Source organism: Nonomuraea sp. NPDC048901 (genome assembly GCF_040649695.1).
GTDB lineage: Bacteria > Actinomycetota > Actinomycetes > Streptosporangiales > Streptosporangiaceae > Nonomuraea.
Genome location: NZ_JBEZFW010000024.1, coordinates 112,111 through 167,835, shown reverse-complemented (window position 1 = coordinate 167,835; position 55,725 = coordinate 112,111). Strand labels below are relative to the sequence as shown.

At 70.2% G+C, this 55,725-nt stretch carries 56 protein-coding genes and 1 pseudogene (1 of these 57 only partly in view); 29 read left to right on the top strand and 28 right to left on the bottom strand.

All coding sequences use genetic code 11. The annotated features are described in order from the left end of the window. Both AB0C30_RS50675 and AB0C30_RS50670 read right to left on the bottom strand, forming a co-directional pair. Positions 1–485, bottom strand: partial view of a DNA repair helicase XPB gene (locus AB0C30_RS50675; RefSeq protein ID WP_357957971.1) — the 5' end (the start) only. The gene continues 1,168 nt to the left of window position 1, outside the view; the window shows 485 of its 1,653 coding nt (coding positions 1–485); the start codon lies at positions 483–485; its stop codon lies beyond the left edge, outside the window. 62 nt (positions 486–547) lie between these two features. Next, the gene (locus tag AB0C30_RS50670; protein ID WP_357957969.1) at positions 548–910 is read right to left on the bottom strand and encodes a hypothetical protein; all 363 of its coding nucleotides are present in this window, start codon (positions 908–910) and stop codon (positions 548–550) included. A 126-nt stretch (positions 911–1,036) separates the two neighbouring features. Here AB0C30_RS50670 and AB0C30_RS50665 point away from each other — a divergent pair, with 126 nt between their 5' ends. Both AB0C30_RS50665 and AB0C30_RS50660 read left to right on the top strand, forming a co-directional pair. After that, the gene (locus AB0C30_RS50665; protein WP_357957967.1) at positions 1,037–1,537 is read left to right on the top strand and encodes a SigE family RNA polymerase sigma factor; all 501 of its coding nucleotides are present in this window, start codon (positions 1,037–1,039) and stop codon (positions 1,535–1,537) included. A gap of 1 nt (position 1,538) precedes the next feature. Beyond that, positions 1,539–2,477 carry a hypothetical protein gene (locus tag AB0C30_RS50660; RefSeq protein WP_357957965.1) on the top strand — a complete coding sequence of 313 codons (939 nt, stop codon included), beginning with the start codon at positions 1,539–1,541 and terminating at the stop codon, positions 2,475–2,477. Here AB0C30_RS50660 and AB0C30_RS50655 read toward each other — a convergent pair. Both AB0C30_RS50655 and AB0C30_RS50650 read right to left on the bottom strand, forming a co-directional pair. Next, entirely contained in the window at positions 2,474–3,952 is a 1,479-nt protein-coding gene (locus tag AB0C30_RS50655; RefSeq protein ID WP_357957963.1) for an AMP-binding protein, read from the bottom strand. The two genes, AB0C30_RS50660 and AB0C30_RS50655, sit on opposite strands and share 4 nt — an antisense overlap. Before the next feature lie 31 nt (positions 3,953–3,983). Then, positions 3,984–6,317 (bottom strand): helicase-associated domain-containing protein, encoded by a 2,334-nt coding sequence (locus AB0C30_RS50650; protein ID WP_357957961.1) that lies wholly within the window; start codon positions 6,315–6,317, stop codon positions 3,984–3,986. A 44-nt stretch (positions 6,318–6,361) separates the two neighbouring features. Here AB0C30_RS50650 and AB0C30_RS50645 point away from each other — a divergent pair, with 44 nt between their 5' ends. Beyond that, a complete protein-coding gene (locus tag AB0C30_RS50645; RefSeq protein ID WP_357957959.1) occupies positions 6,362–7,273 on the top strand; it encodes a hypothetical protein in 912 nt (303 codons plus the stop codon). Here AB0C30_RS50645 and AB0C30_RS50640 read toward each other — a convergent pair. Both AB0C30_RS50640 and AB0C30_RS50635 read right to left on the bottom strand, forming a co-directional pair. After that, positions 7,266–7,883, bottom strand: coding sequence for a TetR/AcrR family transcriptional regulator (locus tag AB0C30_RS50640; RefSeq protein WP_225300763.1), 618 nt, complete (start codon positions 7,881–7,883; stop codon positions 7,266–7,268). The genes AB0C30_RS50645 and AB0C30_RS50640 overlap by 8 nt on opposite strands. Before the next feature lie 34 nt (positions 7,884–7,917). After that, the gene (locus AB0C30_RS50635) at positions 7,918–8,355 is read right to left on the bottom strand and encodes a hypothetical protein (RefSeq protein ID WP_357957957.1); all 438 of its coding nucleotides are present in this window, start codon (positions 8,353–8,355) and stop codon (positions 7,918–7,920) included. 100 nt (positions 8,356–8,455) lie between these two features. On the opposite strand from AB0C30_RS50635, the gene AB0C30_RS50630 reads away from it, so the two are divergent. After that, a complete protein-coding gene (locus AB0C30_RS50630) occupies positions 8,456–9,076 on the top strand; it encodes an HAD hydrolase-like protein (protein WP_357957955.1) in 621 nt (206 codons plus the stop codon). A 91-nt stretch (positions 9,077–9,167) separates the two neighbouring features. After that, positions 9,168–9,563 carry a cold-shock protein gene (locus AB0C30_RS50625; RefSeq protein ID WP_357957953.1) on the top strand — a complete coding sequence of 132 codons (396 nt, stop codon included), beginning with the start codon at positions 9,168–9,170 and terminating at the stop codon, positions 9,561–9,563. On the opposite strand, the gene AB0C30_RS50620 is transcribed toward AB0C30_RS50625, so the two are convergent. After that, on the bottom strand, positions 9,560–11,089 hold the full coding sequence (locus AB0C30_RS50620) for an MFS transporter (protein WP_357957951.1): 1,530 nt from the start codon (positions 11,087–11,089) through the stop codon (positions 9,560–9,562). The two genes, AB0C30_RS50625 and AB0C30_RS50620, sit on opposite strands and share 4 nt — an antisense overlap. Positions 11,090–11,463: 374 nt before the next feature. On the opposite strand from AB0C30_RS50620, the gene AB0C30_RS50615 reads away from it, so the two are divergent. Then, on the top strand, positions 11,464–12,264 hold the full coding sequence (locus AB0C30_RS50615) for a DUF3027 domain-containing protein (RefSeq protein ID WP_357957949.1): 801 nt from the start codon (positions 11,464–11,466) through the stop codon (positions 12,262–12,264). A 100-nt stretch (positions 12,265–12,364) separates the two neighbouring features. Beyond that, on the top strand, positions 12,365–15,412 hold the full coding sequence (locus tag AB0C30_RS50610; RefSeq protein ID WP_357957947.1) for a hypothetical protein: 3,048 nt from the start codon (positions 12,365–12,367) through the stop codon (positions 15,410–15,412). A 2-nt stretch (positions 15,413–15,414) separates the two neighbouring features. Here AB0C30_RS50610 and AB0C30_RS50605 read toward each other — a convergent pair whose 3' ends face one another. Both AB0C30_RS50605 and AB0C30_RS50600 read right to left on the bottom strand, forming a co-directional pair. Further along, on the bottom strand, positions 15,415–16,935 hold the full coding sequence (locus tag AB0C30_RS50605; protein ID WP_357957945.1) for an alpha/beta hydrolase: 1,521 nt from the start codon (positions 16,933–16,935) through the stop codon (positions 15,415–15,417). A gap of 91 nt (positions 16,936–17,026) precedes the next feature. Continuing rightward, positions 17,027–17,242 carry a DUF2530 domain-containing protein gene (locus tag AB0C30_RS50600; protein WP_225300771.1) on the bottom strand — a complete coding sequence of 72 codons (216 nt, stop codon included), beginning with the start codon at positions 17,240–17,242 and terminating at the stop codon, positions 17,027–17,029. Positions 17,243–17,324: 82 nt separating this feature from the next. Here AB0C30_RS50600 and AB0C30_RS50595 point away from each other — a divergent pair, with 82 nt between their 5' ends. The 4 genes from AB0C30_RS50595 (at position 17,325) to thpR (ending at position 21,165) form a co-directional block, all read left to right on the top strand. Then, positions 17,325–18,767 (top strand): NCS2 family permease, encoded by a 1,443-nt coding sequence (locus tag AB0C30_RS50595; RefSeq protein ID WP_357957943.1) that lies wholly within the window; start codon positions 17,325–17,327, stop codon positions 18,765–18,767. 115 nt (positions 18,768–18,882) lie between these two features. Then, entirely contained in the window at positions 18,883–19,335 is a 453-nt protein-coding gene (locus AB0C30_RS50590) for a MarR family transcriptional regulator (RefSeq protein WP_357957941.1), read from the top strand. A 23-nt stretch (positions 19,336–19,358) separates the two neighbouring features. Then, positions 19,359–20,585, top strand: coding sequence for an MFS transporter (locus tag AB0C30_RS50585; RefSeq protein ID WP_357957939.1), 1,227 nt, complete (start codon positions 19,359–19,361; stop codon positions 20,583–20,585). Positions 20,586–20,607: 22 nt separating this feature from the next. Next, positions 20,608–21,165, top strand: coding sequence for an RNA 2',3'-cyclic phosphodiesterase (gene thpR / locus AB0C30_RS50580; RefSeq protein WP_357957937.1), 558 nt, complete (start codon positions 20,608–20,610; stop codon positions 21,163–21,165). 95 nt (positions 21,166–21,260) lie between these two features. Here the strand turns inward: thpR and AB0C30_RS50575 are convergent, their stop codons facing one another. Beyond that, entirely contained in the window at positions 21,261–22,229 is a 969-nt protein-coding gene (locus AB0C30_RS50575) for an aldo/keto reductase (RefSeq protein ID WP_357957936.1), read from the bottom strand. 91 nt (positions 22,230–22,320) lie between these two features. Here AB0C30_RS50575 and AB0C30_RS50570 point away from each other — a divergent pair, with 91 nt between their 5' ends. Both AB0C30_RS50570 and AB0C30_RS50565 read left to right on the top strand, forming a co-directional pair. Continuing rightward, on the top strand, positions 22,321–23,595 hold the full coding sequence (locus AB0C30_RS50570) for an MATE family efflux transporter (protein WP_357957934.1): 1,275 nt from the start codon (positions 22,321–22,323) through the stop codon (positions 23,593–23,595). A 7-nt stretch (positions 23,596–23,602) separates the two neighbouring features. Next, positions 23,603–24,610 carry a hypothetical protein gene (locus AB0C30_RS50565; RefSeq protein ID WP_357957932.1) on the top strand — a complete coding sequence of 336 codons (1,008 nt, stop codon included), beginning with the start codon at positions 23,603–23,605 and terminating at the stop codon, positions 24,608–24,610. Between the two features lie 57 nt (positions 24,611–24,667). Here AB0C30_RS50565 and AB0C30_RS50560 read toward each other — a convergent pair whose 3' ends face one another. Further along, a complete protein-coding gene (locus AB0C30_RS50560) occupies positions 24,668–25,039 on the bottom strand; it encodes a hypothetical protein (RefSeq protein ID WP_357957930.1) in 372 nt (123 codons plus the stop codon). Positions 25,040–25,126: 87 nt separating this feature from the next. On the opposite strand from AB0C30_RS50560, the gene AB0C30_RS50555 reads away from it, so the two are divergent. The 10 genes from AB0C30_RS50555 to AB0C30_RS50510 all read left to right on the top strand — a co-directional run bounded on the left by AB0C30_RS50555 (position 25,127) and on the right by AB0C30_RS50510 (position 35,304). Next, positions 25,127–26,032 (top strand): NAD(P)H-binding protein, encoded by a 906-nt coding sequence (locus tag AB0C30_RS50555; protein WP_357957928.1) that lies wholly within the window; start codon positions 25,127–25,129, stop codon positions 26,030–26,032. A 145-nt stretch (positions 26,033–26,177) separates the two neighbouring features. Continuing rightward, on the top strand, positions 26,178–26,615 hold the full coding sequence (locus AB0C30_RS50550) for a VOC family protein (protein ID WP_357957988.1): 438 nt from the start codon (positions 26,178–26,180) through the stop codon (positions 26,613–26,615). Between the two features lie 36 nt (positions 26,616–26,651). Next, entirely contained in the window at positions 26,652–26,819 is a 168-nt protein-coding gene (locus AB0C30_RS50545; protein ID WP_357957927.1) for a hypothetical protein, read from the top strand. Between the two features lie 45 nt (positions 26,820–26,864). Next, complete coding sequence (locus AB0C30_RS50540; protein ID WP_357957925.1) at positions 26,865–27,854, top strand: NAD-dependent epimerase/dehydratase family protein; 990 nt, start codon at positions 26,865–26,867, stop codon at positions 27,852–27,854. Beyond that, complete coding sequence (lhgO, locus tag AB0C30_RS50535; protein WP_357957923.1) at positions 27,851–29,041, top strand: L-2-hydroxyglutarate oxidase; 1,191 nt, start codon at positions 27,851–27,853, stop codon at positions 29,039–29,041. Before AB0C30_RS50540 ends, lhgO begins: the two co-directional genes overlap by 4 nt. Positions 29,042–29,055: 14 nt before the next feature. Beyond that, a complete protein-coding gene (locus tag AB0C30_RS50530) occupies positions 29,056–29,751 on the top strand; it encodes a response regulator transcription factor (RefSeq protein ID WP_357957986.1) in 696 nt (231 codons plus the stop codon). Further along, complete coding sequence (locus tag AB0C30_RS50525; protein ID WP_357957921.1) at positions 29,751–31,172, top strand: HAMP domain-containing sensor histidine kinase; 1,422 nt, start codon at positions 29,751–29,753, stop codon at positions 31,170–31,172. Before AB0C30_RS50530 ends, AB0C30_RS50525 begins: the two co-directional genes overlap by 1 nt. A 65-nt stretch (positions 31,173–31,237) precedes the next feature. Further along, complete coding sequence (locus AB0C30_RS50520; protein ID WP_357957984.1) at positions 31,238–31,894, top strand: response regulator transcription factor; 657 nt, start codon at positions 31,238–31,240, stop codon at positions 31,892–31,894. Between the two features lie 9 nt (positions 31,895–31,903). After that, positions 31,904–33,634, top strand: a complete 1,731-nt coding sequence (locus tag AB0C30_RS50515) for an ABC transporter (protein WP_357957919.1) — start codon at positions 31,904–31,906, stop codon at positions 33,632–33,634. Continuing rightward, positions 33,631–35,304, top strand: coding sequence for a GTPase (locus tag AB0C30_RS50510; protein ID WP_357957917.1), 1,674 nt, complete (start codon positions 33,631–33,633; stop codon positions 35,302–35,304). Before AB0C30_RS50515 ends, AB0C30_RS50510 begins: the two co-directional genes overlap by 4 nt. Positions 35,305–35,329: 25 nt before the next feature. On the opposite strand, the gene AB0C30_RS50505 is transcribed toward AB0C30_RS50510, so the two are convergent. From AB0C30_RS50505 to tdh, 4 genes are read right to left on the bottom strand one after another with little or no spacing between them, the layout of a single operon-like run. Further along, positions 35,330–36,502, bottom strand: coding sequence for an MFS transporter (locus tag AB0C30_RS50505; RefSeq protein WP_357957915.1), 1,173 nt, complete (start codon positions 36,500–36,502; stop codon positions 35,330–35,332). Positions 36,503–36,506: 4 nt separating this feature from the next. Further along, positions 36,507–37,421, bottom strand: a complete 915-nt coding sequence (locus tag AB0C30_RS50500; protein ID WP_357957913.1) for a LysR family transcriptional regulator — start codon at positions 37,419–37,421, stop codon at positions 36,507–36,509. Between the two features lie 20 nt (positions 37,422–37,441). Next, positions 37,442–38,623, bottom strand: coding sequence for a glycine C-acetyltransferase (locus AB0C30_RS50495; protein ID WP_357957911.1), 1,182 nt, complete (start codon positions 38,621–38,623; stop codon positions 37,442–37,444). Beyond that, a complete protein-coding gene (gene tdh, locus AB0C30_RS50490; protein ID WP_357957909.1) occupies positions 38,623–39,651 on the bottom strand; it encodes an L-threonine 3-dehydrogenase in 1,029 nt (342 codons plus the stop codon). The genes AB0C30_RS50495 and tdh overlap by 1 nt, the downstream gene beginning before the upstream one ends. A 203-nt stretch (positions 39,652–39,854) precedes the next feature. On the opposite strand from tdh, the gene AB0C30_RS50485 reads away from it, so the two are divergent. From AB0C30_RS50485 to AB0C30_RS50475, 3 genes are read left to right on the top strand one after another with little or no spacing between them, the layout of a single operon-like run. Next, entirely contained in the window at positions 39,855–41,048 is a 1,194-nt protein-coding gene (locus tag AB0C30_RS50485) for a Gfo/Idh/MocA family oxidoreductase (RefSeq protein WP_357957907.1), read from the top strand. A gap of 30 nt (positions 41,049–41,078) precedes the next feature. After that, entirely contained in the window at positions 41,079–41,666 is a 588-nt protein-coding gene (locus AB0C30_RS50480) for an RNA polymerase sigma factor (protein WP_357957905.1), read from the top strand. Then, on the top strand, positions 41,663–42,226 hold the full coding sequence (locus tag AB0C30_RS50475; protein WP_357957903.1) for a hypothetical protein: 564 nt from the start codon (positions 41,663–41,665) through the stop codon (positions 42,224–42,226). Before AB0C30_RS50480 ends, AB0C30_RS50475 begins: the two co-directional genes overlap by 4 nt. A gap of 77 nt (positions 42,227–42,303) precedes the next feature. Here the strand turns inward: AB0C30_RS50475 and AB0C30_RS50470 are convergent, their stop codons facing one another. The 4 genes from AB0C30_RS50470 to AB0C30_RS50455 all read right to left on the bottom strand — a co-directional run bounded on the left by AB0C30_RS50470 (position 42,304) and on the right by AB0C30_RS50455 (position 45,371). Then, the gene (locus tag AB0C30_RS50470) at positions 42,304–42,570 is read right to left on the bottom strand and encodes a hypothetical protein (RefSeq protein ID WP_357957901.1); all 267 of its coding nucleotides are present in this window, start codon (positions 42,568–42,570) and stop codon (positions 42,304–42,306) included. A 454-nt stretch (positions 42,571–43,024) separates the two neighbouring features. Then, entirely contained in the window at positions 43,025–43,723 is a 699-nt protein-coding gene (locus tag AB0C30_RS50465; RefSeq protein WP_357957899.1) for an SDR family oxidoreductase, read from the bottom strand. Positions 43,724–43,963: 240 nt separating this feature from the next. Continuing rightward, a complete protein-coding gene (locus tag AB0C30_RS50460; RefSeq protein WP_357957897.1) occupies positions 43,964–44,242 on the bottom strand; it encodes an alpha/beta hydrolase in 279 nt (92 codons plus the stop codon). Positions 44,243–44,369: 127 nt separating this feature from the next. Continuing rightward, a complete protein-coding gene (locus tag AB0C30_RS50455; protein ID WP_357957895.1) occupies positions 44,370–45,371 on the bottom strand; it encodes an NADP-dependent oxidoreductase in 1,002 nt (333 codons plus the stop codon). Between the two features lie 926 nt (positions 45,372–46,297). On the opposite strand from AB0C30_RS50455, the gene AB0C30_RS50450 reads away from it, so the two are divergent. Then, on the top strand, positions 46,298–46,885 hold the full coding sequence (locus AB0C30_RS50450) for a TetR/AcrR family transcriptional regulator (protein WP_357957893.1): 588 nt from the start codon (positions 46,298–46,300) through the stop codon (positions 46,883–46,885). 327 nt (positions 46,886–47,212) lie between these two features. Here AB0C30_RS50450 and AB0C30_RS50445 read toward each other — a convergent pair whose 3' ends face one another. Continuing rightward, positions 47,213–47,593, bottom strand: coding sequence for a hypothetical protein (locus tag AB0C30_RS50445; protein WP_357957990.1), 381 nt, complete (start codon positions 47,591–47,593; stop codon positions 47,213–47,215). A 252-nt stretch (positions 47,594–47,845) separates the two neighbouring features. Continuing rightward, positions 47,846–47,908, bottom strand: a pseudogene (locus AB0C30_RS50440) (hypothetical protein); the annotation flags it as partial. Positions 47,909–48,108: 200 nt separating this feature from the next. On the opposite strand from AB0C30_RS50440, the gene AB0C30_RS50435 reads away from it, so the two are divergent. After that, positions 48,109–48,363, top strand: a complete 255-nt coding sequence (locus tag AB0C30_RS50435) for a hypothetical protein (RefSeq protein ID WP_357957891.1) — start codon at positions 48,109–48,111, stop codon at positions 48,361–48,363. Continuing rightward, complete coding sequence (locus AB0C30_RS50430; protein ID WP_357957890.1) at positions 48,360–48,974, top strand: hypothetical protein; 615 nt, start codon at positions 48,360–48,362, stop codon at positions 48,972–48,974. The genes AB0C30_RS50435 and AB0C30_RS50430 overlap by 4 nt, the downstream gene beginning before the upstream one ends. A 177-nt stretch (positions 48,975–49,151) precedes the next feature. Here the strand turns inward: AB0C30_RS50430 and AB0C30_RS50425 are convergent, their stop codons facing one another. The 7 genes from AB0C30_RS50425 to AB0C30_RS50395 all read right to left on the bottom strand — a co-directional run bounded on the left by AB0C30_RS50425 (position 49,152) and on the right by AB0C30_RS50395 (position 55,689). Beyond that, positions 49,152–50,225: an SPFH domain-containing protein gene (locus AB0C30_RS50425; RefSeq protein WP_357957888.1), complete on the bottom strand. Its 1,074-nt coding sequence runs from the start codon at positions 50,223–50,225 to the stop codon at positions 49,152–49,154. Positions 50,226–50,227: 2 nt separating this feature from the next. Further along, complete coding sequence (locus AB0C30_RS50420; protein WP_357957886.1) at positions 50,228–50,659, bottom strand: NfeD family protein; 432 nt, start codon at positions 50,657–50,659, stop codon at positions 50,228–50,230. 72 nt (positions 50,660–50,731) lie between these two features. Then, the gene (locus AB0C30_RS50415) at positions 50,732–51,889 is read right to left on the bottom strand and encodes an Ig-like domain-containing protein (protein WP_357957884.1); all 1,158 of its coding nucleotides are present in this window, start codon (positions 51,887–51,889) and stop codon (positions 50,732–50,734) included. A gap of 70 nt (positions 51,890–51,959) precedes the next feature. Further along, positions 51,960–53,063 carry a fumarylacetoacetase gene (fahA, locus tag AB0C30_RS50410; RefSeq protein WP_357957882.1) on the bottom strand — a complete coding sequence of 368 codons (1,104 nt, stop codon included), beginning with the start codon at positions 53,061–53,063 and terminating at the stop codon, positions 51,960–51,962. Then, positions 53,060–53,815 (bottom strand): hypothetical protein, encoded by a 756-nt coding sequence (locus AB0C30_RS50405; protein WP_357957880.1) that lies wholly within the window; start codon positions 53,813–53,815, stop codon positions 53,060–53,062. Before AB0C30_RS50405 ends, fahA begins: the two co-directional genes overlap by 4 nt. Beyond that, the gene (locus AB0C30_RS50400; protein WP_357957878.1) at positions 53,812–54,981 is read right to left on the bottom strand and encodes a homogentisate 1,2-dioxygenase domain-containing protein; all 1,170 of its coding nucleotides are present in this window, start codon (positions 54,979–54,981) and stop codon (positions 53,812–53,814) included. The genes AB0C30_RS50405 and AB0C30_RS50400 overlap by 4 nt, the downstream gene beginning before the upstream one ends. A 78-nt stretch (positions 54,982–55,059) precedes the next feature. Continuing rightward, on the bottom strand, positions 55,060–55,689 hold the full coding sequence (locus AB0C30_RS50395) for a helix-turn-helix domain-containing protein (RefSeq protein ID WP_357957876.1): 630 nt from the start codon (positions 55,687–55,689) through the stop codon (positions 55,060–55,062). Positions 55,690–55,725: the final 36 nt, after the last annotated feature.

Genomic DNA, 55,725 nt, shown 5'->3' with positions numbered 1-55,725 from the left:
TCAGCGGGCCAGCCCAGCTTGAGCAGCGCCTGCTTGACGTTGCCGCGGTCGCTCGGGTGCACGGCCACGGAGTCGTCGCTGAGCCGTTCGCCCAGCATGGGCTGGATCTTCTTGGACCGCAGCACCTCTTCGAGCACGGCCCGGTCGGTGGAGGTCAGGATCAGCCCGTTGGTCGGGTCCTTCTCCAGCTTGAGCCGGCCGTATCTGGCCATGGTCTCGGCGATGTCCACGAGCAGCGCGTGGGGCACCGGATAGCGGCTGAAACTGATCAGCGCGTCGATGACCTGCTCGGCGTCGTGCCCGGCCGCGCGCGCGTTCCACAGCGCCAGCGGGGTGACGCGGTAGGTGTGCACGTGTTCGGGGGCGCGCTCGAGCTCGGCGAACGGCGCGATGGCCTTGCGGCACTCGCCCGCGTTCTCATGATCGACTTCGAGGAGCAGCGTCTTGTCCGACTGGACGATGAGCGGGCCGTCGTTCACGGACATCCCTTCTACGGTTGACGCCTATCCAACACATCAGACGGCAAGAACAGTCCCCGAACAGGTAATCAGTCGTCGAGGTAGCCGTTGAGGCCGAGGAAGAGGAAGATGCCGAGGTTCAGCGCGAGGCCCACCCCGAACAGTGTCCAGCACCATACGAGCAGGCTCTTGGCACTGGCGGGCTGCGTGCTCGACCGGCCGAGCGCCATGCCCGCCAGAATGGCGCCAGGGATCGCGAAGATGTTGCAACAGCCGACGATCGAGAGCAGATTGAGCACCAGCGCGACGATGGCGGTGGCCTTCGGCCCCTCGGACGGCCGAGGTGGCGGGGGATAGCCGTAGCCATAACCGTGCTGTGGCGGCGGCTGCTGGCCGTAGGGTGCGCCGTAGGGCTGGTACGGATATTCGCCCGATGGGCCTTCTTGGCTCATGCCACCTCCTGACAGGTCAACATTTATCACGGAATGGCCACGCGCCCTGCCGGGTCTGCTGTCTCGCCATAGATCTGGACCCTCTCACACGTCTTTAGAGATCGAGACCCAGAGCAGGGAGGCGAGTTGCACCCGGACGACCTACGAGTCTTCACGGCGTTCGTCACGACGCGATCGGACAGCCTCATGCGCCTGGCGTACGTGCTCACCGGCGACCAGCACGCCGCGGAGGATCTACTCCAGAGCGCGCTGGCCAGAACCGCGGACCGATGGCGGAGCATCAGGGGCGATCCGGAGGCGTACGTCCGCCGGGTCATGTACCACGAGCAGGTCGGCCGGTGGCGTAGCCCGCGCTGGGGGCGCGAGCGCGTGGTCGAGACGCTGCCCGAGCGGATCGCGGGCGACGGCACCGCGCGGGTCGACGACCGGCTCACGCTCGAACAGGCCCTGCGCCGGCTGCCCGCCAAGAAGCGGGCCGTGCTGGTCCTGCGCTACTTCGAGGATCTGCCGGAGTCCGACGTCGCCAGGATCATGGGGTGCTCGATCGGCACCGTACGCAGCCAGACCCACCAGGCCGTGAAGCGGCTGCGCGAACTGGTGGGCGAGACAGTCCGTCTGGAGGCCTGAGATGACAGTCGACGAACGCGCGGTCACCGAGGCCCTGAGCAGGCTGGCCGACCGGGCACGGCCCGTGGATCCCGAGCTGCTTCTGTCACGTGCCCTACGGAGGCGGGCACGGCTGAAGTGGCCGAGATGGGGGCTGGCCCTGGCGGCGGCGGCCTGTGTGGTGGCCATCGGGGTGGTGGCGCTGCAAGCGCGCGAAAAGCTGGCGATCTCCCCCGCGAGCCCACCGACGGCGAGCACACAACCCACGGCCGACATGGTGCCCACGGCGAGTTCGACGCGGTCCACGACGGACCCGCCCGCCACCGCGTACGTCCGGGACATCCCCGGCCTGCCACGGAACACGATCGCGCAGTTCGCGACCGTGGAGGACTGCATGCCCAAGGGCAGCCCGGTGCACAACATGGACGGCGACCGGCGGCTGCCCAAGTACGGGACCGTCAAGGATTACCGCTGGCTCGTGGAGGCAAAGGACAAACTGGGCGTGACGCGGCTGGTCGGCAGCCGCAAGGGATTCGTGCTGTGCACGCCGGCCATCCGGCTGGTCAGCTACCCGACGGACCCGATCTTCTCCTACTGGGGTGCCGACCCGCCCGGCAAGCTGGCCCTGCGCGGGGCGCTCAGCGTCGACGCCTACAGCATCCAGATGCAGTCGGAGATCAACCCGGGCCTGGACCGCGACCCGTCCTTCCTGGTGGTGGCCGGCCGGGTCGCTCCGGCGGTGACCCGGGTGGAGGTCGAGTGGCCGGATGGGCGGAAGATGACGGCCAACGTACGGAACGGCTTCTACATCGGCCGATCGCGGGTGTACGCCGACAAGAAGGGTTCCATCCGCCCGGCCGCGCTGAGCAAGGTGACCGCCTATGACTCCGGCGGACAGGCGCTGGGCGAGCTCAAGAACATCAAGTGGGGGCCCCTGGGAGCCATCGACGAGGACGACTAGCCGAGCCTCGACCGCAGCGCCTTGCGGTCGAGCTTGAGCACGCTCGTGACCGGGATCGAGTCGACGAATCGCACCTCCCGGGGGTACTTCACCCGGCCGACCCGGTCACGAGCCCAGGTCATCAGCTCCTCGGCGGTGGCCGTGCCGCCCGGCTTGAGCTGGACGAAGGCCACGACCTCCTCGCCGACCCGCGGGTCCGGACGGCCCACGACGCCGGACATCACCACGTCGGGGTGCTCGTTGAGCGCGTCCTCGACGTCGCGCGGGAAGACGTTGAACCCGCCGCGGATGATGAGGTCCTTCTTCCGGTCGACGATGTACAGATAGCCGTCGTCGTCCACGCAGCCGATGTCGCCGGTACGCAGCTCACCTTCGACCAGCGCGGTGCCCGTGGGGTCCGCGGGGTGCTCGCCCCAGTAGCCGAGCATCAGCGAGTCGCCGCTGACGCAGATCTCCCCGACGTCGCCCGGCTCGGCCTGGTCGCCGGAGGAGTCGCGGATCGTGATCGTGTAGCCGGCCAGCGGCAGCCCCACGCTGCCGATCCGGCGCCGCCCCGGCGGGTTGAATGTGGTCACGGCGCTGGTCTCGGTCATCCCGTAGCCTTCGAGGACCTGCACACCGGGCATCCGGCGCTCGAACTCCTCCAGCGTCTCCCGGCCGAGCGGCGCCGCGCCACAGGTGAGGAAGGCCAGGTCGGGCAGGGGGTGGGCCTCCAGCGGCTCGGCCAGGAGCATCTGGAGCATGGCGGGCACGACCGTTCCGTACTGGGCGCGCTGCGCGGCGGCCAACTCGAGGAAGGCTTTCGGGTCGAACCAGCGCATCAGCACCGCCTGCTGCGGCTCCGTGGCGTGCATCCCGGCGACCGTGATGATCAGCCCGTACGAGTGGGAGAGGGGCACCGGCACTATTGCGCGATTTTTCCCGTCTTGGTGGGACATTTCGTAGGCGTCCTTGGCCACCTGCCAGAGCCCGCGATGGCTCAGCATGACGCCCTTGGCCATGCCGGTCGTGCCTCCGGTGTACATGAGAGCCGCCAGATCGGTGGCGTCCCGCCCGACAGGTCCCCGCTCGGTCGCCCGCTCCAGCTCCCCCGTGTCCACAAATATCGGGATCTTGGGCTCGGCGGCCTGGACCGTCTCCACCAGCTCGGGCGAGGTGATGAGGGCGGTGGCGCCGCTGTCGTCCAGGATGTGCCGCAACTCCGCCGGTCCCACCAGGAACACCACGGGCGTCACCACCGCACCGGCCGCCCAGATCGCCTCGTAGATCAGACCGACCTCGGGTGAGTTCGCCATCATCACCACGACCCGGTCGCCGGGGCGTACCCCCGCCTCGACCAGCCCGCCGCAGACCTTGCGAGCCCGCTCGGCCAGCGCGTGGGCGCGGTGCCAGACCCCCTCGTAGTGGACCGCGTCGAAGTCGTCGAACCTGCTCCAAGACTCCTCGGCCAACCGGCCCAACGTCAGCTCGCTCACGGTCCCAACCTCGCCTGATCATCGCCGGGCGTCAAGACAGGTCGGAGACCCCGGTTATGCGATGGAGCGCGAAGCGGTGGACGGCCGCCCTGGTCTCGTCGTACGCCGTGAGGTAACCGCCCTCCATCCGCGCCGGCTCCAGGATGCGCGAGGTGGCGTTGCCCTGGGAGTCGAGGTAGCCGATCCACACGCGTACGCCCTGCCTGATGGCCTCCTGCAGCGCGGAGATCGTGGCGGTCGCCGGGCCGCGCGGGATCTGGCCGCTGGGGGCGTCGGCGGGCTCGCGCCGCGTCAGATGGGCCGCGTCGCCCGCTCGCAGCGCGCGTACGGCGGCGGCCGTGACCTCGGGGTCGAGGCCGTTGGGCGAGGGTACGGACCGGGCTGGCGGCAGGCCCTCGGTGCGCCTCCTGTCGAGCTCGGAGATGATCACGTCGCCGTCGAGCGACTCGGCCACCGGGGCGTACCCCATCGCACGCAGCGCGTCGACCAGCGCGGCCCGCGAGGAGCGGGAGGCGATGACCGTGGGAGCCAGCCGGCGCAGGCGCAGCGCGGCGGCGCGCCGGTCGGCCGTGATCTGGTCGAGCAGGGCCGGGTCGTCGCAGCGGATGTAGGCACTGGCGGTACCGACCCTGATGCGCCCGTGCCGGCGGGCCACGTCGGCGATCAGGTAGGACAGCGCCTGCGGGACCGGCGTCGCCGAATGACGCTCCAGCATGGCCAGGAGCTCCTCGGCCCCCTGGCCCGCGTCGAGCGCGCGGCGGACCGAGCCCTCGCCGAACCGGTAGACGGTCGCGCCCCCCTTGGACTCGATGTCGGCGGCCAGCGTCATCCAGCGGTTCAGCTCGCTGGTGAGCGGTCCTGGCGCGACGGCGGTCAGGTCCGCTTGGAGCAGCACATGATCGACCGGCTCGGGCAGTAGCGGGGCCAGCACCGAGGCGGTGTCCTCGCCGGACAGCAGCGCCCGGCCGTGCCCCGACAGCACGCCGAGCCCGGTGACGCCGACCTGCTCGGCCTCCCGCAGCGCGAACTCCGTCAGCTGCTCACGCAGCGGCCCCCGGCGGCGCGGCTGCTCCCACGCCAGCCGGTCGAACACGGACTCGCGCGTGGGCGCCAGGCCGGGCGCCGACGCGAGCACGCCCAGCGCCGCCGACCGCACACCCGGCGCGGACGAGCGGCGTAGCTCGGTGTGCAGCGCGTTGAGCGGCCGGTCCCGGTCGTCACGCTCGCCGACCAGGCCGGGGACGCGATCGGTGTGCAGCCAGGTGACCGCCAGCGCGGCCCACCGGTCGGCGGTCGGCCGGACTCGCCACAGGTCGTAGCCGGTGGTGGGCAGCCACTCGCCGTCGACGTTGCCGCCCGCCGCGATCAGCCCGGCCGCGTGCGCGACCTCCACGGTCAGCGCGGCGGCCCACTCGGGCACGTCCAGCTCGGTCGCGGTGCGCTTCAGATCCCGTACGCCCAGGCCGCCGGTACGCAGCACGCCCGGTGGTTCGGCGCTCCACCGCTCGCACAGCTCCTCGACCGTCCGCACGAACGTGAACGCCTGCCCCGCCGCCGTCCGGTCGGCCAGCTTCTGGTCCCGCGCGGCACCCTCCAGAGCCGGGGGTACGGCGTACAGATCCCGGTGTACGAGGCCGTTACGCAGATAGAGGCCCACCTCCCGAGGCAGGGCCACGGTCTCCTCACCCGTCGCCGCCAGCAGGCCGCGGGCGAGCAGCTGATCGATGGGCGATCGGGCGGAGGCGACCCGCACCTCACGTCTGGCGTTGGGCACCCGGCCCGTCGCAGGCCCCCAGGTCAGCTGGTCGAGCGCGGCCCTGGCCTCGGGCGAGACCTCCTCGATCAGCTTTCCGGGCCGGGCCAGGGCGGCGGCCAGGCGTTCCTTGCCCGAGCCCGTGGTGCCCGGCGCGATGTCGTCGGCCATCTCGGCCAGCTGCTCGGGCGCGTGGTGCCGGAACGCCTCCACCGCCGGGGGACCGAGCCCCGCCGGGTCGTCGAGCACCTTCCGCACGCCGGGGGCCAGGGCGAGGGCGCTGTCGGGGCCGTAGACGAGGGCCAGGTCGCGCAGGTGGTCGATCGCCGCCGACAGCGCGGGCTCCGGCTTGCCCGCCGCCAGCGCCCCGCCGACGAGCGTGCGCAGGGCCGCCTTCGTGCTGGGCTCCGGTCGTACGGCCAGCGTTTCGAGCACGGAGAGCGTGAAGCGGTCGAGCCGGTCGAGCGCACGGCCGATCGCCGAAGGGCTGCCCGCGCGTACGGCGAGGCCTTCCAGATGTGCGGGCACCGGAGTGATCAGCTCGGGGCGCGCCGAGACGAGCGCCCGCAGCTGTTCGTCGGTGCGCCCCCTGATCCACTCCGTGAACTCCATCGTTGCCATGGTATGTCCACCCTGATTGGGGCAGCATGGCTCACGTGATTGAGCGAGCGGACCAGCTCATACTCAACTACGTCAGCGCGGCCGCCGACGCGGCTCATGGCGTGCTCAGATCCGACCAGCGGCTCGACTTCGCCAAGCGGCTGCGGGCCAGGATCGAGGTCGAACGGCAGGGCAGCCAGAACCCACGCCAGGTGGTCAAGGTGCTCGCCCGGTTCGGCGACCCGGTGGCGCTGGTCGAACGCGAGGCCCGCAGGCTGGCCGAGGCGGGGCCGGACGGCGCGCCCGGTGCCCCGGCCGGACCCCGGCCCGGAACGGCGCCCACCGCCGCGCCCGGGGCCGCACGGGGAACCGTGACGCCGGGTGCCGTGGCCAAGGCGGAACGGGTCGCGGGGGCGGGCGGGGCGACGCCGTTCTTCCCCAAGATCGTCGACGACGTGGCGCCTGCGGGAGCCCAGCTGGGCCGGCGCCTCGCGGAGGACCATCTGGCCCCGCGGCCCCTGCGCGGGTTGCCGTTCGCGCGGCTGCGGCAGGCGGCCATGTCCAGTGCGAACCCGATGGCCACCCGTGGACGGGACGCCGGCACCATCGTCAAGGAGTACCCGCGTGAGACCGCGGCGATGGTGGTCCTGGTGCTGGCCGCGCTGCTCGTCCCGGTCGGCCTGCCGGCCGTCGCGATCTTCCGGGTGCCGGTGCTGGTGTGGGCGTTGGGGGCGCTGCTGGTGGCGTTCTCGGAGGGCTGGGTGCTGCGTGACCGGCTGATCGGGATCGGTGCGCCCCTGGTCGGCTACACGCTCGGCGGGGCGCTCGTCGGTGGTCTGCGGGTGGGCGCGGAGCCGGGGGTGCAGGCGTTCGTGGTGCAGTTCTTCGACGTCAGCGGTGTGATGTTCATGATCGGCACGGCGCTGGGCGTGGTCTGGCTGGCTTACCGGCTGGTGGAGGTCAACTGACGGGGGCGGGGCTCGGTAGGAGGCCCACGGCCAGGCGTACCCAGGCGGTGACGAACTGGTCCTTCTCCGCGTGCCCCGGCGACTCGCCGACCGTCTCCTGGAACAGCCGGTAGTGCACCACGGAGCCGCCGAGCACCGCCGCGATGCCGTTCCAGTCGACCTTGGCGTCCTCGTATTCGGGCTGGGCGCGGAACCAGGTCGTGATGGCGTCGAACATGGGCTGCAGCAGCCCTTCGCGCACCACCGCCACCAGTTCGGGGAACTGGCTCAGGTCCCGGAAGAACACCCGGGTCAGCTCCGACTCCTCGCGTACCTTGGCCAGCCCCGCGCGGCACAGGTGCGACAGCCGCATCTCCAGGTCGGCCGAGGTCTCCATGTCGCCCAGCTGGGCCAGGCTCTCGGCCACCTGCGTACGGGTACGCGCGGCATGTTCGTTGATCGCCGCGGCGAGCACCTCATACTTCGACTTGAAGTGCCGATAGAGCCCTCCGGCGCCCGGGGAGAGCCCTGAGGCGGCCTCGATCTCGGCCACCGAAGTGGCGGAGTAGCCCCGCTCCGCGAAGAGCCGCAGGGCCTCGTCGATGATCCGCTCACGCGTCGATCTGGTCATTCTGTCCTGATACCTCCGTGATGGAGCGTAGCCGTCACGGCGCGGCGCGCCGGATCAACCCCGCGACGACCGAGCCGACGATCAGCCAGACCAGCGCCGCGAGCCCGTAGTTGACCAGCGTCGTCCACCGTACGTCGGCGAGCTGGAACAGGTTGGCCAGGCCCACCGACAGCGGCGAGGCGAGCGATTCGACGAACTGGTACCAAATGTTGGCCGGGTTGGCCCGGAACACCGTGAAGATCGCGTACAGCACCAGGATCAGCGCGGCCAGCCGGGACGCCAGCCGGACGGCCGCGGCCAGGAACGCCACCACGCCCCGCCACACCCTGACCGGTCCGGTCACCGGCTGGGGCAGCGCGGGTCGGTGCGGCCGGGGCGAGATGTTCCGGGTGGGCTGTTCGGGCGGGCTGGGCCGGTTGGCGGCGGCGACCAGCCGGTCTCCCGCTTCCGGCGGTTTGGGGGGCTCGGTCACGGCCACTCCTCCCGATAAGTAATTCCTTTCTTCCCACTCTCACGGTCCCACAACAAGGGCCGTTACCCGTAATGCGGACGCGTTTGGCATCCTTCATCTTGTGCGGACATCGGTGGGTTTCGACCTGGACATGACATTGGCGGACACACGGTCGGGGATCGCGGCCGTCTACGACGAGCTTTCGGCGCGCCTCGGCGTGGTCATCGACAGCAAGGCGATCATCACCAGGCTCGGCCCGCCGCTCGAGCAGGAGTTGGCGAACTGGCTGCCGCTGGAGGCGATCCCGGAAGCCGTGATCCTGTTCAGGGAGATCTATCCGGAGCTGGGTGTGCCCGTGCACACGGCCATGGCCGGAGCGATGGAGGCCGTCGAGGCCGTACGCGCGCAAGGGGGCAGGATCATCGTCGTGACCGGCAAGAACCCGCGCGACGCGGCCAGCACCGTGAAGGCGCTCGGGCTCGCCGTGGACGAGGTGGTCGGGTCAGTCTTCGGGGCGGCCAAGGGTACGGCACTCGCGCGCTTCGGCGCCGGAGCCTATGTTGGTGACCATGTGGCGGACATCGAGGCCGCGCGGGCCGGGGGAGCCGTCAGCGTGACGGTCGCGACCGGCCCTTACACGCTGGACGAACTACGTGATCACGGAGCCGATGTGGCGCTTGGCGACCTGACGGAATTCGCCGACTGGTTCGCCGGATGGCGTTCGAGTGGGCAACTCCGGTAAATGCCGGGAATTTTCCTGGTCGCCCCGGAGCCTCGCGGGGCATAACCTACATCCATTCGCCTTTTACGACTGTTTGAACGAGGTTCCTCCTGTGCCGAGTGGCAAGGTCAAGTGGTACGACGCCGACAAGGGTTTCGGCTTCCTCACCCGCGACGACGGTGGTGAGGTCTTCGTGCATTCCTCCGCGCTACCCACAGGTGCCGGCCCGCTCAAGCCCGGCCAGAAGGTCGAGTTCGGCGTGGCCGAGGGACGACGCGGCCAGCAGGCCCTGTCGGTGCGGATCCTCGAGCAGCCGCCGACGCTGGCCAAGACGAAGCCCAAGGCCAAGCGTAAGAAGCCGGACGAACTCGTCGTCATCGTGGAGGACCTGATCAAGCTCCTCGACGACGTCTCGACCTCCTACCAGCGGGGCAAGCACCCTGACGCGGCGCACGCGAAGAAGATCGCGCAGGTGCTCAGAGCGGTGGCGGACGACCTCGACGCCTAGCCGTTGGGGTTCGTCAGCGGCTTGGTCGTGTCGAGGTTGTCGACGCGCTGATCCTGCGCGACCTGGGGTCCGCGTGTCGTGGCGCGGATCCGCTTGCGGCGGCGCACGATCAGCCAGCCGAACGTGCCGGTCAGCGCCACGGCCAGCGTGATCAGCCCGGCCGCGCTGCTCTCGGCCAGCGACAGCAGCAGCCCGATCAGCCCGCCGAACACCCAGGCGAGCTGCAACACCGCCTCGACCACCCCGAACGTGGACGAGCGCACCTCCTCGCCGATCTCCCGCTGCACGATCGCGTCGAGGGCGAGCTTGCCGAGCTCCTGCGCGAACGCGGTGACGAGCGAGATCGCGACCGCGGTCCAGAGGCCGAAGAACACCGCCGTGGCGATCGTGGTCGCGCCGGTCACGGCCAGCGTCAACAGCGTGATGAGGTGCGGCGAGTGGTTGCGGGTCCAGTTCGCGACCACCGCGCCGACCAGGCCGCCCAGCCCGGCCGCGGCCGCGAGCAGCGCGATCGTCTTCGGGATGTCGAAGAACGGGTCGGGTGCGGCCAGCCACGGCACGCCCTTGTCCTGCACCAGGAACAGCATGAAGAACAGCAGGAAGCCGGAGAACAGGCGGATGGCCACGTTCGCCCAGACCGCCTCGGCCACCGTCGGGCCCACGTTCAGGAGGGTCCGCCAGCGGAGCGGCCTGCCCTCCTCCTCTTCCAGCTCGGGCGAGTCGACGTGGCGCGGCAGCCGTACGGCGAGGACACCGATCAGGAGGAAGGCGACCATCGCCGTACGCAGCACCGCGGCGCTGCCCAGCCACGCGGTCAGGCCCGCGGCGACCGGCACCATCACGCCCGCTGAGATCAGCGAGAACAGCGCCACCCTGGCGTTGGCCGAGACCAGCGTGATGTCGGCGGGCAGCACGCTCGGCATGATCGCCGCGCGTGACACGTTGTACGCCTTGGACAGCACCAGCACGCCCAACGCCCCGACGAACAACGTCGGCAGATCGCCGGGCCCCACGGCGGCGGCCATCGCGAAGCACAGCAGGCCGCGGCCGAACAGCGTGCCCGCCATGACATAGCGGCGGCCCGACCTGAACCGGTCGAGGATCGGCCCCACGAACGGCGCCAGCAGGGCGAACGGCAGCATCGTGATGACCAGGTAGAGCGCCACGGGCCCACGGGCCTCGCCGACTGGCACACCGAAGAAGACGGTGCTCGCCAGCGCGACCGTGACCAGCGCGTCGCCGCCGCTGTGACCGGCGGTGAGCTCGATCAGGCGGCCCAGCCCGGTGCGGTCGGCGCCGTTGGCGTGGGTGAGACGGCGGGTCGCCTTCCCGACCTTCTGCGCGCCCCTGCCGACCTTCTGCGCCCCTCTGGCCGTGGCCTTGCCCGCCCGCGCCGTGCCGCCCGCGGTCGCCTTCCCCGCCCGCAGGGTGGCCCGGCCCGCGCGCGCGGTGGCGCGGCCCGCGCCGGCGACGCCTCGCCCCACGCGCCGCGTGACCTCACGAGCCGTGTCCCAGCCTCCTTGCACGCTTACCAGTCTTACCCGATCCCCGCTCACAAACGGCGACGGATCGCCCGGGGATGGACCCAACACTGTGTCGCCAGTTGATCGGGGAGGGGCGGTGTGGGCCTCTTAAGGTCCGGTGCCAGTGGGTCCGGTGTGGGCGGTGTGGGCTCCTTCAGGTCCGGTGCGCGTTCTCCCCGATCGTCGGCCGCCCACGGCGGTGGGTTTGTTCGGGGTCGGGTCTGGTGGTGTGTCGTGAGGGGTCCGGGATTGGGGTGTGGCACGTCTTCAGGTTCGGTGCCAGTGGGTCCGGGATGGGCGGTGTGGGCACCTTCAGGTCCGGTCATGGGTGAGAATGAAAGTGTGAGCGAACAGCACCTTGCGGCGGAGGCGGACAGATGACCCGCACCCGGACCCGCGTCTCCCCGCCCGACCAGGCGTGCGTCGCCGCGGTGGACTTGGCGCGCGCCGCCGCGGAGGAGCTCGCGCGGCCGGGCGAGCCGGGTGAGCACCTCGGTTACGAGGGCGAGGGCGACCGCATCGTCACCCATTACTTCGCCTGTCTCGACCGGGCCTACCGCGGCTGGCGCTGGGCCGTCACCGTGACCCGCGCCTCACGGGCCAAGAACGTCACGGTGAGCGAAGCCGTCCTGCTGCCGGGCTCGGGGGCGTTGCTCGCGCCCGAGTGGCTGCCCTGGAGCGAGCGTCTGCGCCCCGGCGATCTGGGCGTCGGTGACCTGTTGCCGACCTCGGAGGACGACGACCGGCTGGAGCCAGGTTTCGTCAAGACCGACGACGAGACCGACCATCAGACGATTTTCGAGTACGGCCTGGGCCGGGCCCGTGTGCTCTCGGCCATCGGCAAGGACCGCGCTGCCAGACGCTGGCACTCGGGCGAGCACGGGCCGCATACGCCGATCGCACACGCCGCTCCCGCGCAGTGCTCCACCTGTGGTTTCTACTGGCCACTCGCGGGTGGGCTCCGGCAGGTGTTCGGGGTCTGCGCCAATGAGTACGCCCCCGACGACGGCAAGGTGGTCGCCGCCGACCACGGCTGCGGGGCTCACTCGGAGGCCGCGGTCATGCCGCCGTCCGCCGAGCAGGCCATGCCCATCCTCGACGACATGGGCTTCGACCTGATGGAAGAGGAGGCCGGATCCGTCGACGGCACGGCCACCGAGGAGCTCGGCCACTCCTGACCGCGAATGTCGGTGAGGGCCGCTAGCCTACGGTGGCCCCCCTCGGCGGACCCCGGACATGTGCCGGAGCCCGCCCCACCAGCGACCAGGATCGTGACAGATGACCGACACCTTTGGCACCGACCGGACGCGGGCCGCAGTGCTCGCCGCGTGGACGGCCTCGACCGCCCGATTCCGCGAGGACGCCAACGCCGAGGAAGACTTCGCCCTCGGCGGCTACCGCGACCGGCTCATCGTGGAGCTCGCCCAGAACGCCGCCGACGCGGCGCTGCGCGCGGGCGTGCCAGGGGTGCTCCGGCTGACGTTGCGCGACGACGTCCTGACCGCCGCCAACACGGGCGCCCCGCTCGACGCGACCGGCGTCGAGGGTCTGTCGACGCTGCGTGTCTCCGGCAAGCGGGACGAAGCGGGTGCCGCCGGCCGGTTCGGCGTCGGGTTCGCCGCGGTCGTGTCTGTCTGTGATGAGCCGTCGATCGGCTCGCGCGAGACGGGCGCCGCCCGCTGGTCGCGCGCTGAGACGGCCGCCGTGGTGGCCTCGGTGCCGGAGCTCGCCGCCGAGCTCGGCTCGCGCGGCGGCCATGTCCCGCTGCTGCGCCTGCCGTTCGAGGCCGAGCCGCTTGACGTGCCGCAGGGCTTCGACACGCTCGTACGCCTGCCGCTGCGTGACGCCGCCTCGGTCGCGGCGGTCCGGCGCATGCTGGCCGAGACCAGCCCCGCGCTGCTGCTCGGCATGCCCGCGCTGACGAGCATCGAGATCGACCTCGACGGCTCGGAGCGCCGGGTGACGGCCGACGGGTGGCACCTGGTGTCGGAGTCGGGTGAGTTCGCTCCCGACGAGGTGGCGGCCCTGTTCGCCGACCGGCCCACCGAAGAGCGTGCCCGCCCTTACTGGTCGCTGCGCTGGGCCGTGCGCGTCGCCGACACGGAGCCCGCCCCGCTGCCCGCCGGGGTGCCGCCGGTGGTGCACGCGCCGACGCCGAGCGACGAGCCGCTCGACCTGCCGGCCCTGCTCATCGCGTCGTTCCCGATGGCCACCGACCGGCGGCACGTGGCCAAGGGGCCGCTGACCGATTTCCTGGTCGAGCGGGCCGCCGACGCCTATGTCAGGCTGCTCGGCGAGCTGCCGCGTACCCCCAAGCTCCTCGACCTCGTCCCCGCCCTGATGGGCAAGGGCGAGCTCGACGCCCGCATCCGGCGGGCCATTCTGCAGCGCCTGCCAGCCACTCCGCTGCTCCCGGCCCTGTCCGCGCCCGCTCCGGCCGTGCAGACGCCGTCGTTCGCCGAGGCCGAGGTCTATGAGCCCGACGCCGAGTGGCAGGTCGAGCACCCGGCCAGGGAGCCGCACGAGGACGGCTGGCTCGTCGCCGGCCAGGAGGCGGCCGTGGTCGCCGGGTCGGGTGACCTGCTGGCGGCGATCGCCGACTTCGTCCCCGGCCTGCTGCCCGCCGGGTGGCCTGCCCGGCACCCGGCGATGGCCTCGCTCGGTGTGCGCCGGGTCGAGCTGGCCGAGGTCGTCGACCTGCTGTCCGGTGAGGCGGTCGAGGCGCGGGAGCCGTCGTGGTGGCGCTCGCTGTATGAGGTGCTGCCGGCCGATGACCCCGAGTCGCTGGGCGCGCTGCCGGTGCCGCTGGCCGACGGTCGGCTGGTCCGTGGCCCGCGCGGCACCCTCATCCTCGACCTGGGCGGCACCCGCCTGGCCTCGGCTCGGGACGGGCTCGACCTGACGCCTCTGGGGCTGCGGATCGTGCACCCGGACGCGGCGCACGCGGCGCTGCTGCGGCTCGGCGCCGCCGAGGCCACGCCACGGACGATCCTCGAAGACCCGATCACCAAGGCCGCCGTCGCCCAGTCCCTCGACAGCGCCGACTCCGAGCCCGTGGCGAAGGCCGTGCTCTCCCTGGTGGAGGCCGCCTCGCTGGTGCCGGGCGAGGCGCCGTGGCTGGCCGAGCTGGCGCTGCGCGGCAGCGATGGCGATCTTTACGCGGCGGGCGAGCTGATGCTGGCCGACGGCGCGCTGGCCGGCCTGCTGGAGCCTGACACGCACCTCGGGGTGGTCGCGCCGGAGCTGGTGGAGACCTACGGCTCCCGGGTGCTCGAAGCCGTGGGCGTGCTCGATGGGTTCGCCGTGGCGCACGACTCCGACGTGCTGCTCGATCACGACGACTGCGACCACGACCTCGACGGCGAGGACGACTGGCTCGACCACGTGCTCGACCTGCTGCCTGATCTGGACCTGCCGCCCGTGGTGCCGGACTTCGCCGCGGTGCGTGACCTGGAGCTGGTCGCCGACTGGCCCGCCGCGCTGGCGTTGCTGACCAGACCGCCGCTGCGGGCCGCGCTGCATCCGCTGCGGGTAGAGGGCGTCGAGGTGCCGTCCTACACGGCGTGGTGGCTGGCCAACCACCCCGTGCTGGACGGGCGACGGCCACGGGAGCTGCGGCTGCCCGGTGCCGATCCGCTGCTCCAGGGCCTCTATGGTGACGCGCCCGGCGGGCTCGACCCGGTGGCGCTGGGGATGCTCGGCGTACGCACCACGCTGGCCGAGCTGCTGGCCGGCCACGGCGGTCCCGAAGAGCTGCTCGACCTGATGGCCGACGAGTCCATCGAGGTCGACCGGGCCCAGTTGCGGGCCCTGTGGATCGCGCTGGCGGCCGTCGAGCCGGCGCGGGTGGCCCCACCTTCGCGGGTGCGGGCCGTGCTCGGTGGCGACATCGTGGTGGCCGCGGCCGACGACGCTGTCGTGGTGGAGGCCCCCGACCTGCTCCAGCTCGTCACCGACCGGCCTCTGGTGCTGGCCCCCTACGACCTGGCCGAGTCGCTGTCCGAGCTGCTCGACCTGCCGCTGGCCGGCGAGCTGGCCCAGGGCGAGGTCACGTCCGAGGGCGAGACCCGCCCCGTGCCGCCAGAGGTGCGCTCTCTGCTCCCGACGGCTCCCGAGACCTACGTCGAGCACGAGAAGCTGCTGGTCGACGGCGTCGCCTGCACGTGGCGCTTCTTCGAGGGCTCCGTGCACTGCACCGGTCTCGACGGCCTGGCACGCGGCCTGGCCTGGGCGACGGGCCAGTGGAACGACCGGCTCGCGGTGGCCGCACTGCTGCACGACCCCACGGCCGTGCCGCTCCTGCTGGCCGAAGCCGACCTGTCGTAGGTTCACGCCGCCGGGCAGGTGGCGTTCGCGCCGGGGGACTTGCCGGTGAGGAAGTAGGCGTCGACCAGGCGGCTGACGCAGCTGCTGCCGCTCAGGTAGGCGCCGTGCCCCTCGCCCTCGTACGTGACCAGGACCCCGGTCTTGAGCTGGGCGGCGAGCTTGGGCGCCCACGCGTACGGTGTGGCGGGGTCGCCCTTGCCGCCGATCACGAGGATGGGGGCGGAGCCGGTGGCGTCGATCTTCTTGGACTCGTCGCTGCCGGGCGCCGGCCAGTGCGCGCAGATCGCGCCGAGACCCCCGGAGCGCATGAGCGGGAAGATCTTGGCGGTCTCGCGTTCGACCTGGTCGATCTCGGCGGGGCTCGGCCGTTCGGCGCTGTCCACGCAGTCGATCGCCAGGACGCTGGTCATCAGCGTCGAGTACGTCCCGTCGGCCTTGCGGCCGTTATAGGAGTCGGCCAGGGCGAGCAGCTGCGTGCCGTCTCCCTTGGTCGCGGCGGTGGCCGCCTGCTCCAGCATCGGCCAGCTGAGCTTGGCGTAGAGGGCGGCCAGGACGCCGGTGGTCGCCAGGCCCTTCGTGAGCTCCCGGTCGGCCACCTTGAGGGGCTTGTCGCGCAGGCCGGACAGCAGCGTCTCGACGCTCTTCCGTACGGCCGCGGGGTCGGCGCCCAGGTCGCAGCCCTGCTTCACGCAGTCGGCGGCGAACGCCTCGAACGCCTGCTTGAAGCCGGCCGTCTGCGTCTTCGCGCGCTCGGCGAAGCTGACGGTCGGGTCGAGGGCGCCGTCGAGGACGAACCGGCCGACATTCTTGGGGTACTGGGTGGCGTACACGGCGCCGAGGTGGGTGCCGTACGACATGCCGAAGTAGTTGAGCCGTTCGTCGCCCAGCGCGGCGCGGATGCGGTCGAGGTCCCGCGCGGCGTTCACGGTGCCGACGTGGGGCAGGAGCTTGCCGGAGTCCTTGGCGCAGGAGGCCCCGAACTCCTTGGCGGCCTGGTCCATCTCGTCGCTCGCGGGGTCCAGGGAGACCCACTTCTCGACGCTGCCGCACTTGACGGGCGCGCTGCGCTCGACGCCGCGCGGGTCGAAGCTGACCAGGTCATAGCTCGCGCCCAGGCCGGCGAAGATCTTGGCGGTCATGGGCAACAGATCGACTCCCGAGCCGCCGGGGCCGCCGAAGTTGAACACCAGCGAGCCGAGCCGGTCGCCGGAGGCCTTGACGCGGATCAGCGCCAGGTCGATCTGCTCGCCGTCCTGCTTGGCGTAGTCGAGCGGCACCGCGAGCTTGCCGCACTCGACGGCCGGGTCGGGCTCGGCGGGTTTGCCGTCGGGGCCGGTCAGGTCGGTGCACGGGCTCCAGGCGACGCTGCCGGAGCCCTTCGCCGTCTGGGCAGGCTTCGTGGCGGTGCTCGTCGTCGGCTGCTCCGCCGACCCGCTGGTGGGCTTGGCGGCGGAGCAGCCCGCGAGGGTGGCGCTCGCGAGGGTCACCGCGCACAAGAGCGAGGGAAATGACGTCTTCTTCATGCCTCAAGCATGATCAGCCGGCTTTTTCCCAGGTAGTGGGGTAAAACAGCACTTTCCAATGACTTCGGGGATCGGCCGGAGGTGACGAATGTCAGCTCCGGGACGCTCGCCTGTGCACGTACCAGAGGCCGAGCAGCCCGAGCCCGACCCCGGCGACGCAGGTCCAGATCCACCACGACTGCTCGGCGGCCGGGCGGAAGATCAGTAGCGCGACCAGCGCGAGCGCCCACGCGACCGTGCCCACGGCGACCGCCGCGACGTCGTTGGTCTCGATCGGCTCCGGGTCGGGACGCCATTCCTGCTTCACGGGATCCAGCCTAGCTTCCAATCGGGTCTCGATCCGATCACCGCCACTTTTCGCAGATGACGCAAACTGTCACTGTTCGCCCGTGAGTGACACAAGTAGCGGTATCGACAGGTTCTTCGCAATCTCCGCACGAGGCTCGACGATCTCCCGTGAGATCCGCGGCGGGCTGGCCACGTTCTTCACGATGGCCTACATCGTCGTGCTGAACCCGATCATCATCGCCAACGGCAAGGATGTCCAGGAGCAGTTCATCGGCGACGGCTCGTCGCCCAACCTGCCCCTCGTGGCGGCGGGCACGGCGTTCGTGGCGGGCGTGCTGACCATCCTCATGGGGGTGATCGGCCGGGTGCCCTTCGCCATGGCGGCCGGGTTGGGGCTCAACGCCTTCGTGACCTTCAACATCGCCTCGGTGATGAGCTGGGAAGAGGCCATGGGGCTGGTCTTCCTGGAGGGCGTCATCATCGGCATCCTGGTGTTGACCGGTTTCCGGGTGGCGGTGTTCAACGCCATCCCGGCCCAGATCAAGACCGCCATCAGCGTCGGCATCGGGTTGTTCATCGCGCTGATCGGCTTCGTGGACGCCGGCTTCGTGCGCCGGGTGCCCGCGGGGCCGCCGCTGGAGATGGGCATCCACAACACCCTGACCTCCTGGCCGATCTTCGTCTTCGTCGTCGGGTTGCTCGTGACGGCGGCACTGGTGGCCCGCAAGGTCAAGGGCGCGATCCTGATCGGCATCATAGGCACCACGGTGCTGGCGATCATCGTGGAGTCGATCGCGAAGGCCGGCCAGGTCTCCGACAAGAACCCCGGCGGCTGGATGCTGAACGTGCCCACACTGCCGGACCAGATCATCGGCTTCCACAACCCGCTGGTGCTGTTCAAGGAGTTCGACCCGTTCGGCGCGTTCAGCCGGGTCTCGGTGATCCTGGCGGTGCTGTTCGTCTTCACGCTGCTCATCACCGACTTCTTCGACACGATGGGCACGATCGTCGGGGTCGGCCGCCAGGCCGGTCTGGTCGACGCCAGCGGGATGCTGCCGCGCACCCGGGAGATCCTGCTCGTCGACTCGCTCGGCGCGGCGGCCGGTGGCGCGGGCTCGGTCTCGTCGAACACCACCTACATCGAGTCGGCCGCGGGGGTCGGCGAGGGCGCGCGGACGGGCCTGGCCAGCGTGGTCACCGGCCTGCTCTTCCTGGTGGCGATCTTCTTCGCGCCGCTGGTCACGGTCGTGCCGTACGAGGCGGCCGCGCCCGCGCTGATCGTGGTGGGCTTCCTGATGATGACCTCGATCCGTGAGATCGATTTCACGGACTACGAGATCGCCATCCCGGCGTTCCTCACCATCGTGGTCATGCCGTTCACGTACTCGATCTCGAACGGCATCGGCGCCGGCTTCATCAGCTACGTGCTGATCAAGATCGTCCGTGGCAAGGTACGGGAGATCCACCCTCTGCTGTGGGTAGTCATGGGCCTGTTCGTGATCTACTTCGCGCTCGGCCCGATCAGGGTACTTTTCGGGGTCTGATGCCTGGTGAGGCCGTCTGCGCATGGGAGGCGGCCTCCGGGTATCAAGGAGTGAGACGAGAAGTGAGGTAGGGAAATAACGTGGAATGCCCTATAGTTAGCAAAGGTAATGACTCATGCTAACCAAGAACCAGTCCCAGATAAACCTGCGCAGCGACGCAGGCCTGGCCACAGCCCTGCGCGTGTCGCTGGCGCGGCTGACCAGGCGGCTACGACGACAAGCGGCGGCGCACTCGCTGACTCCCACGCAGTTCGCGACCCTCGCCGCGGTGGAACGGCATTCCGCGATAACCCCCGGCGAATTGGCCGAGCTCGAGAAGGTGCAACCCCCCTCGATGACTCGCGTGATCGCCGCGCTAGAGGAACGCGGTCTGGTGTCGCGCACACCGCACCCGACCGACCGGCGACAGGTGACCGTGACCGTGACCGAGGCCGCGCAGAAACTGCTGAAGGAGGAACGACGTCTCAAGGAAGCGTGGCTGAGCCAGCGCTTGAGGGATCTGACCGCGGAGGAGCGGGCGATCCTCAGGCAGGCGGCGCCGATTCTGGAGAAACTCAGCAGGATCTAGAGCCTGAAGAACCCAAGACCGGGATGTTCCGGTCTCTCAGGGTACGTAACTACCGCATGTTCGCAGCCGGTGGCGCGGTGTCCAACGTCGGCGGCTGGCTGCAACGCACCGCCCAAGACTGGCTGGTGCTCGATCTGACCCATGGCAGCGCGGCGGCCCTAGGCACGGCGACCGCGCTGCAGTTCCTGCCGATGCTGCTGTTCGGGCTCTTCGGTGGCGTGCTGGCCGACCGCTACCCCAAACGGCCGATCCTCATCGTGGCGCAGTCGCTCATGGCCGTGCTCGCCCTGGTCATCGGCGTACTGACGGTGACGGGCAGCGCCCAGGTGTGGCACGTCTACGTGATGGCGTTCACGCTGGGTGTGATCTCCTGCGTCGAGGTGCCGACCAGGCAGGCGTTCGTGGTCGAGATGGTGGGCCGCCGGGATCTGTCCAACGCGATCGCGCTCAACAGCTCCATCTTCAACCTGGCCCGCGTCGTGGGACCGGCGATCGCCGGTGTGCTGATCTTCCTGTTCGGGGGCACGGGACCGCTCTTCCTGATCAACGCGGTCACGTTCGCCGCGGTGATCTCCAGCCTGATCTTCATGCGGAAGTCCGAGCTGAACCTCTCCGTACCGGTGCCGAGAGCCAAGGGCCAGCTCCGCGAAGGGCTGAGCTATGTGCTGCATCGCGAAGAGCTGCTGATGCCGGTGCTGCTGATCGGGTTCGTGTCGATGTTCTCCCAGTCGTTCTCGATGTCGATCGCGCTCATGGCCCGCGAGGTCTTCAAGGCCGGCGCCTCGTCGTTCGGCCTGGCCTCCAGCATGTTCGCCGTCGGCGCGCTGGGCGGGGCGCTGCTCGCCGCCCGCCGGGCCCGGCCGTCACGCCGCATGCTGATCGCCGGAGCCATCGGGTTCGGACTGTTCCAGATCGCCACCGGGCTGGCCCCGGTCTACCCGGTGTACCTGCTGCTGCTGATCCCCACCGGCATCGCGCTGATCACGATCAACACGGCCGCGAACGCGAGCGTCCAGCTCGCCACCGCACCGGACATGCGCGGCCGCGTCATGGGCATCTACATGCTCGTCTTCACCGGTGGCGCGCCCGTCGGCGCCCCGCTGGTCGGCTGGCTGTCGGAGCTGGGCGGACCCAGGACGGGCGTCATGCTCTCCGGACTGCTGGTGCTGGTCGGCACGGGCGTCGCGGTGATGCTGACGAGGCTGATCAGCGCCCGTGTTGTGGGCGAGCCGGTGCTGGCGGTCGCCTGAGCACATTGGAGAATCGGGTGGCATGAGGTTATTCGCCGCACTGATGCCGCCCGATGAGGTGCTCGACGAGATCGAACGCGCCATCGCGCCGCATGTCGGGCAGGTGCCGGGCCTGCGCTGGCCGGACCGCGCCACCTGGCACATCACGCTGGGCTTCTTCGGCGAGGTGCCCGAGCACGTCCTGCCGGAGCTGCAGGTACGGCTGGCCCGCGCCGTGGCTCGGCATGCCAGCCTGGACCTGGCCTTCACCGGGTTCGGGGCGTTCTCGTCCGCCCGCCGGGCCAGGGTGTTCTGGGCCGGGCTCTCCGGTGACTCGATGATCCGGCTGTCGGAGTCGGTCAGAGCGGGCGCCCGCCGGGCGGGGGCCGTACAGACCGACGACAAGCACTTCCACCCGCATCTGACGCTCGCGCGGGCGAAGACGGAGATGGACCTCCGCCCGCTCGTCGAGTCGCTGTCGGAATTCAGCGGCTCGACATGGCGGGCGAAAGCCGTCCATCTCGTACGTAGCCATCAAGGGGCACAGATGAGGTACGAGTCACTCGCACAATGGGATCTGGCACCCATCGGGCGCGATTAGGCTCCAGAATGTGGACCGTCCTCGCCCTTGGCTGCTGCCCGTCGTGCTCGGCCTCCTGCTGCTGATCGTCGTGATCGGCGCGCTGCTGGCCTGAGTTACCAGGCGTAGTCCTCCGGCGCCGGACGGTGTCCGGGGAAGATCTCGTCGAGGCGGGCCAGCGCCTGCTCGTCCAGCTCGATCTCCAGCGTGCGCAGGCTGCCGTTGAGCTGCTCCTGCGTGCGCGGGCCGATGATCGGGGCGGTGACCGCGGGCTGCTTCAGGAGCCAGGCCAGCGCCACGTACGCGGGGTCCTCGCCGAGTTCGTCGCAGAACTTCTCGTACTGCTCGATCTTGTCGCGGTGCTTCTCGAGCTCCGTGACCATGCGGTCGGCGGCCGACCGGCCCTTGTCGATCTTGCGCAGCACGCCGCCCAGCAGGCCGCCGGCCAGCGGGCTCCACGGGATCACGCCGAGGCCGTATTCCTGGCTGGCGGGCAGTACCTCCAGCTCGACCGCGCGGGTGAGCAGGTTGTAGTGGCTCTGCTCGCTGACGAGCCCGATCGAGTTGCGCCGGGCCGCGGACTCCTGGGCCTTGGCGATGTGCCAGCCCGCGAAGTTGGACGATCCCACGTAGAGGATCTTGCCCTGCTGCTTCAGGACGTCCATGGCCTCCCAGAACTCGTCGAACGGCGTGTTCCGGTCGACGTGGTGGGCCTGGTAGATGTCGATGTAGTCGGTCTGCATGCGCTTGAGCGAGGCGTCGCAGGCCCGGCGGATGTTCAGCGCGGACAGCAGGTTCTCGTTGGGCCAGTCGCCCATCGCGCCGTAGAGCTTGGTCGCGATGACCGTCTTCTCCCGGCGACCTTCGCCCTTGGCGAACCAACGGCCGACGATCTGCTCGGTGATCCCCTCGCCCTGCTTCCAGCCGTACACGTTGGCCGTGTCGAAGAAGTTGATGCCCAGCTCATGGGCCCTGTCCATGATCGCGAAGGAGTCTTCCTCCGTGGTCAGCGGGCCGAAGTTCATGGTGCCCAGGCAGAGTGGACTGACCCGGAGGCCACTGCGTCCGAGGTTCACATAATCCATGAACTCCACCCTAAATACCTGGAGTGCACTCCAGGCTAGTAGGGGTCGCACGAATGCCTGGAGCACGCTCCAGCCTAGTAGGGTCGGTCGGGTGAACTTGGGCCTGCTTCGCGCGGCGGTGCCCCTGTTCCTCTCCATGGTCACCACTACGGTCGGCACTCTGGTGGTCACTTCCGTGCTCGGCAGGCACGCCACCGTCACGCTGGCCGCCTTCGCGGTCATGTCGGCAGTCCTGAACCCCGCCTCCGCCGCTGTCGTGGGCGCGCTCCGCGGGCTCGCGCCGTTCGTCGCGCCGTACAAGGACTCGCCCGCGGCGGCCGTGCCGATCCTGCGTGACGCACGCTGGCTCACCCTGCTCGTGGGTACGGCCGGCGCGCTCGCGGTGCTGTGCGTGCCCCTGCTCGCCCGCGCCACCGGGGCGCCCGCCGAGGTCGTGGCCGAGCTGGGGCCGCTGCCCTGGCTCCTGGCGCTCTATCTGCTGGTGTTCGCCTCGGGTGGTGGGGCCAACACCGTGCTCGTGGCGCTCGGCCGCAGCCGCCAGGTCCTCTGGTCCAGCCTGGCGGCCAGCGCCGCGATGGTCGGCGGCACGGTCGCTCTGGTGCCGCCGCTGGGCCTCACCGGCGTGGGCGTCGCCTGGCTGCTGTCGGGTGTCGCGGGTGTGGTCGTCTCGAACCTCTGCCTGCGCCGCGCCCTCGGAACGCGCGTCGGCCAGGGTCGGCCGCGGACCAGGGAGATCGTCCGGCTCGGCCGGGTGAGCATCCCGCTGGCTGGGACGGTTCTGATCAAGTTCGGGGGTCTCGGGGTCGTCACCTTCGCCGCGAGCGCGACCGGCACCCGTGACGTGGCCGCCCATGCGGTGCTGAGCACGCTCACCGGGTTCATCATGCTGGCCTCGATCTCCGTGGCGCAGGCGTCGGTGCCCGAGGTGGCCAGGGCCCGGGACGTGACGGAGGCACGCCGGGCCAACCGGGCCGCGGCCCTGCTCGCCCTGGCGGGGACGGCCGTCGCCGCGGCCGTGCTGCTCGGGCTCGGCGACTCGGCGCTGGTGCTGTTCAGCGATGACGCGAGCGTACGAGAGCGGGTCGCGGCGCTGCTGCCATTGATGCTGCTGGCCTCGACGGCCGACGGGGCGCAGGCGGTTCAGGGCATCGGGCTCACCGCGCTCAAGCGGTCGGGGGCCAGCCTGATCTATTTCGCCGTCGGTTACGGGGTGATGGTGGCCGTGGCCGCACCTGTGGCCGCCGCCTGGGGGCTCGTCGGGTTGTGGTGGCTCATGGCGGTGACCAACGGGGTGCTGGTCGTGCTGCAGGGCACCGGATTTCATCGGCACAGCGCTACCGTGGGCGCGGCGTCCGTTGGGGCATGATGGCGGGGTGGGGGATGTTGTGATTCGTACGGCCGCCGGGGTTATCGCGGCCTTCATCGTGTTCGTTCCGGCAAATGCGGCCTTCGCCGATGACGGCGAGAAGAAACTGTTCACGTTCAAGGACGCGCGGATCACCGAGTCGAGCGGGCTGGCCGTGTCGCCGACGAAGGAAGGCGTCTTCTACACGCACAATGACAGCTCGGCGGCGCCGACGTTCTACGCGGTGGGTTCCGATGGGCGGACCCGGGCGACGTACCGGCTCCAGGGGGCGCAGGCCCGTGACTGGGAGGCGATGGCCGCGAGCAAGGACCCCGCCACGGGGCGCGGGGTGCTGTGGTTCGCCGACATCGGCGACAACCTGGACGGGGCTTGGCCGAACGTCTCCATCTACAAGGTCATGGAGCCGGAGACGCTGCGGGACGCCACCCTTCCGGCGGTCCGCTACCGGTTCCGCTACGCGGACGGCGCCAGGAACGCCGAGGGCATCATGGTCAACCCGGTGACCGGGCGGCTCTTCGTGGTGTCGAAGGAGTTCTCCGGGTCGGTGTACCAGGCGCCCAAGAAGCTCAGGAGCGACCGGGTCAACGTGCTCCGCAAGGTGGGGACGGCTCCGATCATGGCGACGGACGCGGCGTACGCGCCTGATGGCAGTTCGTACGTGATCCGTACGTACTTCTCGGCCACGGTCTTCCGGCCCTCGGGTGAGTCGATCACCAGGGTGTCGATGCCGGAGCTGAAACAGGCCGAGTCCATCGCCTACACGCGCGATGGCAAGAGCCTGCTGACCGGCTCGGAGGGCGTGCGCAGCCCGGTCTACCAGGTGGCGCTGCCCGCGGCCGCGTTACCGGCCGCCACCCCGTCCAGCTCGCCGTCCCACCGGCCGAAGACGACCGCGTCGCCGTCCGCCCGGCCGGTGGCGGCCAAGGGGCTCAGCGCGCGTGACGTCCTGATCTGGCTGGCCGCCGCCGCGGGCGCCAGCGGCATCATCGCGGCGATCGCCCGCCGCACTCGGTAGGCACGGCCGGCGGTCGCATCCTGTAGGCGCGGTCGGTGGTTGCCCGGTGGGCGCGCGTCATGGACGGCGCATCGTGGCGGTGAAGAGGTCGCCGCGGAGAGCGCGTTCGACCACCGCGATCGAGCGGGACAGGCGCACGAGCCGGGGCCCCTCCTCGCGGTAGGCGTCCAGGACCGCCTCGATCGCGTGGGGCGGCAGGTGGCCCTTGAGGTCGACCGCGGCGCCCCGGTAGCCGGCGCGGGCCGCCTCGATCGCCGCGCCGACGTGGTGGCTCGCCATCCTGGCCAGCGCGATCGGGTGGCGGCGGAGCACCTCGTAGGCGCGGTAGTCGGGCGGCACCGCGTCGAGCAGCCAGGCCACTGCCGAGGTCTCCCAATCGGGGACGCTGGGCGGGCGGACCTCGGGCGGCCACTCTGGCGGGAGATACATGACGCCATCGTACTCACGTTCGATTTGTCAGTGTAGTGGTGGCTTTACCTGGGGTAACGCCGCAGCGGTAGGAAAGGGGAACGGCTGATGGTCGCCAGTGATCTTGTTCTCGTCGCCGGGGTCGGTGGGGTGGGCCGCACGGTCCTTGAGCGGCTGCGCGCGCAGGACGTACCGGTGCGGGCGATGGTCCGTCGTGACGACGAACGGGCGGCTGAACTGCGTGCGCTCGGCGCGGAGGTGGTCGTCGGCGATCTGACCCGGCCCGAGACCGTCGCGGCCGCGCTGGAGAGTGCCGGACGGATGTACTTCGGGATGCCCGTGTCGCCGGACCATCTGCTGGCGGCGACCGTGGTGGCCACCGTGGCGCGGGAGTACGGGGACCTGACCGGCCTGGTCGACATGTCACAGATGACGGTGTCGCAGATGACCGCCATCAGCACCGCCCAGTCGCACCAGCAGCGGCTGCACTGGCTGGCGGAGCAGGTGCTGAACTGGTCCGGCCTGCCGGTGGTGCACATCCGGCCGACGGTGTTCCTGGACAATCCGCTGTTCACCACGCTGGCGGCGCGTTCGATCCGGGAGCGCGGCACGATCGAGCTGCCGTTCGGCACCGGGCGTACGTCGCCGATCGCCGTGGCCGACGTCGCCCGGGTGGTAGCCACCGTGCTCCGCGATCCGGCTCCGCACGTCGGGCACGTCTATGAGCTGACCGGGCCGCGCACGGTCGACATGACGGAGATGGCGGAGGAGTTCTCACGGGCGTTGGGGCGTCCGGTGGCCTATGTGGATGTGCCCCTGGAGCGGTGGTGGGCCGAGGTGCTCGCGAAGGCGGGCCTGCCGCCGCACACCGCGCAGCACATCGCCACCATGGCCCGGCTGCACCGCGAGAACCGCTATGACCGCGCGTCCGACGATGTCGAACGCCTTACGGGCGTACCCGCCGAGACGATCGAGGCGTTCGTGGCCGCGCGAAGGGACTTCTACCTGGGCTGAGCCGTTCCGTATCGGGGGAGCGACGACCGCTTACCGATAGTTGACGCTGCCGTTCCTGGACTTAGCCGGTGACCTGCGCGAATGTGGAGAGAACGACCCCCCATGCCATGACAGCAGCCAACGGGGAGGATCTGCCGCTGTGGACATGAAGCTTGAGGTCGTGGTGGTGCCGGTCGCCGATGTCGACCGGACCAAGGACTTCTACAAGGCGCTCGGGTGGCGGGAGGACGCCGACGTCGCCGTCGGTGCGGACTTCCGGGTGGTGCAGCTGACCCCGCCCGGCTCGCCGTGCTCGATCATCTTCGGCACCGGGGTCACCTCGGCCGCGCCGGGTTCGACGCAGGGCCTGCATCTGATCGTCGACGACATCGAGGCGGCGCGGGCCGAGCTCGCCGAGCGGGGGGTCGACGTGGCTGAGGTGTTCCACGACGCGGGCGGGGTGTTCCACCGGGCCGGGACCGAGGGACGGGTGGCGGGTCCGGAACCGGACCGCCAGAGCTACGGCTCCTACACCTCCTTCAGTGACCCTGACGGCAACGGCTGGATACTCCAGGAGGTCACCACCCGCCTTCCGGGCCGCTGAGCCCGGATGGCCGGCCTCACGAAAGGAGGCGCCAAGATGCAGGTGACGTATAGCTCGGTGGCCGAGGTGGCTGATGCCCTGCGCCGTGCGGAGGCCGCGCATGGCCAGTACGAGCAGGAGCTCGGGCACGCCGACCCCGACTGGCCGGCCTGGTACGCCCAGTACATGGCCGACGAGCAGGCCAGGGACGCCGCCGCCCGTTGACCGGAAGGTTGATGGATCGCCCAAGTAAGCGCTAGCTTCCTTGGCATGCGCGTCCTGGTCAGCGGTGCCTCGGGGTTCGTCGGCTCGCACGCGGTCACGGCCCTGGTCGCGGCCGGTCATGAGCCATGCCTTCTGGCGAGAAATCCGGAGAAAGTACGTCGGGTCCTGGGTGCCGGGGACTGGGTGATCCGGCAGGGGGACATCCGTGACGCGCCGGCCGTACGGGCCGCTCTGGAGGGGTGTGACGCGGTGCTGCACGCCGCCGCCGACATGGGGGTCACCGGCCACGGGGCGGACCTGCGCGGGTCCAACGTCGTCGGGCTGCGCAACGTGCTCGGGCAGGCCGCCGAGCTGGGGCTGGATCCGATCGTGCACGTCTCCACGATCGCGGTGTTCGTGCCGCCCACCGAGCCGTTCATCACCGCCGACAGCCCGCTGGCCAGCCCCAGGAACGCCTACGGCCGGTCCAAGGTCGAAGGCGAGCGGTACGCCAGGGAGCTCGGCGGCGTGACCATCGTCTATCCGGGCGGCATCATCGGGCCGGGCCAGCCGACGCTCGACGCGCTCAACGAGGGGCTCCGCGCGGGCCTGCGGTGGGGCTGGCCGATCGTGCCAGGTGGGGTGGGCGTGCTGGACGTCCGGGATCTGGCCGTCGCGCTGGCCCGCTGTTTCACTCCCGGCCGCCGGGACCGCCGCTACCTGCTTGGGGGACATTTCCTGACCTGGAGGCAGTTGGCCGCCATATGCGCGGAGGTGACGGGACGGGCGGGCCTGACCTACCGGATGCCCGGTGGCCTGCTGCGCGGGATGGCCGCGACGCTCGACGGGCTCAAGCGGCTGGCGCCCATCGACTACCCCCTCACCCGTGACGCGGCCGACTTCATGCTCACCCTGGTCTCCACCGACGACGGCCCCGCGCTCAAGGACCTCGGCCTCACCCTGCGCCCGGTGGAAGACACCGTTTCGGATACATTGCGGTGGTTGACCGCTGAAGGCCACCTGGATCCCGCCAGAATCGGCAAACTGGCGCTGTGACAGAGAAGATCGGTGTCATCGGGGCCGGCATCGTCGGCCTGGCGGTCGCCCGCGAGCTCGCCACCACGCGGGGTGCCGAGGTGACGGTCCTCGAAAAGGAGGACCGCGTCGGCGCGCACCAGACCGGACACAACAGCGGCGTCGTCCACGCGGGCATCTATTACCCGCCGGGCTCGCTCAAGGCCAGGCTCTGCCGTGAGGGCGTGGCGCTGCTCAAGGAGTACTGCGCCCAGCACCACCTGCCGTACGAGGAGGTCGGGAAGCTGGTCGTGGCCTCCACCAGCGCGGAGCGGCCACGGCTCGCGGCGCTGGCGGAGCGGGCCAGGGCGAACGGCGTGCCCGGCATCACCGAGCTGGACGCGCTCGGCCTGCGCGAGATCGAGCCGCACGCCGTCGGCGTCGGCGCGGTCCACTCGCCGCACACCGCGATCGCCGACTTCCCCGCCGTCGCGCGCCGGCTGGCGCTCGACGTGGCCGAGCTGGGCGGTTCGGTACGGCTGGAACACCCGGTCAGGGCGATCAGGGAGACCGCCGGGAGCGTCGAGGTGCTGGCCGCCGGTCGGCGCTTCGCCTTCGACCGGCTGGTGATCTGCGCCGGGCTGGGCACCGACGCGGTGGCCCGGATGGCGGGCCGGCCGGGCGACATCAGGATCGTGCCGTTCAGAGGCGAGTACTACGCGCTCGACGGCGCGGCCAGGGATCTCGTGCGCGGTCTGATCTACCCGGTGCCCGACCCCCGTTACCCGTTCCTCGGCGTCCACCTGACCAGGCACATCGACGGCGAGGTCCTGGTCGGGCCGAACGCGGTGCTCGCGCTCGCGTACGAGGGCTACCGGGGTTACAACCTCCGTAATTCCTGGCAGATTCTGCGCTGGCCGGGCACCATGCGCATGGCCCGGCAGCACTGGCGCACCGGGCTCAAGGAGGTGCACGGCTCACTGGTCAAGGGGGCCTTCGTCCGGGCCGCGCGCCGCTACGTGCCCGAGCTCACCGCCTCCGACCTGCGGCGAACCGAGGGCGGGGTACGCGCCCAGGCCGTGGCGAAGGACGGCCGGCTGGTCGACGACTTCGCCGTGGACGTGGAAGGCAGGGTCGTGCTGGTACGCAACGCGCCGTCCCCCGCGGCCACCTCCAGCCTGGCGATTGCTCGGCACATCTCCGGAATTGTCCCAGCACTCGTTCGGTGAGGGCATCCTTGGAGATGATGGAAGCGCGACTGTTGATCGTCGAGGACGACCCCAACATCCTCGAACTCCTCGCCGCGAGCCTGAGGTTCGCGGGTTTCGACGTGTCCACCGCCAAGAGCGGCCTGGACGCCGTCACCGCCGTCCAGCGGCACCGTCCTGACCTGGTCGTCCTTGACGTCATGCTGCCCGACCTCGACGGTTTCGAGATCGTCCGGCGGCTGCGCGGCGGGGGTGTGCACGTGCCCGTGGTCTTCCTGACCGCGCGCGACGAGACCGAGGACAAGATCCGCGGACTGACGATCGGCGGCGACGACTACGTCACCAAGCCGTTCAGCCTCGAAGAGGTGGTCGCCAGGATCCACGCGGTGCTCCGCCGTACCAGTGGGGAGTCGCCGGCGCCGCCGCCCAGGCTGACGTTCGCCGACATCGAGCTGGACGAGGAGAGCCACGAGGTGTGGCGCGGCGGCAACGCCGTGTCGCTGTCGCCGACCGAGTTCAAGCTGCTGCGCTACTTCATGACGAACGCGGGCCGGGTGCTGTCGAAGCCGCAGATCCTCGACCACGTCTGGGACTACGACTTCAGGGGCGAGGTCGGGATCGTCGAGTCCTACGTGTCGGTGCTCCGCCGTAAGATCGACAACCGCAACCCGCGGCTCATTCACACGCTGCGCGGTGTCGGATACGTCCTGCGGCTGCCGCCGAGTCCGTGATGCGCGGCCTGCCGCTCAGGATCAAGCTCATCGCCGCGATGCTGGCGCTGCTCGGCGTCGGGCTGACCTTCATCGGCGTGGTGAGCGTCTCCGTGCTGCACGGCTACCTGATGAACCGGGTCGACAGCCAGATCCAGCTCCTGGCCGTACGCGTGGAGAACAAGCTCAAGCACGACCAGGAGAAGCGCAACCGGGGCAAAGAGACCAACGACAAGATGGCGCTGATCGAGTCCGACACGATCGTGCTGGTGAAGCCGCCGGGCGGGGCGCTGGCGCCGGTGTTCGGCGACCGCGACGTCGACGCGCGGCCGCGGCCCCTGCTGTCGACCGCGCCGGGCGCGAACCTCTACACGACGCGGGCGGTCAGGGGCGACGGCGAGTGGCGGGTGCTGCAGACCTCGACGGTGGTGGGCGACTACGTGATCGCCGCGGACCTGGGGGAGGTCAGGGACATCACCCGGCGGCTCGGCCTCATCGAACTGCTGGGCGGCGGCGGCATCCTGCTCATCCTCGCCGTCGTGGGCGTCGCGATGGTCCGGCGGAGCATGCGTCCGCTGGCCGAGATCGAGAGCACGGCCGAGGCCATCGCCGGGGGTGAGCTCGGCCGCCGGGTGCCGGCCGGCGACCCGCGTACGGAGGTGGGCCGCCTGGCCCTGTCCCTCAACGGGATGCTCGCGCAGATCGAGGCCGCGTTCACCGCCCGGTCCGCGTCCGAGGCGGCGGCCCGCCGCTCCGAGGACCGGATGCGCCAGTTCATCGGCGACGCCTCGCACGAGCTGCGCACCCCGCTCACCTCGATCCGCGGCTTCGCCGAGTACGCCAGGCAGAACCAGAAGGCCGACCCCGCCGAGCTGATGCAGCGCGTGGAGAAGGCCGCGGGCAGAATGAGCCTGCTCGTCGACGACCTGCTGCTGCTCGCCCGCGTCGACCAGCAGCGCCCGCTGCGCATGCGGCCGGTCGACATGCTGGCGCTGGCCGCCGACGCCGTGCACGACGCGCGCATCCTGGCGCCCGACCGGGTGATCAGCCTGGACGTCGTCGGCGGTGCGGCCCTCATCGTCTCCGGTGACGAGGTACGCCTGCGCCAGGTGGTCACCAACCTCATGACCAACGCCCTGACCCACACCGAACCGGGCACTCCGGTGACGGTGCGAGTGGGGGCAGGGGCCGACAAGGCGTTCCTGGAAGTGGGAGACAAGGGGCCCGGCCTCACGCCCGAGCAGGTCGAGCGGGTGTTCGAGCGGTTCTACCGGGCCGACTCGGCCAGATCGCGGCACCGCTCGGGCGAGGACCGGGGCAGCGGGCTCGGCCTGGCCATTGTGCAGGCGCTGGTACAGGCGCACGGCGGCACGGTGCTGCTGGACAGCGCGCCGGGCTCGGGCTCCACCTTCCGGGTCGAACTCCCACTCGCCTTGGAGTGAGCGTTCAGCTATTCCTCAGCCTCCTGAGTCACTCTGAGTAGGTGACTAGACCCGAGGCGCTGATCATGGTGGTGGACGACGAGCCCAGCATCCGAGACCTGCTGTCCGCGAGTCTGCGCTTCTCCGGCTTCGAGGTGCTGACCGCCGCCGACGGCTACGAGGCCGTGGAGGTGGCCGAGCGGACCACTCCTGACCTGGTGGTGCTCGACGTCATGCTGCCCGATCTCGATGGGTTCGAGGTGGCCAGGCGGATCGGCGTACCGGTGCTCTTCCTGACCGCCCGCGACAACACCGAGGACAAGATCGTCGGGCTGGGCGTGGGCGACGACTACGTGACCAAGCCGTTCAGCCTGGAGGAGGTCCAGGCCAGGATCCGCGCGGTGCTCCGCCGTACCCGAGGGGAGAACACCCCCGCGAGCCGCCTCCAGGTCGCCGACCTGGAGCTGGACGAGGAGGCCCGCGAGGTCTGGCGCAACGGGCGGCAGGTACGACTGTCGCCGACCGAGTTCAAGCTGCTGCACTACTTCATGTCCAACGCCGGGCGGGTGCTGTCCAAGGCGCAGATCCTCGACCACGTGTGGAACTACGACTTCGGCGGCGACGCCGGCGTGGTCGAGTCATACGTCTCCTACCTGCGGCGCAAGGTCGACGACGTCGAGCCCAGGCTCATCCACACGCTGCGCAGCGTCGGATATGTGCTGCGGGAGCCCCCGGCGGGCTAGCGTGGTCCTATGGATCTGCTGGGCGCGTTGGAGGGGTTGCGCCACCGGCTCGATCGCGAGCTGTTCCCGCTCGAGATCGGCCCGGCCGCCGACGACCGTCGCGCGCTCAAGGAGCTGACCGGGCAGCTCGACGACTACCTGCTGCCCAGGCTGCGGGCCATCGACGCGCCGCTGCTGGCCGTGGTCGGCGGCTCCACCGGGGCGGGGAAGTCGACCCTGGTCAACTCGCTGGTCGGGGCCGACGTCGCCGAGCCGGGCGTGCTGCGGCCCACCACGCTGGTGCCGACGCTGGTGGTGAGCCCGGCCGACCGCGACTGGTTCATGGGCCAGAACGTGCTCCCCGGGCTGTCGCGCGCCACCGGATCGGCTGCGGGTGCCCTGCGGGTGGTCACCTCCTCGTCGCTCGGCGCCGGGCTGGCGCTGCTGGACGCGCCCGACATCGACTCGGTGGTGACCGCGAACCGCGAACTGGCCGCCCAACTGCTGGCCGCCGCCGACCTGTGGCTGTTCGTCACCACCGCCGCCCGCTACGCCGACGAGGTGCCGTGGAGCTTCCTGCGCTCCGCGCGCGAACGCAGTACGGCCCTGGCCCTCGTGCTCGACCGCGTGCCCGCCGAGGCCGTCGAGCCCGTCACCCGCGACCTCGAACGCCTGCTGGTCGAGAACGGCCTCGACGGCACCCGGCTGTTCACCGTGCCCGAGGCGGCGCTGCCGTCGGAGAAGGCGCGGCTGCCCGCCGAGCTGGTCTCGCCGATCTCCGCCTGGCTGGCCGAGCTGGCCGCCGACGCGGCCGAACGGTCCCGTGTCGTCCGGCAGACGCTGTCCGGGGCGCTCGACAGCCTGGTCACGCGGGTGCCGCTGCTGGCCGACGCCGTGACGCGGCAGCAGGCCGGGTTCGACGGGCTGCGGTCCATCGTGTCGGGGGCCTACGCGGGCGGGCTGGCCGACTTCGACGAGGGCATGCGCGACGGGTCGCTGCTGCGCGGCGAGGTGCTGGCCCGCTGGCAGGACTTCATCGGCACCGGCGACCTGATGCGGTCGCTGGAGAGCCGAGTCGGCTGGCTGCGTGACCGGATCGCCGGATTCTTCACCGGGCGGGCGCCTGCCGCGTCGCTGCGGGACGCGCTGGAGAGCGGCGTCGAGACACTGATCAGAGGCGCCGCCGACGGGGCCGCCGAACGCAGCCTGGAAGGCTGGTCGGCCGCTCCCGGCGGGCCCGGGATCATCGCCCGCGTCGGCGCGGTGGACGCGGCCCGGCTCGGCCGGACCTCGCCCGACCTGGGCAAGCGGGCGTCGGCGGCAGTGCGGGGATGGCAGGAGTACGTTCTCGACCTCGTACGCCACGAGGGCGCCGAGAAGCGGACCACGGCCAGGATCGCCTCCTTCGGGGTGAACGGGGCCGGGCTGCTGTTGATGCTGGCCGTTTTCGCCTCCACGGGTGGGCTGACGGGGATCGAGGTGGGGATCGCGGGCGGTACGAGCGTGCTGTCGCAGAAGCTGCTGGAGGCGGTGTTCGGCGATCAGGCGGTGCGGACGCTGACCGTGCAGGCGCGGGACGATCTGCGGGAGCGGGTGCGGGTGCTGCTGGAGGAGGAGGCGGGGCGGTTCACCGCGCTGCTCTCGGAGGTCGAGCCACCTGCCGGAGCGGCGGACGCCCTGCGGGAGGCCGCTCAATCGGTCCGGGCGCATCGCGCCGAGCTGCCGCCGGGCCCGGCGCCGATCGAAAGTGAGGGGCCGTGAAGCTGCTGCGCCGTAAGGAGGGGCCCTCGCTGGACTCCCGGCTGGCCGCGCTGCTGGAGGCGGCCGAGCTGGCCGAGGGGAGATTGCCGGCCGACCTGGTGTCCAACGCGCGGGCGGTGGCGGAGCGGGCCGGGACGCGCCGGAGCCTGTCGGTCGATCACACGGTGGCAGCGCTGGCCGGGGCCACGGGGAGCGGTAAGTCGTCGCTGTTCAACGCACTGGCCGGGGATGAGCTGGCGGCCGTGGGCGTCACCCGGCCGACCACTTCGACCGCGCAGGCGGCGCTGTGGGACGGGACGGGCGCGGGTCCGCTGCTCGACTGGCTGGAGATCCCCCAACGGCACACCCCACAGACCCCAGTCGAGCCCACTGCGCCTGCCGATGCTGATTTTTCCGGACTTATCCTGCTAGACCTCCCCGACCATGACTCCATCAGGCTGGCGCACCGCCTGGAGGTCGACCGGCTGGTGGAGCTCGTGGATCTGCTGGTGTGGGTGCTGGACCCGCAGAAGTACGCCGACGCGGCGGTGCACGAGCGCTACCTGCGCCCGCTGTCCGGCCACCGGGACGTGATGGTGGTGGTGCTCAACCAGATCGACCGCCTGCCGCCCCACGCGGTGGACCGGTGCCTGCGCGACCTGCGCCGCCTCCTGGACGACGACGGGCTGACCGGGGTGCCCATCCTCGGCGTCTCCGCGCGCACCGGCGCGGGCCTGGCCGACCTGCGCGAGCTGCTGGCCAAGCGGGTGGCCGAGCGCCGCTCCTGGTCCGCCCGCCTGTCCGCCGACGTGTCCGCCGCCGCCGACCGACTGGCCGACCCATCCCATGGCGCCGGTACGCCGGGTGGTGCGGTGGCGGGGCTGGGTAGGCCGGGTAGTGCGGTGGCAGGCCTGGGGACGCCGCTCACCGACGCGTTGTCCGAGGCCGCCGGGGTGCCGCTGGTCGTGGCGGCCGTCAGCAAGGGGCACCGGCATCGGGCCGTGGTCGCCACCGGCTGGCCCGTCACCAAGTGGGTCCGGCGGTTCCGGCCCGATCCGTTGCGCAGGCTGCGTATCGGTACGAGCAGCGCGGCCAAGTCGGCCGACCGGGAGATCGTCGGCCGCACGTCCGTTCCGGCTGCTTCGGCCGTACAGAAGGCGCAGGTCGAGACCGCTCTCAGGGACGTCGGCGAGGCGGCGGCGAGCGACCTGGCGGGGGTGTGGGCGGCGGCGGTGCGGCAGGCGGCGCGGTCGCGGGCCGGGGACCTGGCCGACGCCGTGGACCGGGCGGTGGCGACGACCTCGCTCGGGGCGACCCGGCGGCCGAGGTGGTGGCGGGCGGTTGGAGTGCTGCAGTGGCTGGTGTTCGCCGTCATGGTGGCCGGTGGGCTCTGGCTGGGGGCGCTGTTCGGCATGGACTACCTGCGCCTGCCCCAGCCACCCCTGCCGACGGTGGGTGTGGTGCCGTGGCCCACGGTGCTGCTGGGTGGGGGTGCGCTGGCCGGGGTGGTCATCGCGCTGCTGTCCCGGCTGGCGGCCTGGGCGGGTGGGCACCGCCGGGCGCGGCGCGTGGCGAAGACGCTGCGGGCGGCCATCGCCCAGGTGGGCGCCGACTACGTACTTGATCCGGTGGAGGGCGAACTGGCCAGGCACGCCCGCTTCACCGAGGCGATCACCCGAGCCCGCGCCTGACGGCCCCGTACGTGCTCAGGACCGATCAGGGGCGGCCGATGGGCCCCAGGAGGAGGCTCGACAGGATCGCGGCCAGACCGGCGAAACCGGCGGCCACCAGGAACGGCAACGACGGCCCGAACTGCTGCGCCACCACCCCCGCCACCCCCGCCCCCGCCGCGGCCCCCATGCTCACCGCCGTCGACACCCACCCGAACGCCTCCGCCTGCGCCCCCGGCGCGAACTCGTCCACCAGCAGGGACGTGGTCGTCAGCGCGGGGTTGACCATGAGCCCCCCGGCGAAGAGCACCACCCAGAACAAGGGCAGCGAGGACACCAGCACCAGCGGCGCCAACGCGAGACCGAAGACCAGGAGCAGCCCGCTCAGCCTGAGGGCGGGCGCGGCGGCCCACTGGCGGGCGCCGTAGACGGCCGCTCCGGCGACGCCGCCCAGCGCCAGCGCCGCCACCAGCGGGCCCGTCGCGGCCGGAATGCCCCGAGCCACCGCGAGAGCGGGCACCCCGACGTCCAGCGCGCCGATGGCCCCGCCGAGCAGGACGACCACGCCGAGCAGCACGCGCATGCCGACGTGCCGGAACACCCGGCCCCGGCCCGCCGACAGCGAGGGACCGGTGACCTTCAGCACCCGCGAGAAGGCCAGCGTGCCCGCGCCCGCGGCGGCTGCCACCACACCCAGCCCCACTGACGCCGACACCAGCGCGATCAGCAGCCCGAACAGCAGCGGGCCTGTGAGGATGGCCAGCTCCTGCACCAGGTACACCAGGCTGTAGGCGGCGGTACGTCCCTCCGCGGCCATCCGGCCGCCCCACTCGATGCGCATCGTCACCGAGATCGGCGGCAGCCCGGCCCCCGCCGTCCAGGCCAGCGCCACGGTCGTCCACCCCGGCCAGCCGGACCCGGCGCCGATCACCAACGCGATCAGGGCCGTGACGTGCGCTGCCGCGCTGACCGCCAGCACCCCGCGCGGCCCTCGCCGGTCGATGAGGCGCCCTTGGACCGGCCGGGCCATCCCCGCGCCGATACCGAACGCCGCCGCGGCCAGCCCCGCCAGTACGAGCGAACCGCTCGACGCCTGCACCACCAGCACGATCCCGGCCGGCGCGACCTGCTGGGTGAGCTGGGCCAGGAACCCGAGCACGGCCTGCGCCGTCACCCCCGGCAGGCCGAATAACTTCCGGTACGGCACGCCTGGTGCCACAGTGTCACCCGTTTCCGAGGGAGCCGGCGATGGTGTGCAGGGTGTCGAGCAACGGCCGGAGAAGAGGGTGGGCCTCGGCGCCACGGCGTACGGCCGCGAAGACGCGTCGCTCGGGACCCGGCGTACGGCGTACCGCCACCCCGGGCAGCACCATGTCACGCAGCGCCAGCCTGGGCACGAGCGCCACCCCCGCACCGGCTCCGACCAGCGCCACCACGGCGCGGAAGTCGTCGGAGCAGTGCGCGAAGTCCGGCGAGAAGCCGGCCTGCTCGCAGGCGAACGTGATCACGTCGTGGACGGGATTGCCGGGATAGGGGCCGATCCACGTCTCCCCGACGAGATCGCCGAGCCGCACCGAGGCGCCGCCGGAGCTCGCCAGGGGGTGGTCCTGCGGGAGGACCAGGTCGAACGGCTCCGCGTACAGGGCGGACCGGTGCAGGCGGGGGTCGGCCGCGTCGGGTGCGCCTCGGTATTCGACCGCGATGGCCAGGTCGGCCTGATCGTCGAGCAGCATGGACAGGCTGTGGTCGCCCTCGGCGTCGAGCACCCGTACGCGCAGCCCCGGGGAGCCGGTGCGCAGGGCCGTGATGGCGGGGGAGAGCACGGCGCTGATCGCGGTGGCGAAGCAGGCGACCGTCACCTCGCCCGCCGCGCCCGTGGTGTAGGCGGCGACCTCGGCCTCGGCGCGTTCGAGCTGGGCGAGCACCTCGTTGGCGTGGGCCAGCATGATCTGGCCGACGGCGGTCAGGCGCACGCCGCGCGCGTCGCGGGTGAACAGCCGGTGGCCCACCTCGTGTTCCAGCGCCAGGAGCTGCTGGGACACCGCCGACGGGGTTAGGTGCAGGGCGGCGGCCGCGGCGGTGACCGTGCCATGGTCGGCCACCGCGCGCAGCGTACGCAGCCGCCGCGTGTCTATCACGCAGCGAGAATACTCAGCGCCTATACCGGGTGGGGCGTGCGGGCCTTGATGAAGGCGTCGACCGCGCGGTCCACGTCCTCGGCCGAGTGGGCCGCCGACAGCTGGACCCGGATCCGGGCCTTTCCATGGGGGACGACCGGGTAGGAGAAGCCGATCACGTACACGCCGAGCTCCAGCAGCCGCTCGGCCATGGCCCCGGCCTCGGCGGCGTCGCCGATCATCACCGGGGTGATCGGATGGTCGCCGGGCAGGATGTCGAACCCGGCCTCGGCCATCTTGGCGCGGAAGCGCGCGGTGTTGGCGCGCAGCCGCTCGCGCGCCTCGCTGGAGGTCTCCAGCAGGTCGAGGATGCGCAGCGAGGCCGAGGCGATGACCGGGGCGAGCGAGTTGGAGAACAGGTACGGGCGGGAGCGCTGGCGCAGCAGCTCGCAGATCTCCTTGCGCGCCGCCACGTAGCCGCCGCTGGCCCCGCCGAGTGCCTTGCCCAGGGTGCCGGTGATGATGTCCACCCGGTCGGTGACGCCGTGCAGCTCGGGCGTGCCGCGTCCGGTCGGCCCGACGAAGCCCACGGCGTGGGAGTCGTCGACCATGACCATCGCGTCGTAGCGTTCGGCCAGGTCGCAGATGTCGGCCAGCGGCGCCAGGTAGCCGTCCATGGAGAACACGCCGTCGGTCACGATCAGCCGCCGCCGCGCGTCGGACGCCTCCTTCAGCCTGGCCTCCAGCTCGGCCATGTCGCGGTTGGCGTAGCGGTAGCGCCGGGCCTTCGACAGCCGGATGCCGTCGATGATGCTCGCGTGGTTGAGGGCGTCGGAGATCACCGCGTCCTGGGCGTCGAGCAGCGTCTCGAAGACGCCGCCGTTCGCGTCGAAGCACGAGCTGAAGAGGACGGAGTCCTCCTGGCCGAGGAAGTGCGCAAGGCGGCCTTCGAGCTCCTTGTGCACTTCCTGGGTGCCGCAGATGAACCGTACCGAGGCCATCCCGAAGCCCCAGCGGTCGAGCGCCTCCTTGGCGGCCGCGACCACCTCGGGGTGGTCGGCCAGGCCGAGGTAGTTGTTGGCGCAGAAGTTCAGCACCTGTCGCCCGGCCACGCCCACCTGCGAGCTCTGCGGCGTGGTGATCACCCGCTCGGGCTTGTGCAGCCCCGCCTCGGTGATCTCGTCGAGCGTCGCACGCAGCTGATCGCGTACGTTCGTGAACATCAAGCGCTCCAATCCAGGATGACCTTGCCCGTGCGGCCGCTGGCGGCCGTGTCGAAGGCGGCGTCGAACTCGGCGTACGGGTAGCGGTCGGTGATCACCGGGGACAGGTCGAGGCCCTTCTCCAGCAGCACCGACATGTTGTACCAGGTCTCGAACATCTCCCGGCCGTAGATGCCCTTGATGGTGAGCATCGAGGTCACCACCGTGGCCCAGTCGATGGCGAACTCCTCGGCGGGCAGTCCGAGCATCGCGATCTTCCCGCCGTGCGTCATGTTCGCGATCATGTCGCGTACGGCCCGCGGATTGCCGGACATCTCCAGCCCGACGTCGAAGCCCTCCCGCATGCCGAGTCGCTTGATGCCGTCGGCGATCGAGGTCCGCGCGACGTTCAGGGCCAGCGACACTCCGACCTTGCCGGCCAGGTTCAGCCGTTCCTCGCTGACGTCGGTGATCACCACGTTGCGCGCGCCCACGTGCGTGGCCACCGCCGCCGCCATCAGCCCGATCGGGCCCGCGCCCGTGATCAGCACGTCCTCGCCGACCAGCGGAAACGACAGAGCGGTGTGTACGGCGTTGCCGAACGGATCGAAGATGGCCGCCACGTCGGGATGGACCGGCACCCGGTGCACCCATACGTTGGTGGCGGGCAGCGTGACGTATTCGGCGAAGGCGCCGTCCCTGTTGACGCCGAGCCCGATGGTGTTGCGGCACAGATGGCGGCGCCCGGCCATGCAGTTGCGGCACTTGCCGCAGACGATGTGCCCCTCGCCGCTCACCAGGTCGCCGACGGAGATGTCCTCGACGCCGGGCGCGACCTCGACCACGTGCCCGGAGAACTCATGCCCCACGATCAGCGGAAGCTTCAGAGTTTGCCGCGCCCAGTCGTCATATTTCCGGATGTGGAGGTCGGTGCCGCAGATGCCGGTACGCAGCACCCGGATCAGCACCTCGCCCGGCCCCGGTGTGGGCTCCGGCACGTCGGCCAGCCGCAATCCGGGCTCGGCTCGATCCTTGACCAGCGCTTTCATGACCCCAACTCTCCCCTGTGTCCCCGAACCTAACGCACTGTGCCCGCTCCCTGAGGGAGGTGTCCATCGAGGGATTCTTAAGTGCCCCCACAGCTCCCCTTCACGCCCGGCTTCGCGCCCGCCTCCATGACACTCGAGAGCGTGCCCGATTTCGCACTTTCCGCGGTGGTTATTTGCATAAACGAGCGCTAGCCTCTCAAGACGTGGACATCGTCACTGGAGTGGAAGACCTGCGCATCGGAGTCATCGGCCTCGGCATGCGCGCGGACCTGGCCCGCTACGCCCACCGGCCGGGCCAGGGCTCGGTCGTGACCGCGCTCTGCGACACCGACCCCGCGGTGCTGAAGAGCCAGGCTGGGCGCTTCGACGCGGAATTCCTGACCGAGGACTACCGCCGGTTGCTCGACCGCGACGACCTCGACGCGGTTATCGTCCTGACCCCCGACGACACGCACGAGCGCGTCGCGATCGACTGTCTGGAGGCCGGCAAGGCCGTCTACCTGGAGAAACCGCTGGCCATCACCGTGGAGGGCTGCGACAACGTCCTGCGCGCGGCGCGACGTACCGGGACCCGGCTGTACGTCGGGCACAACATGCGCCACATGGGCGTGGTCCGGCTGATGCGCGACATCATCCAGCACGGCGTCATCGGCGAGCCGAAGACGGTCTGGGTACGCCACTTCGTGTCCTACGGCGGCGACTTCTACTTCAAGGACTGGCACGCCGACCGCACCCGGACCACGGGCCTGCTCCTGCAGAAGGCCGCGCACGACCTCGACGTGATCCACTGGCTGGCCGGCGGCTACACGACCCGCGTGAACGCCCTCGGCGACCTCATGCTCTACGGCGACCTGCCGCGCCGCGAGCCGGGCACGCCCAGGCCGGAGGGGTGGCTGAGCGAGTTCGAGTGGCCGCCCACCAGTCGCGTCGACCTCAACCACGTCGTCGACGTCGAGGACGTGTCGGTGATGAACATGCGCCTCGACAACGGCGTCATCGCCGCCTACCAGCAGTGCCACTTCACCCCCGACTACGTGCGCAACTACACGGTCATCGGCACGGAGGGCCGGTTGGAGAACTTCGGCGACGGCCCCGGCGACACGGTCAAGGTCTGGAACACCGGGCCATCGGACTACCGGGAGGATGGCGACATCGCGTACCGGGTGCCCGACGCCACCGGCTCGCACGGTGGCGCCGACGCGGACATCATGCGGGAGTTCTGCGGGTTCGTCCGGGACGGCGGGGCCACCGACACCTCTCCGGTGGCCGCGCGGATGAGCGTCGCCGCCGGCTACATGGCCACGATGTCGCTGCGCGACGGCGGCATGCCGTACGACGTCCCGCCGCTCGACCCGGACCTGGCGGCGTACTTCGACCGGGGACAGCTGGAACTCTGACGCGCGGGCGGACAGTCCCTCTATGTGGATATGTCGACACGTGCCCTGATACGCGCCGGGGATAAGGCGGCCTTCGCGCAGCTCTTCGACGACTACGCGAAGGCCGTGTACAACCATGCCTTCCGCCTGACCGCGAACTGGTCCGCGGCCGAGGACGTGATGGCGCTGACCTTTCTCGAAGCTTGGAGGTTACGCGGCCGGATCGACCCCGAGGGCGGCTCGCTGCGGCCGTGGCTGCTCGGTATCGCCACCAATGTGGCCCGCAACGCCCGCCGGGCCGCCCGCAGGCACGACGACGCGCTGGCCAGGATGCCCAGAGGCGAGAGCGTGCCCGACTTCGCCGACGAGATCGTGGGCCGGATCGACGACGCCGGGCGGCTGGCCGCCGTCCGCGCGGCCTACGACTCGCTGCGCCGCCAGGAGCAGGACGTCTTCGCGCTCTGCGTCTGGTCCGGGCTCGGCTACGCGGAGGCGGCCGAGGCGCTCGGCGTCCCCGTGGGCACCGTACGATCCCGGCTGTCGCGAGCGCGCCAGAAACTCGGCCAACTCGCGGAACCGCCGCCCGCGCCCCGACAGGTAGTAGGTGACCAAGGCCCCACAAAGGAGGAGATCCGATGAGCTGGCCATACGACCGCGATCTTCCCGAGGGCCGTCACCGACTGCTCAAGGAGTTCGTGATGACCGAGATCGACAAGCCGAAGCGGCGCCTGCTGCGGCCCATCGTCCTGGCGCCCGCGCTGGGCCTGGCCGCGGCGGCGGCCGTGGCGATCCCGCTGCTGTTCGGCGGCACCCCCGCGTACGCCATCGCTGACAACCCCGACGGCACCGTCAACATCCAGATCAACGAGGTGAAGGACGCCGACAAGCTCCAGGCGGACCTGCGGGACAAGGGGATCAACGTGGTGGTGAACTACATCCCCCGGGGCAAGAAGTGCAGCCCGCAGCCCCGTGCCGCGCATTTCCTGCCGAAGGAGACGGGACTCGTGGTCTGGCCGCCGCAGGAGGAGGGTTACACCATCGACCCGAGCGTCATCAAGGAGGGACAGACCGGAGTGCTGGAGTTCAGCGTCAGTGAGGGCAACGGCAAAGTCGTGGCGGGCATCTGGGCGCGCGTCGCCGAGGGCCCGGTCGCCGACTGCACGCTGGTCGACACCACGGACGCGCCGCTGTCGCACTGAGCCCACGAGGACGGCAGGCCGCCTGGACGGGGGCGCCTGCCGTACACCGTCATTGGGGACCGTTCGCGGCAAGCGAGTCATTCGGGGTAGGCGGTGCTGAGGATCAGCTCCCTCCACCCGTCGAAGTCGGTGCGGAGTCTGTCGAGTTTGGCTTTCGCGACATTCAGGGCATCCGCTCCCAGAAGCAGCCGCAGGGGCGGGTTCTCCGACCGCACCACGGTGAGGATGGCCTCGGCGGCCCGCTTGGGGTCGCCGGGCTGGCTCCCGTACGTGCCCAGGGTGTCCTCCCGGCGCTTGCCGGCGGTCTCGGAGTAGTCTTCGATGCGGGTTCCCGACTGCCGCATCGAGGGCCCTGACCAGTTCGTACGGGGCCCTCCGGGCGAGCCTCCAGGTGCCATCCGCGCCCGGTGGTGGGCAGGTTCTGCTCGGACATGACGATCAAGTCCCTTCGATGAGCAATGGTCATGACGTGGACCAACGCAACGGCTTCTCGCCGGCGTGGGTGGGGTAGCCGGTGTAGCCGGCTTCACCGGCGCCGCAGAAGGTGGCGGGGCGGGGTGTTCAGAGGCGCGCCGGAGCGTACGCGCTCGACCAGGCCAAGGGTTGGCCGACGCCATCGCGCCGACGCCATCGCGCCGACGCCATCGCGCCGACGTGATGAGGTCGGGTCGAGTTTCTTCGATGTCCTTGGCGCGGGCGCGATGTCGGTGCTGATCCGGTTGAGGGCCCAGCGTGGTCGGCCACTGTCCTGGGGTGGCGAGGAGTTCGTGGACGCAGGTGCTCGACGTGGACTGATCCTCAGGCCAACTGCGGGTAGAGCGCTGTGACGCCTGCGGCCAGCGCGGCCTGCGCCTGGCGGCTGGCGTCGTCCGCGAGGATTTCGTAGGCGCCGGCGGCGATGCCGTCGACGGCGATCCGGGCGATGTCGGCGGGGTCGGACTTGTCCCCGGTGACCGTCCGTGCCATGTCGGTGTCCATGTAGCCGACGTGCAGGCCGGCCACACGGATGCCCTGGTCGGCGAGCTGCACGCGCAGGGCGTTGGTGAGCGACCACTGCGCGGACTTGGCGGCGCAGTAGGCGCCGATCTCCGGGAAACTCACCCAGGACAGGCCGGACAGGATGTTCAGGATCGCGCCGCCGCCGTTGGCCGCGATCTGGGGTACGAAGCCGCGTACCACCGAGAGAGTGCCGAAATAGTGGGTGTCCATCTCCAGGCGGATGTCGTCCGGATCGCCGGTGAGCAGGTCGCTGCCGGTGGCTGAGCCAGCGTTGTTGATCAGGACCGTCACATCGCCTGTGGCCTGGGCAGCGGCCGCCACGGAGGCGGGGTCGGTGATGTCGAGCGCGATCGGCGTGGCGCCCGGCAGGTCGACCTGCCCGGGGTTGCGGGCACCGGCGTAGACGGAGGCGCCGCGGCTGAGCAACTCGGCAGCGAGCGCACGGCCAAACCCCCGGTTGGCTCCGGTGACAAGAACGGTGCTGGTGGACAAGTCCATGGAAAGCTCCTGGTGAAATGAGAAAGGCGCGTTGCATCGCATCTGGTGGGCCGGCCGGGGTTCCGTGTCAGGCCGCGGGGTCAGGTGGCCCGGGCCGATTCCGTGGGCGGCAGGGTGGTGATCAGTACGTAGGGGGCTGTTGGTCATCGAAGGGCAAGATCCCCATCGATTGGTGTCGGCGTTCGGCCCGGAGTGCCAGGCCGGCGAAGGCCGGTGAGGGTGGCGGTGGCGTAGGCGAGGTCAGGTGGTGAGGAAGTGGGTCACCTCAGTGGCGAACTTTCTGGCGTGCTGGAACAGAAAGGCGTGACCGGCGTCGCTGTAGAGAATGAGGGTGGCCGAGTCGAGGTGCTGGACCGCGACGTAGGAAGCATGTGCGGGGAGCATCACGTCGTGCACGCCGTTGGCGTAGCGGACGGGGTGCTTGATGGCTTCCAGTTCTGCTCGCGCCTGGTCGAAGGGGCGCTCCAGGAGCTTGGCCACCGCGGTGAGCAGGCCCTTGTCGCCGCGGACCGACCTCAATCGCCACCCCAAGCTCCGGGCGGCGCTCAAGACCGTCGCCCGGTACGTCGACGACCACGCTGCCCGAGCGCCACTTTGCCGGCCGCCGTGAAACTGACGCAAACCTCCAGAGCCCGCGACCGGGGGTTCATCTCACCTTGACGACGACCTTGCCTTTTGCGCGCCCCGTTTCGAGGTAAGCCATGGCCTCTTTGGTTGATTCGAACGGAAAGACCTGATCCACGACTGGGCGTATACTCCCCGATTCGATGAGAGAACTGATCTCGCGCAGCTGATCGCCGCTTGCTTTCATGAAGAGAAACGAATAGCTGACGTGATGACGTTTTGCCGCTCTCCTGGCTTGGTAGCTCAAGGCGCGCATCACCGGCCGCAAGATCCACGGCGATCCGACCTCTTTCGCGAAATCAGGATCAGGTGGGCCTGAGATCGAGATGAGCTTGCCGCCGGGCTTCAGCACTCGTAGAGATTTCTTGAGAGCCTCGTTGTCCAGGCTATGCAAAACCACATCATAGCCATGCAGGATTTTTTCGAAGTCGTCTTTCCTGTAATCGATCACGACATCTGCGCCGAGGCGCTTCACCAGATCGATGTTCGCCGTGCTGGTCGTTGTAGCCACGGTTGCGCCGACATGCTTGGCCAGCTGGATGGCAAACGTTCCTACACCGCCGGAACCCGCTTGGATGAAAACTTTCTGTCCTTTCCTCAGCTTCGCTGTTTCAACCAATGCCTGCCAGGCGGTCAAGCCGACCAGCGGGATGGAGGCTGCTTCTTCCATGGTGAGGCGTGTTGGCTTCAGCGCCAGATCGTCTTCTTTTATCGAGATGAGTTCAGCGAAAGCACCGATTCGATCTTGACCTGGCCGCGCGTATACTTCGTCGCCGGGCTTGAATCGCCGCACGCGAGACCCGGCCCGGACAACGACACCGGCCACATCATTGCCCAGAACGACCGGCAGATGATAGGGCAGAATGAGCTTGAACTCTCCGTCCCTGATTTTGGCATCGAGAAGGTTCACGCCCGCGGCGTGGATCTGGACCAGTACATCGTTCTCCCGCACCTCCGGGTCCGGCATTACGCCTGCCCGCAACTTTTCGTTGTTTCCGTAACGTTCGAGGATGAATGCTTTCATGATGCTTTCTCTCCTTGATTTCTTGCCAAGTGAGAATGAAAGGAGGCGGCCGACTCGATGTCGCACAACCGGGTCGGCATGGTGTTCCTGTGCCACCGCCCAAGCCGGGCACACTCGCCCAGGGGTCTACGGCGGGCTGGGCGGTCTGGCGTACGCGGCGCTCACCTGATCGGCCGATCCGATCCGACAAGAAATTATGGCGCGAGGAATTCCGGAACCTCTTTGACGCACTCTTGGTGATACTGGAATATGCCGCCGTGTCCGGCGTCACGGTACAGTCCGAGTTGGGTGTCCGGCAGCCGTCGAGCCAGGTCGACAGAATTGCTGGCTGGGCACCATCCTGTTGTCTTCGCCGTTGACCGCCAGGACAGGCTGCTGAATGTCCGACAAGTAAAGGGGGCTTGCAACCCTCAGGCGTGGATGGCCTTGAGCTGAGCACGGAAAGCCGTTAGCGAAATCCTGACAAGGGAGCGGGCGCCGACCACCTTCGCGATGTGGCCGGCGGCCTCGCGGTCGGAGTGCGTCGAGGCGTGGCCGACCCGCCGAAGTGGAAGTGCAGCAGCGCTCGGCCGGGGGTGGGCGCCCTCGGGGATGCACCACAGGGCGGGGACGCCGTTCGCGTCCACTTCGTCGTAGGTGACGCCTTCCGGCTCGGTTGACGCCCGACGTCGAGGCCCGGCGTCGAGGACTTCGCGCTCACGCTGTCAAGGAGCTGCGCGAACTGCTGTGCCTGGGGGCTTGCTCCCATGGTGACGCTCCTGCTCAGTGCTGCGTACGCTGCTCGTGCGCCATCTTTAGATTATGACCATACGACCATAAGATGAGACGTCGTCCAGGCGCAAGGGTCTCGCCGGATTTAGATTATGATCGTACGATGATGGCGTGTGGCGAGGGCAGGTGGGCCCTCCCCGCAGGAGGAGGAGCGCATGGTTCGGTACAGCCAGGAGCACAAGCGGGCGACGAGGCAGCGGATCATCGAGACGGCCGGCCGCCGGCTCAAAAAAGACGGCATCGACGGCTCCGGAGTCGCCACGCTCATGGCGGACGCGGGACTGACCAACGGCGCCTTCTACGCCCACTTCGCCTCCAAGGAAGACCTGGTCGCCACCACCGTCGCCGACCAGCTCCGCGAACAGCGCGAAAACCTCGGCGCGGTGACGCCCGGACGCGCCGGAGTCGAGCAAATCGTGCGTGCGTACCTGTCGCCCGAGCACCGCGACAACCCCGGCGAAGGCTGCCCATCGGCCGCCCTGCTCGACGAGATCGGCCGCTGCACGGACGCGACCAGGCAGGCCTACACCGACGGCGTGCTGGCCATCATCGACGACTTAACCGCGCGTCTGGCGCCGCACGATCCGCAGTCGGCACGCGTCAAGGTGCTCACCGTCTACGCCGGAATGATCGGCACACTGCAACTCTCCCGCGCCCTGGCCGACCGGCAACTCGCCGACGCCGTCCTCGAGCAAGGCATCCACAACGCCCTCACGCTGCTGGACGCCACACAACAGAGCTGACGTCCCGCATCACCAGACTGTGACACCCTTGCGGAACCGCTGGAGCCCGCCCCATCGGGTCGCTCCCGGTCCCGGACTGCAGAAATTTCCACGGGCACGCCGCTGACCTGCAGCGATGGGCAGGACATCGTCCGCCGGCTCACCAGCGACAACCTCGACGAACGTCTCCAGGCCGCGCGCTCCAACCTACGCTTCCAAGACCGCCGCGTCGCCGATCTTGAAGCACAACTCACTCACCCGCAACAGGCACCCTGACGGCACCCGCCCTTGCACGCTCGGCCCCGCTCGCCAAGCCGAGACACTGTTGGCGAATTGATCAAAGGCTCGCTACGAGGGAATCGGCTCACTCTCCGGGCTGCCATCGGACCTCACCTCGGCTGCGACGCCACGGCTTCGCAGTCGGATGTTCAGGAACTCCATCTCCGCCAGCGTCCCGACCGAGCCGGAGTGAGTGAGCTCGTCGGCGAGTTCACGAGCCCGGGGAAGCGACACCTCCCAGACCTCCCGCAGAACCTTCAGAACCGAGACCGGGCTCGGTGCCGGACCGACCAAACGCAGCCGGCTAGGGCCATGCTCCGCCAGCAGGGCACTGCGGATATCCTCCGGCGTCTCGCCTGAACCGAATTGCTCGCACCAGCCAGTACAGCAGGACTCGCAGGCGACCTCGGCATCCCAACACAACTGCCCGCGGTCGATGAACTGGTTCACCTGACGGACAAGGCTTCCCTCGCATCTGCCACAACGCGATTCGATCTTTGCTGTCTGCCCCGTCATCCCCGACATCAACGCTCCCATCGCCGCCACGACCCGGACACCCAGCCGAGGGCGGCCAGCTCGTGCAGGTGCGCGACGGCGTCCTCCTCCAGCGTCAGCGCGGCCGCCGGCGCCTCGAGCACCTGCGGCCGACGGATGCTTGTCCCGGCCCTGCTCCAGGCGGATGTAGTAGTCGGTGCTGACGCCGGCGAGCATCGCGACCTCTTCCCGGCGCATTCCGGGTGTTCGGCGGAGCCCGGCCGCGGGCATCCCGTGCGATTCGGGCCGGGCCAGTTCCCGCCGCGCTCGCAGAAACTCACCCAGACGGCTGGCACTGTCCATGTCTTCGAGGTTATGCACGACCCTGCGCAGCAGGGTGGACCTGCCACTCCCAGGCTGCGAGCCCCAGGTTGGGGCCCCTGGCTTGGAAAAGCCGTTCTAACTGTGCAACACTGTTGCACAGTTAGAACATGGTCGGGCGAGGAAGACATCAACACAACGAGATCAACGCGGTGCTCAAGGCAATCCGCAAGATTAATAGCGCTCTCACCGTCGAGGAGGACCACAACGGGCATCGCTGGGGCTGGATCACCTGCCAATGCGGAGAAAAGCCGTTCACGATCAACTGCACGCCCCGAAATCCAGGTGTCCATGCCAAGCAGATCCGCCAATGGCTCACTCGGCACCTCGAGTGCAAAAGCGACGATCAAGAGGGGACGTCATGACTAGCTGGGATTTCCAGGTCATGCTCAATCGCGAGCCGGATGCTGCCGAGTTCGACCGGCTCCACGAGGCGGGCATGGATGACTGTGCGCTGGTCGGGGGCGCACAGCCGTACTTCATGTGTGATCGTGAGGCGGACAGCCTGCTGGAGGCCATCATGTCCGTGCTCATCCAGATGAGCACGGTCGACCAGCTGTGGGCCGTTGGCGTGGGGCACGACGACGCGGTGACGCTCGGCGACGCGGCCAGGCGTCACGGTGGCCGCACGCAGGCCAGCTTTCGCCAACTGGCGAGCGGGCAGCGCGGGCCCGGTGGCTTCCCGGCTCCGCTCATTGAGGCCGACAACGTCAGCATCTACTCCTGGGCGGAGATCTCCGAGTGGCTACGCACCGAGATGGGCGATGATGTTCCGCAGGCGAACGGGGACGTCATCCTGGCTGACGCCACGGTCAAGCTGGCCTGCCGAGCAGGTTCCCTGCACCGGGCGTCCCAGGTGCGGGACCTGCTGGAAATGGCGTGCCGTCCCCTCCCGAACGAACCAAAATCCGAGGCCAAGCCTGAACCCAAGCCTGAGGCCAAGGTCGGCGCCAAGTCCAAGGCCGGGGTCGCCTGACCGGCGCCGTTGGGGTGGGCGGCGAGTCTGAGGCCAGAGTCGCCCGACCGGTGCCCGCCGGGCTGAGCGTGGCGGGCACCTCTCGGGCCACGCTGGCACCTCTGGCCGGGCGGGCAGGTTAGTCGAGCAGACGTCCTGGCCGCCACGCCCCCGCCAGCGGGCGGACGTCTTGGCCGGTCAGCGTTCCTGGTGCTCCTTCTCCAGGTCCGCGAACGCGACCGACGGGTCCTCGACCGCCTGCGTGAGCTGGCGGGGCCCGGTGGGGCTCTCGGCCTCCTGAGCGTTGGCCACGGCCTCCGCAGCCGCCTCCGCCGCCCTGGCGACTTCCTCGTCCGCCGCCGAGTTGCCCGGCGCCTCCTCGCGCGTCGCCGCCGACCGGGGCAGCGCTTCGGTGAACGCCTTCGACACGCCCTGCAGCGCCGAGGTGACCTCGCTGGGGATCACCCAGAAGGTGTTGCCGGGGCTCTGCGCGAGCTGCGGCAGCATCTGCAGATATTGGTAGGCGAGCAGCTGGGGGTCGGGGTCGTTGCGGTGGACCGCCTGGAAGACCTGGTCGATGGCCCGTGACTGGCCCTCGGCCTGCAGGATGGCGGCGGTGCGCTGGCCTTCGGCGCGCAGGATGGCGCTCTGCTTGTCGCCCTCGGCGGTGAGGATTTGCGACTGGCGCTGGCCCTCGGCGTTGAGGACGGCCGCTCGCTTGTCCCTCTCGGCCCGCATCTGCTTCTCCATCGCGTCCTTGATGGTCTTCGGCGGGTCGATCGCCTTGACCTCCACGCGGTTGACGCGGATGCCCCACTTGCCGGTGGCCTCGTCGAGCACGCCGCGCAGCTGGCTGTTGATGTGGTCGCGGGAGGTGAGCGTCTTCTCCAGGTCCATGGCGCCGATGACGTTACGCATGGTGGTGACGGTGAGCTGCTCTATGGCCTGGAGGTAGTTGGCGATCTCGTAGGCCGCCGCCCGGGGGTCGGTGACCTGGAAGTAGATGACGTTGTCGATCTCGACGACCAGGTTGTCCTCGGTGATGACCGGCTGCGGGCGGAAGGTCACGACCTGCTCGCGCAGGTCGATCATCGGGTAGACGCGGTCGATGTACGGGATGACGAAGTTGAGTCCGGGCTTGAGCGTACGGTTGTAGCGGCCCAGGCGCTCGACGTTGCGGGCGCGTGCCTGGGGCACGATCCGCACGGCCTTGAGCACCGTGAACACCGCGAAGAGGATGACGAGCAGTCCGACCACCAACAGCGGATCCATGGTCACTCCCGGGGATATACGAGGGCTGTGGCGCCCTCGATCTCGATGACATCGACGGTCGCCCCCGTGGGGATCACCAGGGTCTCGTCATAGGCGCGCGCGGACCACTCCTCGCCGCCGATGCGTACTCTGCCGTCCCTGCCGGTGACCTCCGACAATACGTACGCCTGCCTGCCAACCAGTGCTTCCACGCCGAAGCGCTGCAGTTGTGGCTGCCGGATGTGGCGCATGGCGATCGGCCGGACGACCATCAGACCGGCCGTGGAAGACAGGGCGAAGACCAGCAGTTGCAGGGGGACGGGCAGCCCGATGGCGGCGGTCGCCGCGGTGAGGAGAGCGGCCGCGCCGAGCAGTCCGAGCGCCGCGGTGACGGTGAAGATCTCCGCCACGCCGAGGACGACTGCCAGGATTATCCAGATGATCCATTCATCCATGCTCCGGCCCTCCTAACGGAATAACGGGCCTATGTGCTCGCCTGGTTCCCCCCTCCTACCGTAATGCTGGAATCATTGCTGTGGCAGGGCCACGGGGTCGTACAAGGCACTGCCCTGGCGCCACTTGTCCCACGGGAGTTGCCAGAATCCCCAGCCGTTGTCCCACGCGAGCTCGCGGGAGGTGCCGGTGATCGTCACCGGGTCGCCGCGCAGCGAGTGGGCGAAGAACCAGGCCGCCTGATCGGGGCGGGCATTGACGCAGCCGTGGCTGACGTTCGCGTGGCCCTGGGCCCAGAGGTTGTTCTTGGCGTGGACGTATTCGCCGCTGTTGGAGATGCGTACGGCGTGGTCGATCATCACGTCGTAGAAGCCGGGCTCGCCCTTCTTGCGGCCGGGCGAGATCATGCGGACCGGGTCGCCCTTGTCCATGGTCAGGTGGACGCCGCTGGTCGTGGTGTATTCGCGAGTGGTGGCCATGCCCGCGCTGATGGCCATGCGCTGCGCGACCCGGCCGCCGCGCCTGACGACCATCTGGTGGGTCCGGGTGTCGATCGAGGTCGTCTGCTCGCGGCCCACCTTGAAGGCGAACGTGCGGTCGGTCAGGCCGTAGACTCCCGGCGCCATGCGTACGCCGGTCAGGTGGGCCGTGACCGTGACCTGCTGCTCCGGCTCCCAGAACGCGCGGGTGCGGTAGATCGCGCGGGTGTCGCTCACCCAGCGCCACGCGCCCTCGACGGCCGGCTTGATCTCCAGCGCCCGCTCCACGGCCGCCTTGTCCTGGATCGGGGTGTCGAAGTCCATGATGATCGGCATGCCGACGCCGACGGTCTCGCCGGGCAGCGGCTCGATGGAGGCGATCTGGAACGACCGGTCGGCGGCGCGGGTGCGGAAGCGGCCCATGGCCACCGTCGACGGGCCGGCCGAGCCCGCCGCGGTGGCGGTCACCGTGTATTCGGCGCCGGGGGCCAGCGTCCAGGAGGAGCGCCAGGTCGTACGCGACGCGTCCAGCTTGCCCGGCACCAGCGCACCCGCCACGTAGGCGATCACCTGGCTGAGCTTGCCGCCCTGCGCCTGCACGACCAGACCGTGGTCCGTCCGGGCGCGCCGCGTGTCGAAGGCGGGGGAGACCTGGACGACGGGCGGCTTGGGCGCCGGGCGGTCGGCGGTCACCGGGCAGCAGCCCGCGGTCAGGAGTAGGGCCACGAGAAAGATGGCCGCGGCGCGCCGCATCTCGATCCTGCTTTCCGGGAAGGGGATATCCAGGTTAGCGGAGGGTCATCGAGTGAGCACGTCAAGTCACCTATCGGATTGTTCCGGAAACCTCCCCCAATGACCGGCCGCCGGCTGTGGCTCGGATCGTCACGGTGTCGCCGTCCTCCAGGAATGTCCTGGTCTCGCCGCCGGCGAGCTTGATCGGATCGCTGCCGTTCCAGGTCAGCTCGATGAGCGAGCCGCGTTCGTCACGCTGCTCGCCGGAGATCGTGCCGCTCGCGAACAGGTCGCCGGTCCGCAGGGACGCGCCGTTCGCCGTCATGTGGGCGAGCATCTGGTCCGGCGTCCAGTACATGCCCGAGTAGGGCGGGCGGGACACGACCTCGCCGTTGAGCGACACCTCGACCGAGACGTCCAGCCCCCAGTCGTCCGTCCTGCGCAGGTAGTCGAGCGGTTCGGGATCCTGTACGCGCCCGGCCAGCCGGGGCAGCGCCTCCAGCGGCGTGATCCACGGCGAGATCGAGGTGGCGAACGACTTGCCCAGGAACGGCCCGAGCGGCACGTACTCCCACGCCTGGATGTCCCGCGCGCTCCAGTCGTTGACCAGCGTCACCCCGAACACGTGGTCCTCGAAGGCCCCGGCGGGCGAGCCGAGCTCGGTCGGTACGCCGACCACGAAGCCCAGCTCGGCCTCGAGGTCGAGCTTGGCGGACGGCCCGAACCGCCCGGCTCCGAGCTGGCCGTGCGGCCGGTCGATCGGGGTGCCCGAGACCACGATCGTGCCCGACCTGCCGTGGTAGCCGACCGGCAGGTGCCGCCAGTTGGGCAGCAGCCCTTCGGTGCCGGGCCGGAACATCTTGCCGAGGTTGGTGGCGTGCTCCAGCGAGCAGTAGAAGTCGACGTAGTCGGCCACCTCGAACGGCATGTGCAGCCGCACCTGGTCGAGCGGGATCAGGTGCGGCTCGGTGATCGCGAGGTCGGAGGTGAGTTTGTTGGCGATCAGTGTCCTGGTGTCGTGCCAGGCGGTGCGGCCCCTGGCCATGAAGGGGTTCAGGCTGGGCGCCGCGAACACCTCGTCGTGCAGCGCGGCGGCCAGGTCGAGCACCCGGTCGCCGTAGCGCACGCCGACGCGTGGCCGCTCGCCGCGCCGGGAGAACACCCCATAGGGCAGGTTGTCTATTCCCCAGCTCACGCGTTCTCCTCGATCAGTCCCAGTGCGCGCAGGTCGTCCAGCGGGGCGCCGGTGCTGCACGAGCCGTAGCTCACCAGCAGCGCCCTGGCCCGCTTGGCCGTCTCCTCGGACACGGCTCGGGCCAGCCGGACGAGATGGCCCACGTCGGTGGTGCGCAGCACGGGCGCGGGGTCGCGCTGGTCCACCGCCTCGCAGACGGCCAGCAGCAGGTTGAGGAAGCCGTGCCGGTCGACGCCGAGCGTGGGGTCGAAATGGCGTACGGCGTGGTGCAGTCCGGCGGTGGCCTTGAACTGGAGGTCGTGCTCCGCGCAGAACCGGATGAACGCCGCGAGATGCTCGACCGACGGGAAGGCGTCGGCGGTCGCGCCGCCGCAGCGCACCTTGAGCGCGGCGCCCTCGGGCACGTCGGCGACGTACTTCCCGGCGGGCACCTCGACGAACAGCCGCACGCCCGGTGGCAGGCCGTCGTCGGGCAGCTGGTCGAGGGCGTCCGCGCGCAGCTCGACGGAGTCCACGGGCAGGTCGTCGAACGGCGGGATGTCCGGCGTGTCGACGATCAGCCCGATCCGGCGCGGCGGGGCCTCCTCGCGGCGCAGCCCGTCGAGGCGGCTGGCGGGGCAGAGGAAGCGGTGGGTGAGCACCTGGGAGGCCCGCTCCTGGTCGCGCTGGTGGCGGGCCAGCGCCTCCGACATGTGCAGGGAGGTCGGCGGGAACAGGCCCGCGTCGTCGACCAGTGCGAGGTAGAGGTTCATCGGGCCCAGGTCCAGGCGTAGCCGGGGTCCTCGCAGGTCAGTGCGGCCTGGCCGAGGTCGAGCGGGCGGAAGGTGTCGATCATCACGGCCATCTCGCTGGTGGTCGTGATGCCGCGGCTGACCGCGTCGATGACCGCCTCCACCGCCCCGGGCTGCGGGCCGTGCGTGAAGCCGGCCGGGTGCAGCGAGATCGAGCCGACGTCGATGCCGGAGCCCTTGCGGGCCGAGTAGTCGCCGCCCACGTAGAACATGAACTCGTCGGAGTCGACGTTGTGGTGGTTGTAGGGGATCGGTACGGACTCGGGGTGGAAGTCCAGCGGCCGAGGACAGAACGAGCAGATCACGAACCCCGGTCCCTCGAACGTCTGGTGGACCGGCGGCGGCGCGTGCGTCTTCTTCACGATCGGCTCGAAGTCATTGATGTTGAACGCGAACGGATACAGGTAGCCGTCCCAGCCGACCACGTCGAACGGGTGGTTGCGGTAGACCAGCCGGGTCAGCCCGCCCCGCGTGCGGACCAGCACCGGGACCTCCTCGCCCTCGACGACGAACGGCTCCGCCGGGCTGCGCAGGTCGCGCTCGCAGTAAGGCGCGTGCTCCAGGAACTGCCCGTACTGCGACAGGTAGCGCTTGGGCGGCCTGATGTGCCCGGACGCCTCGATGGCCAGCACGTTGACCGGCCCGTCGGGCACCCAGCGGTGGATCGTGCCGGTCGGGATGACGATGTAGTCGCCCGCGCCGGCTTCGATGACGCCGTACGTCGACTCGAAGCGGGCGCGGCCGTCCTGGACGTACACGCACTCGTCGCCCATGGAGTTGCGGTAGAGCTCGCTGGGCTGGTCGCTGGTGGCGTACGACAATCGGACGTCGGCGTTGCCCGCCAGCTGCATCCGGCCGGTCACCAGGTCGCCCGCGCCGCGCAGGTCCTGGGTGCGGAAGTGGCGCGGCGACAGCGGCAGGTTCGGCTCCAGGCGCGTGTCGGTCAGCGGCGTGACGGCCTCGGCCTTGACGATCGCGGTCGGCAGATAGCGGTGGTAGAGCAGCGAGGAGTCCGACGAGAAGCCTTCCTCGCCCATCAGCTCCTCGGCGTAGAGGCCGCCGTCGGGCCGCCTGAACTGCGTGTGCCGCTTTCTGGGCACCTCGCCAACGACGCGGTAGTAAGGCATCTTCGCCTCCAGGGCGTCCGATTATCGGACGTGTGTGTCCTCTATATGCAACTACCGTCCGCCATCGGGTAAGCGATGTCAACCCAGCGCGCCGGACAGCTCGGCGGCCGCCTCGACCACGCGCGGCCCGGCCGACTCGCTGAGCGGCCCGAACGTCACCACCCCGACCGACGCCTCCAGCCACGGCAGCCCGGACACGGGCGCGGCGATCCCCCGCGCGCCCTCCTGCAACTGCCCCTCCGTCACCAGATAGTCGGCCCGTCCCTCGCGCAGCGCCAGGATCGCCCGCCCGGCGGCGCCCAGCGACAGGGAGTGACGCGACCCCTCCCGGTAGGCCACGTGCATGTCCGTCCACGACGGTTCCACCACCGCCACGGCCAGGCCGTCGTCGCCCTCGGCCACGGTCAGGTGCGCGGTCGCGCCCACGTCCTCGGCCAGCCGCCGCAGCGTGGGCAGCGCCGCCGCGCGCAGCAGCGGTTGTACGGCCTGGGCCAGCACGAGCACGCCGAACCCGAGGTGCACCCGCCCCTCGGCGTCACGGCGGACGAACCCCTCGCTCAGCAGCGTGGTCACCAGCCGGTAGACCACCGGTCGGGACAACGACAGCTCGGTGCTCAGCTCGGTGGGCGTCCGCCCGCCCTTGCCGTCGGCGAGCAGCCTGAGCAGGCGCAGCCCGCGTTCCAGGGTCTGGGCGGATTCAGCGGCCATGAACCGATTATCTATGCGTGAGCCAGGAGTAACGCT

Excerpts from the sequence above, each read along its gene's own strand:
- AB0C30_RS50585 (WP_357957939.1), top strand. The coding sequence starts at position 19,359 with ATGTTCCGGTCTCTCAGGGTACGTAACTACCGCATGTTCGCAGCCGGT.
- AB0C30_RS50415 (WP_357957884.1), bottom strand. The coding sequence starts at position 51,889 with ATGCGGCGCGCCGCGGCCATCTTTCTCGTGGCCCTACTCCTGACCGCG.
- AB0C30_RS50395 (WP_357957876.1), bottom strand. The coding sequence starts at position 55,689 with ATGGCCGCTGAATCCGCCCAGACCCTGGAACGCGGGCTGCGCCTGCTC.
- AB0C30_RS50425 (WP_357957888.1), bottom strand. The coding sequence starts at position 50,225 with ATGGATCCGCTGTTGGTGGTCGGACTGCTCGTCATCCTCTTCGCGGTG.
- AB0C30_RS50605 (WP_357957945.1), bottom strand. The coding sequence starts at position 16,935 with ATGAAGAAGACGTCATTTCCCTCGCTCTTGTGCGCGGTGACCCTCGCG.
- AB0C30_RS50575 (WP_357957936.1), bottom strand. The coding sequence starts at position 22,229 with ATGGATTATGTGAACCTCGGACGCAGTGGCCTCCGGGTCAGTCCACTC.
- AB0C30_RS50470 (WP_357957901.1), bottom strand. The coding sequence starts at position 42,570 with ATGCGGCAGTCGGGAACCCGCATCGAAGACTACTCCGAGACCGCCGGC.
- AB0C30_RS50640 (WP_225300763.1), bottom strand. The coding sequence starts at position 7,883 with ATGACCAGATCGACGCGTGAGCGGATCATCGACGAGGCCCTGCGGCTC.
- thpR (WP_357957937.1), top strand. The coding sequence starts at position 20,608 with ATGAGGTTATTCGCCGCACTGATGCCGCCCGATGAGGTGCTCGACGAG.
- AB0C30_RS50420 (WP_357957886.1), bottom strand. The coding sequence starts at position 50,659 with ATGGATGAATGGATCATCTGGATAATCCTGGCAGTCGTCCTCGGCGTG.
- AB0C30_RS50670 (WP_357957969.1), bottom strand. The coding sequence starts at position 910 with ATGAGCCAAGAAGGCCCATCGGGCGAATATCCGTACCAGCCCTACGGC.
- AB0C30_RS50430 (WP_357957890.1), top strand. The coding sequence starts at position 48,360 with ATGACTAGCTGGGATTTCCAGGTCATGCTCAATCGCGAGCCGGATGCT.
- AB0C30_RS50590 (WP_357957941.1), top strand. The coding sequence starts at position 18,883 with ATGCTAACCAAGAACCAGTCCCAGATAAACCTGCGCAGCGACGCAGGC.
- AB0C30_RS50405 (WP_357957880.1), bottom strand. The coding sequence starts at position 53,815 with ATGAACCTCTACCTCGCACTGGTCGACGACGCGGGCCTGTTCCCGCCG.
- AB0C30_RS50480 (WP_357957905.1), top strand. The coding sequence starts at position 41,079 with ATGTCGACACGTGCCCTGATACGCGCCGGGGATAAGGCGGCCTTCGCG.
- AB0C30_RS50435 (WP_357957891.1), top strand. The coding sequence starts at position 48,109 with ATGGTCGGGCGAGGAAGACATCAACACAACGAGATCAACGCGGTGCTC.
- AB0C30_RS50455 (WP_357957895.1), bottom strand. The coding sequence starts at position 45,371 with ATGAAAGCATTCATCCTCGAACGTTACGGAAACAACGAAAAGTTGCGG.
- AB0C30_RS50515 (WP_357957919.1), top strand. The coding sequence starts at position 31,904 with ATGGATCTGCTGGGCGCGTTGGAGGGGTTGCGCCACCGGCTCGATCGC.
- tdh (WP_357957909.1), bottom strand. The coding sequence starts at position 39,651 with ATGAAAGCGCTGGTCAAGGATCGAGCCGAGCCCGGATTGCGGCTGGCC.
- AB0C30_RS50555 (WP_357957928.1), top strand. The coding sequence starts at position 25,127 with ATGGTCGCCAGTGATCTTGTTCTCGTCGCCGGGGTCGGTGGGGTGGGC.
- AB0C30_RS50520 (WP_357957984.1), top strand. The coding sequence starts at position 31,238 with ATGGTGGTGGACGACGAGCCCAGCATCCGAGACCTGCTGTCCGCGAGT.
- AB0C30_RS50550 (WP_357957988.1), top strand. The coding sequence starts at position 26,178 with ATGAAGCTTGAGGTCGTGGTGGTGCCGGTCGCCGATGTCGACCGGACC.
- AB0C30_RS50530 (WP_357957986.1), top strand. The coding sequence starts at position 29,056 with ATGATGGAAGCGCGACTGTTGATCGTCGAGGACGACCCCAACATCCTC.
- AB0C30_RS50475 (WP_357957903.1), top strand. The coding sequence starts at position 41,663 with ATGAGCTGGCCATACGACCGCGATCTTCCCGAGGGCCGTCACCGACTG.
- AB0C30_RS50650 (WP_357957961.1), bottom strand. The coding sequence starts at position 6,317 with ATGGAGTTCACGGAGTGGATCAGGGGGCGCACCGACGAACAGCTGCGG.
- AB0C30_RS50495 (WP_357957911.1), bottom strand. The coding sequence starts at position 38,623 with ATGTTCACGAACGTACGCGATCAGCTGCGTGCGACGCTCGACGAGATC.
- AB0C30_RS50465 (WP_357957899.1), bottom strand. The coding sequence starts at position 43,723 with ATGGACTTGTCCACCAGCACCGTTCTTGTCACCGGAGCCAACCGGGGG.
- AB0C30_RS50545 (WP_357957927.1), top strand. The coding sequence starts at position 26,652 with ATGCAGGTGACGTATAGCTCGGTGGCCGAGGTGGCTGATGCCCTGCGC.
- AB0C30_RS50615 (WP_357957949.1), top strand. The coding sequence starts at position 11,464 with ATGACCCGCACCCGGACCCGCGTCTCCCCGCCCGACCAGGCGTGCGTC.
- AB0C30_RS50610 (WP_357957947.1), top strand. The coding sequence starts at position 12,365 with ATGACCGACACCTTTGGCACCGACCGGACGCGGGCCGCAGTGCTCGCC.
- AB0C30_RS50560 (WP_357957930.1), bottom strand. The coding sequence starts at position 25,039 with ATGTATCTCCCGCCAGAGTGGCCGCCCGAGGTCCGCCCGCCCAGCGTC.
- AB0C30_RS50540 (WP_357957925.1), top strand. The coding sequence starts at position 26,865 with ATGCGCGTCCTGGTCAGCGGTGCCTCGGGGTTCGTCGGCTCGCACGCG.
- AB0C30_RS50660 (WP_357957965.1), top strand. The coding sequence starts at position 1,539 with ATGACAGTCGACGAACGCGCGGTCACCGAGGCCCTGAGCAGGCTGGCC.
- AB0C30_RS50525 (WP_357957921.1), top strand. The coding sequence starts at position 29,751 with ATGCGCGGCCTGCCGCTCAGGATCAAGCTCATCGCCGCGATGCTGGCG.
- AB0C30_RS50450 (WP_357957893.1), top strand. The coding sequence starts at position 46,298 with ATGGTTCGGTACAGCCAGGAGCACAAGCGGGCGACGAGGCAGCGGATC.
- AB0C30_RS50400 (WP_357957878.1), bottom strand. The coding sequence starts at position 54,981 with ATGCCTTACTACCGCGTCGTTGGCGAGGTGCCCAGAAAGCGGCACACG.